61 protein-coding genes and 1 pseudogene (2 of these 62 running past the window's edge) are annotated in these 54,399 nt (G+C 64.0%); 53 read left to right on the plus strand and 9 right to left on the minus strand.

The genetic code is table 11. The annotated features are described in order from the left end of the window. Positions 1 to 472 carry the 5' end (the start) of a GGDEF domain-containing protein gene (locus H3H37_RS09550; RefSeq protein WP_182161809.1) on the minus strand. Its footprint begins 1,259 nt before the window's first position, so only the first 472 of its 1,731 coding nucleotides appear in the window; it begins with the start codon at positions 470 to 472; its stop codon lies off the left edge, out of view. A gap of 254 nt (positions 473 to 726) precedes the next feature. On the opposite strand from H3H37_RS09550, the gene panD reads away from it, so the two are divergent. Beyond that, positions 727 to 1,086 carry an aspartate 1-decarboxylase gene (panD, locus tag H3H37_RS09555; protein WP_182162134.1) on the plus strand — a complete coding sequence of 120 codons (360 nt, stop codon included), beginning with the start codon at positions 727 to 729 and terminating at the stop codon, positions 1,084 to 1,086. 53 nt (positions 1,087 to 1,139) lie between these two features. Here the strand turns inward: panD and H3H37_RS09560 are convergent, their stop codons facing one another. Next, positions 1,140 to 1,769, minus strand: a complete 630-nt coding sequence (locus tag H3H37_RS09560; protein WP_229218752.1) for a Crp/Fnr family transcriptional regulator — start codon at positions 1,767 to 1,769, stop codon at positions 1,140 to 1,142. Positions 1,770 to 2,186: 417 nt separating this feature from the next. Further along, on the minus strand, positions 2,187 to 2,873 hold the full coding sequence (aqpZ, locus tag H3H37_RS09565; protein WP_182161811.1) for an aquaporin Z: 687 nt from the start codon (positions 2,871 to 2,873) through the stop codon (positions 2,187 to 2,189). A 385-nt stretch (positions 2,874 to 3,258) separates the two neighbouring features. Between aqpZ and H3H37_RS09570 the strand changes: the two genes are divergently transcribed. The 12 genes and pseudogenes from H3H37_RS09570 to H3H37_RS26300 form a co-directional block, all read left to right on the plus strand. After that, on the plus strand, positions 3,259 to 4,389 hold the full coding sequence (locus H3H37_RS09570) for a methyl-accepting chemotaxis protein (RefSeq protein WP_229218753.1): 1,131 nt from the start codon (positions 3,259 to 3,261) through the stop codon (positions 4,387 to 4,389). Between the two features lie 9 nt (positions 4,390 to 4,398). After that, on the plus strand, positions 4,399 to 4,767 hold the full coding sequence (locus tag H3H37_RS09575) for a response regulator (RefSeq protein ID WP_182151401.1): 369 nt from the start codon (positions 4,399 to 4,401) through the stop codon (positions 4,765 to 4,767). A 128-nt stretch (positions 4,768 to 4,895) separates the two neighbouring features. Beyond that, positions 4,896 to 5,213, plus strand: coding sequence for an STAS domain-containing protein (locus tag H3H37_RS09580; RefSeq protein ID WP_182161815.1), 318 nt, complete (start codon positions 4,896 to 4,898; stop codon positions 5,211 to 5,213). Between the two features lie 42 nt (positions 5,214 to 5,255). Further along, complete coding sequence (locus H3H37_RS09585; RefSeq protein ID WP_182161817.1) at positions 5,256 to 7,424, plus strand: chemotaxis protein CheA; 2,169 nt, start codon at positions 5,256 to 5,258, stop codon at positions 7,422 to 7,424. A 39-nt stretch (positions 7,425 to 7,463) separates the two neighbouring features. After that, on the plus strand, positions 7,464 to 8,021 hold the full coding sequence (locus H3H37_RS09590; RefSeq protein ID WP_182161819.1) for a chemotaxis protein CheW: 558 nt from the start codon (positions 7,464 to 7,466) through the stop codon (positions 8,019 to 8,021). A gap of 22 nt (positions 8,022 to 8,043) precedes the next feature. After that, positions 8,044 to 8,850 (plus strand): CheR family methyltransferase, encoded by an 807-nt coding sequence (locus tag H3H37_RS09595; RefSeq protein WP_182161821.1) that lies wholly within the window; start codon positions 8,044 to 8,046, stop codon positions 8,848 to 8,850. Between the two features lie 2 nt (positions 8,851 to 8,852). After that, positions 8,853 to 9,368: a chemotaxis protein CheD gene (locus H3H37_RS09600; RefSeq protein ID WP_182161823.1), complete on the plus strand. Its 516-nt coding sequence runs from the start codon at positions 8,853 to 8,855 to the stop codon at positions 9,366 to 9,368. Next, the gene (locus H3H37_RS09605; RefSeq protein ID WP_182161825.1) at positions 9,365 to 10,453 is read left to right on the plus strand and encodes a protein-glutamate methylesterase/protein-glutamine glutaminase; all 1,089 of its coding nucleotides are present in this window, start codon (positions 9,365 to 9,367) and stop codon (positions 10,451 to 10,453) included. Before H3H37_RS09600 ends, H3H37_RS09605 begins: the two co-directional genes overlap by 4 nt. A gap of 13 nt (positions 10,454 to 10,466) precedes the next feature. Continuing rightward, positions 10,467 to 11,774, plus strand: coding sequence for an EAL domain-containing response regulator (locus H3H37_RS26100; protein WP_311197439.1), 1,308 nt, complete (start codon positions 10,467 to 10,469; stop codon positions 11,772 to 11,774). A 62-nt stretch (positions 11,775 to 11,836) separates the two neighbouring features. Then, the gene (locus tag H3H37_RS09615) at positions 11,837 to 13,519 is read left to right on the plus strand and encodes a HAMP domain-containing methyl-accepting chemotaxis protein (protein WP_182161832.1); all 1,683 of its coding nucleotides are present in this window, start codon (positions 11,837 to 11,839) and stop codon (positions 13,517 to 13,519) included. A 16-nt stretch (positions 13,520 to 13,535) separates the two neighbouring features. Next, positions 13,536 to 14,051, plus strand: a complete 516-nt coding sequence (locus tag H3H37_RS09620; protein ID WP_229218754.1) for a chemotaxis protein CheW — start codon at positions 13,536 to 13,538, stop codon at positions 14,049 to 14,051. Between the two features lie 892 nt (positions 14,052 to 14,943). Further along, a pseudogene (locus H3H37_RS26300) lies at positions 14,944 to 15,768 on the plus strand (methyl-accepting chemotaxis protein); the annotation flags it as partial. A gap of 165 nt (positions 15,769 to 15,933) precedes the next feature. On the opposite strand, the gene H3H37_RS09630 reads toward H3H37_RS26300, so the two are convergent. Next, complete coding sequence (locus tag H3H37_RS09630) at positions 15,934 to 16,614, minus strand: pyridoxamine 5'-phosphate oxidase family protein (protein ID WP_182161839.1); 681 nt, start codon at positions 16,612 to 16,614, stop codon at positions 15,934 to 15,936. 98 nt (positions 16,615 to 16,712) lie between these two features. Between H3H37_RS09630 and pdxR the strand changes: the two genes are divergently transcribed. Then, positions 16,713 to 18,218, plus strand: a complete 1,506-nt coding sequence (pdxR, locus tag H3H37_RS09635; RefSeq protein ID WP_182161841.1) for a MocR-like pyridoxine biosynthesis transcription factor PdxR — start codon at positions 16,713 to 16,715, stop codon at positions 18,216 to 18,218. Between the two features lie 372 nt (positions 18,219 to 18,590). Further along, positions 18,591 to 18,980, plus strand: a complete 390-nt coding sequence (locus tag H3H37_RS09640) for a hypothetical protein (RefSeq protein ID WP_182161843.1) — start codon at positions 18,591 to 18,593, stop codon at positions 18,978 to 18,980. A gap of 103 nt (positions 18,981 to 19,083) precedes the next feature. Here H3H37_RS09640 and H3H37_RS09645 read toward each other — a convergent pair whose 3' ends face one another. From H3H37_RS09645 to H3H37_RS09660, 4 genes are all read right to left on the minus strand, one after another. Further along, positions 19,084 to 21,546, minus strand: a complete 2,463-nt coding sequence (locus H3H37_RS09645) for a TonB-dependent receptor plug domain-containing protein (RefSeq protein ID WP_182161845.1) — start codon at positions 21,544 to 21,546, stop codon at positions 19,084 to 19,086. Positions 21,547 to 21,828: 282 nt separating this feature from the next. Continuing rightward, on the minus strand, positions 21,829 to 22,617 hold the full coding sequence (locus tag H3H37_RS09650) for a spermine/spermidine synthase domain-containing protein (RefSeq protein WP_182161847.1): 789 nt from the start codon (positions 22,615 to 22,617) through the stop codon (positions 21,829 to 21,831). 162 nt (positions 22,618 to 22,779) lie between these two features. Further along, positions 22,780 to 23,283: an FxDxF family PEP-CTERM protein gene (locus tag H3H37_RS09655; RefSeq protein ID WP_182161849.1), complete on the minus strand. Its 504-nt coding sequence runs from the start codon at positions 23,281 to 23,283 to the stop codon at positions 22,780 to 22,782. A 242-nt stretch (positions 23,284 to 23,525) separates the two neighbouring features. Beyond that, a complete protein-coding gene (locus H3H37_RS09660) occupies positions 23,526 to 25,451 on the minus strand; it encodes a phosphoethanolamine transferase (protein WP_182161851.1) in 1,926 nt (641 codons plus the stop codon). Positions 25,452 to 25,765: 314 nt separating this feature from the next. Here H3H37_RS09660 and rpsL point away from each other — a divergent pair, with 314 nt between their 5' ends. The 34 genes from rpsL to dsbD all read left to right on the plus strand — a co-directional run bounded on the left by rpsL (position 25,766) and on the right by dsbD (position 47,249). Next, positions 25,766 to 26,149, plus strand: coding sequence for a 30S ribosomal protein S12 (gene rpsL, locus H3H37_RS09665; RefSeq protein WP_182161853.1), 384 nt, complete (start codon positions 25,766 to 25,768; stop codon positions 26,147 to 26,149). A 145-nt stretch (positions 26,150 to 26,294) separates the two neighbouring features. Continuing rightward, complete coding sequence (rpsG, locus tag H3H37_RS09670; protein ID WP_008444271.1) at positions 26,295 to 26,765, plus strand: 30S ribosomal protein S7; 471 nt, start codon at positions 26,295 to 26,297, stop codon at positions 26,763 to 26,765. Positions 26,766 to 26,881: 116 nt separating this feature from the next. Further along, positions 26,882 to 28,987 carry an elongation factor G gene (gene fusA, locus H3H37_RS09675; protein WP_182161855.1) on the plus strand — a complete coding sequence of 702 codons (2,106 nt, stop codon included), beginning with the start codon at positions 26,882 to 26,884 and terminating at the stop codon, positions 28,985 to 28,987. Between the two features lie 67 nt (positions 28,988 to 29,054). Then, positions 29,055 to 30,245: an elongation factor Tu gene (gene tuf, locus H3H37_RS09680; RefSeq protein WP_182161783.1), complete on the plus strand. Its 1,191-nt coding sequence runs from the start codon at positions 29,055 to 29,057 to the stop codon at positions 30,243 to 30,245. A gap of 125 nt (positions 30,246 to 30,370) precedes the next feature. Beyond that, entirely contained in the window at positions 30,371 to 30,688 is a 318-nt protein-coding gene (gene rpsJ / locus H3H37_RS09685; protein ID WP_117014469.1) for a 30S ribosomal protein S10, read from the plus strand. Between the two features lie 255 nt (positions 30,689 to 30,943). After that, the gene (gene rplC / locus H3H37_RS09690; protein ID WP_182151378.1) at positions 30,944 to 31,600 is read left to right on the plus strand and encodes a 50S ribosomal protein L3; all 657 of its coding nucleotides are present in this window, start codon (positions 30,944 to 30,946) and stop codon (positions 31,598 to 31,600) included. A 3-nt stretch (positions 31,601 to 31,603) separates the two neighbouring features. Continuing rightward, complete coding sequence (rplD, locus tag H3H37_RS09695) at positions 31,604 to 32,224, plus strand: 50S ribosomal protein L4 (protein WP_182161857.1); 621 nt, start codon at positions 31,604 to 31,606, stop codon at positions 32,222 to 32,224. Beyond that, positions 32,221 to 32,535 carry a 50S ribosomal protein L23 gene (gene rplW / locus H3H37_RS09700; protein ID WP_182151376.1) on the plus strand — a complete coding sequence of 105 codons (315 nt, stop codon included), beginning with the start codon at positions 32,221 to 32,223 and terminating at the stop codon, positions 32,533 to 32,535. Before rplD ends, rplW begins: the two co-directional genes overlap by 4 nt. Further along, positions 32,535 to 33,362: a 50S ribosomal protein L2 gene (gene rplB / locus H3H37_RS09705; RefSeq protein ID WP_182161859.1), complete on the plus strand. Its 828-nt coding sequence runs from the start codon at positions 32,535 to 32,537 to the stop codon at positions 33,360 to 33,362. The genes rplW and rplB overlap by 1 nt, the downstream gene beginning before the upstream one ends. Positions 33,363 to 33,371: 9 nt before the next feature. Beyond that, positions 33,372 to 33,647, plus strand: a complete 276-nt coding sequence (gene rpsS / locus H3H37_RS09710) for a 30S ribosomal protein S19 (RefSeq protein WP_008444295.1) — start codon at positions 33,372 to 33,374, stop codon at positions 33,645 to 33,647. After that, a complete protein-coding gene (gene rplV / locus H3H37_RS09715) occupies positions 33,644 to 33,976 on the plus strand; it encodes a 50S ribosomal protein L22 (protein ID WP_182162140.1) in 333 nt (110 codons plus the stop codon). The genes rpsS and rplV overlap by 4 nt, the downstream gene beginning before the upstream one ends. A gap of 9 nt (positions 33,977 to 33,985) precedes the next feature. After that, positions 33,986 to 34,795: a 30S ribosomal protein S3 gene (rpsC, locus tag H3H37_RS09720; protein ID WP_182151374.1), complete on the plus strand. Its 810-nt coding sequence runs from the start codon at positions 33,986 to 33,988 to the stop codon at positions 34,793 to 34,795. A 2-nt stretch (positions 34,796 to 34,797) separates the two neighbouring features. Beyond that, positions 34,798 to 35,217: a 50S ribosomal protein L16 gene (rplP, locus tag H3H37_RS09725; protein ID WP_056404292.1), complete on the plus strand. Its 420-nt coding sequence runs from the start codon at positions 34,798 to 34,800 to the stop codon at positions 35,215 to 35,217. Between the two features lie 12 nt (positions 35,218 to 35,229). Continuing rightward, positions 35,230 to 35,421 carry a 50S ribosomal protein L29 gene (gene rpmC, locus H3H37_RS09730; RefSeq protein WP_182151373.1) on the plus strand — a complete coding sequence of 64 codons (192 nt, stop codon included), beginning with the start codon at positions 35,230 to 35,232 and terminating at the stop codon, positions 35,419 to 35,421. Next, complete coding sequence (gene rpsQ, locus H3H37_RS09735; protein WP_182151372.1) at positions 35,418 to 35,690, plus strand: 30S ribosomal protein S17; 273 nt, start codon at positions 35,418 to 35,420, stop codon at positions 35,688 to 35,690. Before rpmC ends, rpsQ begins: the two co-directional genes overlap by 4 nt. Before the next feature lie 264 nt (positions 35,691 to 35,954). After that, positions 35,955 to 36,323 carry a 50S ribosomal protein L14 gene (gene rplN / locus H3H37_RS09740; RefSeq protein WP_008444317.1) on the plus strand — a complete coding sequence of 123 codons (369 nt, stop codon included), beginning with the start codon at positions 35,955 to 35,957 and terminating at the stop codon, positions 36,321 to 36,323. 9 nt (positions 36,324 to 36,332) lie between these two features. Beyond that, the gene (rplX, locus tag H3H37_RS09745) at positions 36,333 to 36,647 is read left to right on the plus strand and encodes a 50S ribosomal protein L24 (protein WP_182161861.1); all 315 of its coding nucleotides are present in this window, start codon (positions 36,333 to 36,335) and stop codon (positions 36,645 to 36,647) included. 6 nt (positions 36,648 to 36,653) lie between these two features. Beyond that, positions 36,654 to 37,193: a 50S ribosomal protein L5 gene (gene rplE / locus H3H37_RS09750; RefSeq protein ID WP_182161863.1), complete on the plus strand. Its 540-nt coding sequence runs from the start codon at positions 36,654 to 36,656 to the stop codon at positions 37,191 to 37,193. Between the two features lie 7 nt (positions 37,194 to 37,200). Further along, positions 37,201 to 37,506 (plus strand): 30S ribosomal protein S14, encoded by a 306-nt coding sequence (rpsN, locus tag H3H37_RS09755; protein WP_182151370.1) that lies wholly within the window; start codon positions 37,201 to 37,203, stop codon positions 37,504 to 37,506. A gap of 14 nt (positions 37,507 to 37,520) precedes the next feature. Beyond that, a complete protein-coding gene (gene rpsH, locus H3H37_RS09760) occupies positions 37,521 to 37,916 on the plus strand; it encodes a 30S ribosomal protein S8 (RefSeq protein ID WP_093556907.1) in 396 nt (131 codons plus the stop codon). Between the two features lie 10 nt (positions 37,917 to 37,926). Continuing rightward, on the plus strand, positions 37,927 to 38,460 hold the full coding sequence (rplF, locus tag H3H37_RS09765; protein ID WP_182161865.1) for a 50S ribosomal protein L6: 534 nt from the start codon (positions 37,927 to 37,929) through the stop codon (positions 38,458 to 38,460). 13 nt (positions 38,461 to 38,473) lie between these two features. Next, positions 38,474 to 38,836, plus strand: coding sequence for a 50S ribosomal protein L18 (gene rplR, locus H3H37_RS09770; RefSeq protein ID WP_182151368.1), 363 nt, complete (start codon positions 38,474 to 38,476; stop codon positions 38,834 to 38,836). A 9-nt stretch (positions 38,837 to 38,845) separates the two neighbouring features. Next, positions 38,846 to 39,364 carry a 30S ribosomal protein S5 gene (rpsE, locus tag H3H37_RS09775; RefSeq protein ID WP_182161867.1) on the plus strand — a complete coding sequence of 173 codons (519 nt, stop codon included), beginning with the start codon at positions 38,846 to 38,848 and terminating at the stop codon, positions 39,362 to 39,364. A gap of 10 nt (positions 39,365 to 39,374) precedes the next feature. Beyond that, positions 39,375 to 39,554 (plus strand): 50S ribosomal protein L30, encoded by a 180-nt coding sequence (gene rpmD / locus H3H37_RS09780; protein WP_182151366.1) that lies wholly within the window; start codon positions 39,375 to 39,377, stop codon positions 39,552 to 39,554. A 27-nt stretch (positions 39,555 to 39,581) separates the two neighbouring features. After that, a complete protein-coding gene (rplO, locus tag H3H37_RS09785) occupies positions 39,582 to 40,013 on the plus strand; it encodes a 50S ribosomal protein L15 (RefSeq protein ID WP_182161869.1) in 432 nt (143 codons plus the stop codon). 32 nt (positions 40,014 to 40,045) lie between these two features. Beyond that, positions 40,046 to 41,380, plus strand: coding sequence for a preprotein translocase subunit SecY (gene secY / locus H3H37_RS09790; protein WP_182151364.1), 1,335 nt, complete (start codon positions 40,046 to 40,048; stop codon positions 41,378 to 41,380). 21 nt (positions 41,381 to 41,401) lie between these two features. Beyond that, positions 41,402 to 41,620, plus strand: a complete 219-nt coding sequence (infA, locus tag H3H37_RS09795; protein ID WP_005663428.1) for a translation initiation factor IF-1 — start codon at positions 41,402 to 41,404, stop codon at positions 41,618 to 41,620. Positions 41,621 to 41,652: 32 nt separating this feature from the next. Next, complete coding sequence (rpmJ, locus tag H3H37_RS09800; protein ID WP_005663407.1) at positions 41,653 to 41,766, plus strand: 50S ribosomal protein L36; 114 nt, start codon at positions 41,653 to 41,655, stop codon at positions 41,764 to 41,766. 27 nt (positions 41,767 to 41,793) lie between these two features. After that, positions 41,794 to 42,159 carry a 30S ribosomal protein S13 gene (rpsM, locus tag H3H37_RS09805; protein WP_008444337.1) on the plus strand — a complete coding sequence of 122 codons (366 nt, stop codon included), beginning with the start codon at positions 41,794 to 41,796 and terminating at the stop codon, positions 42,157 to 42,159. Between the two features lie 14 nt (positions 42,160 to 42,173). Continuing rightward, positions 42,174 to 42,578, plus strand: a complete 405-nt coding sequence (gene rpsK / locus H3H37_RS09810; RefSeq protein WP_008444339.1) for a 30S ribosomal protein S11 — start codon at positions 42,174 to 42,176, stop codon at positions 42,576 to 42,578. Between the two features lie 251 nt (positions 42,579 to 42,829). Further along, complete coding sequence (gene rpsD / locus H3H37_RS09815; RefSeq protein ID WP_161040888.1) at positions 42,830 to 43,453, plus strand: 30S ribosomal protein S4; 624 nt, start codon at positions 42,830 to 42,832, stop codon at positions 43,451 to 43,453. Between the two features lie 208 nt (positions 43,454 to 43,661). Further along, the gene (locus H3H37_RS09820; protein WP_072786829.1) at positions 43,662 to 44,639 is read left to right on the plus strand and encodes a DNA-directed RNA polymerase subunit alpha; all 978 of its coding nucleotides are present in this window, start codon (positions 43,662 to 43,664) and stop codon (positions 44,637 to 44,639) included. Between the two features lie 133 nt (positions 44,640 to 44,772). Further along, entirely contained in the window at positions 44,773 to 45,168 is a 396-nt protein-coding gene (gene rplQ / locus H3H37_RS09825) for a 50S ribosomal protein L17 (protein ID WP_182151361.1), read from the plus strand. Between the two features lie 146 nt (positions 45,169 to 45,314). Further along, a complete protein-coding gene (dsbD, locus tag H3H37_RS09830; RefSeq protein WP_182161871.1) occupies positions 45,315 to 47,249 on the plus strand; it encodes a protein-disulfide reductase DsbD in 1,935 nt (644 codons plus the stop codon). Positions 47,250 to 47,363: 114 nt separating this feature from the next. Here dsbD and H3H37_RS09835 read toward each other — a convergent pair whose 3' ends face one another. Continuing rightward, positions 47,364 to 47,840 (minus strand): Spy/CpxP family protein refolding chaperone, encoded by a 477-nt coding sequence (locus H3H37_RS09835; RefSeq protein ID WP_182161873.1) that lies wholly within the window; start codon positions 47,838 to 47,840, stop codon positions 47,364 to 47,366. Between the two features lie 197 nt (positions 47,841 to 48,037). On the opposite strand from H3H37_RS09835, the gene H3H37_RS09840 reads away from it, so the two are divergent. The 4 genes from H3H37_RS09840 to H3H37_RS09855 all read left to right on the plus strand — a co-directional run. After that, positions 48,038 to 48,766: a response regulator gene (locus H3H37_RS09840; RefSeq protein WP_182161875.1), complete on the plus strand. Its 729-nt coding sequence runs from the start codon at positions 48,038 to 48,040 to the stop codon at positions 48,764 to 48,766. Further along, a complete protein-coding gene (locus H3H37_RS09845) occupies positions 48,763 to 50,121 on the plus strand; it encodes an ATP-binding protein (RefSeq protein ID WP_182161877.1) in 1,359 nt (452 codons plus the stop codon). Before H3H37_RS09840 ends, H3H37_RS09845 begins: the two co-directional genes overlap by 4 nt. Positions 50,122 to 50,210: 89 nt before the next feature. Beyond that, positions 50,211 to 51,380: an efflux RND transporter periplasmic adaptor subunit gene (locus H3H37_RS09850; RefSeq protein ID WP_182161879.1), complete on the plus strand. Its 1,170-nt coding sequence runs from the start codon at positions 50,211 to 50,213 to the stop codon at positions 51,378 to 51,380. Then, positions 51,377 to 54,399 carry the 5' portion of an efflux RND transporter permease subunit gene (locus tag H3H37_RS09855; protein WP_182161881.1) on the plus strand. Its footprint extends 124 nt past the window's final position, so only the first 3,023 of its 3,147 coding nucleotides appear in the window; it begins with the start codon at positions 51,377 to 51,379; the stop codon falls past the right edge of the window. Before H3H37_RS09850 ends, H3H37_RS09855 begins: the two co-directional genes overlap by 4 nt.

The raw sequence follows: 54,399 nt of genomic DNA on the forward strand, positions 1-54,399 counted from the left end.
GCACCATGGGGATCAGCGCGAACATGCCTTCCACGGCCGCCGTCAGCCGCTGCGGCGTGCGCTGGCCGGGCGGCAGGTCGGCCACGGCGTCCACGGCGGCCCGCGCGGCCGCCAGCCGCGCCGCGATGGCCGTCACCGTGCGCGGGCGGCCATCCTCGTTGGTGCGCGGGTCCGCCAGCGCGGCGGCCAGCGCGGCCAGCGCCTGGTCGCTGGCGGCGCGCGCTGCGGCCAGCCGCGCCCGCTTGGTAGGATCGGCCGGCACAGCGTCGCCCATCACGGCGTTCACGGGGCCCCGTTCGAACGACAGTTTCTCGGCCGCTACCATGCCGCGCTGCACCAGCTGCAGCGCGTGCAGGCCGGCGCGCGCGGCCCGGTAGCTGTTCCATTCGCCCCACAATATCCGGCCCAGCATGGCGCCCACCAGCAGCGCCAGGATGGCCATGGACACGGCGAACATGCGGGTCAGTCTCATTTCTACAGCGCTCCTTGCGGCTGCCTGCCACACGGTACGCGGAGCAGCTATTTTCCAGCTTGAAATATGCCACAAGCGCCGGCCGCTGTCGCCCCCGGCGGGCCGGAAATGGGACGAGGCCGGCCAGTAGTGGTACGATTGCGACCGCGCATCAAGGCGGAACGGTCTTCAAGTCCGGCCGGCGGCCAACCGGCCTCCGGGATTGCTTTGAGGCAAGCCTTGAACCCCATTTAACGAAGGATGAAGTGATGTCTATGCAACGAGTAATGCTGCGTGCCAAGCTGCACCGGGTCACGGTCACGCAAGCGGACCTCCACTACGAAGGTTCCTGTGGTATCGACCAGGATCTGCTGGATGCGGCCGATATCCGGTCGAATGAAAAGATCGAGCTGTACAACGTGAACAATGGCGAACGCTTCGCCACCTACGCCATCGCCGGCGTGCGCGGCAGCGGCGAAATCTCGCTCAATGGCGCGGCTGCGCGCCGGGCCCAGCTGGGTGACCTGCTGATCATCTGCACTTACGCGCCGATGACGGAAGAACAGATCGCCACCTACGAGCCCAAGATCGTGTTCGTCGATGGCAACAACAAGATCACGGGCATGAAGAAATAAGGTCCCACGTAGTCAGGCTACAGAAAACGGCGCTCCGGTGGGCGCCGTTTTTTTTATGCCGCTTTTTGCAGTGCATCGTGCCGCAGCAACTGCGACATGTACTGCGGCGTGATGCCCAGGAACGAGGCGATCACCTTTTGCGACACGCGCGCCTCCAGCCCCGGATACTCGGTGCGGAACGCTTCCAGCCGGGCTTGGGCCGAGGTCGCGCTACTGTTGTAGATGCTGCGGCCCTGGCGCAGGATGCTGGCCTCGGACACCTTGACGTAGTATGCGCGCACCACTTCATGCAGCTCGAACATGCGGCCCACGTCGGCCCAGTCCATGCGGAAGCCGTGCAGCGCCGTCTCGGCCACCACGAACTGGCGTGCCGGCAAGCCATCTCGCGCGCGCAGCAAGTCTTCGTGGGAGGCCACCGTTTCGCCCTCGGTCCAGAAGTGCAGCGTCACCTCGGTGCCGCCTTCCGTGACGAAGCCGGCCCGCGCCACGCCGCTGTAGATCCAGTGCAGCGATTGCGCCACCTCGCCGCTGCGCTGCAGCACTTCGCCCTTGCGCGCGCTGATGGGCGTCACCAGCGGCGCCATCAGCCGGTTGATGCTGTCGTACATCTGTTCGGTGACGCCGTACTGGCGCATCACTTGCGCTTTGTATTTCTCTCGTTGTTCCAGGAATGCGTGTCTCATGTGTTCTTGCGTCGCCCGTTGTGTCAGTTGCTTTTTTATTACGTTCGGTAATAAGCTGATAAGCAATATAATTGAATAAATTCGCAAAAACAATTGCCTATTGTTGCCATGTGTTGCGAAATGGAACGGTTTTTGTAATTTTACTTCAAACTTAAAGTAAGTGAACCATGCTGGCGGCCAATAGTTCCTATACTGCTGCGTCATGGGTCGGAGCCTGCCCGGACCACGTCGCGACGATGGCGGACAAGGGGGGATTGGCCGTTGAGCGCTGCCGTGGACGGGCCGGCAAGGCGATGGCGGAGGCGGACGCGGGGATGGGGATGGGTGGGGGACGGCCATGTTGGCCGGAGCGGCGCGGCTGGCCGTGTAGCGTAACAACGCTGCGGGCGGCGCGCGGCGCCGCCCTGCGACGTCAGCTCAGTCCTTGCTGCCGATGGCGCGGTACACGGCCGCGCCCAGCAGCGCGCCGGCGATCGGCGCCACCCAGAACAGCCACAACTGGCTGGTGGCCCAGTCGCCCACGTACAGCGCCACGCCCGTGCTGCGGGCCGGATTGACGGAGGTGTTGGTGACCGGGATGCTGATCAGGTGGATCAGGGTCAGTCCCAGGCCGATCGGCAGCGGCGCGAAGCCGGCCGGCGCGCGCGCGTCGGTGGCGCCCAAGATAATCAGCAGGAACATCATCGTCATTACCACTTCCGTCACCAGCGCGGCCGTCAGCGAGTAGCCGCCCGGCGAATGGGCGCCATAGCCGTTCGAGGCGAAGCCGGCGGCCAGGTCGAAGCCGCTCTTGCCGCTGGCGATCAGGTACAGCACCCCACCGGCCGCGATCGCGCCCAGCACCTGGGCCACGATGTAGGGCAGCAGCTTGGACGCCGGGAAGCGGCCGCCCGCCCACAGGCCGATCGAGACGGCCGGATTGAGGTGGCAGCCGGAGATGTGGCCGATGGCGTAGGCCATGGTCAGCACCGTCAGGCCGAACGCCAGCGACACGCCCAGCAGGCCGATGCCCACGCCGGGGAAGGCCGCCGCCAGCACGGCGCTGCCGCAGCCGCCCAGCACCAGCCAGAAGGTTCCAAAGAATTCCGCGCCATATTGTTTCATGTGTTTCCTTTGCCGTGGGGCGGCCCGCAGGCCGCGATGAAGTTAGCGACTGAACAACGTTGGCAATTTACCGTGCGCAAACGGAAAAGTCCACCGTGGCGACCGCTTGCGCGAAGTTGCGGTTTAACAACATGCGGTGGCGGCAGACGATTTTCCCCGCGTTAAATAGTTTCGCGGATGAATCAATTTGAATGGCCGTGGCGGCGCGGCACACTAGAATGGTTTGTCGGCATCGCGGTGGCGGCGGTGATTATTTTATTTAAAACATGTGAGCAACGGACCTGCGTTTTGCGATACAGTTTGACGACGGCGCACCGCGTCGCGGCGGTGCCGACTGACCATTTTTCGGTGGGGTCCAATGAATAGATTGTCCGGCTTGAGTAGCATGACAGTTGTTCCGCTGGGGCTGGCTTGCGCCGGTGCGGCGGCCACCCTGATCGCCGGTGGCGCCGGCGCCTATGCCATCGCGTTCGCCGTGCTGTTGCTGGCGGCCGGCGCACTGGGCGCGCGCCACCTGGGCGCGGTCGAGGCGGCGCGCCAGCGCATGATAGACAGCTACCTCGATGGGCGCGAACAGTTCGGCGACGCCGTGCTGCCCATCTGGTGCCGCCACATCGAATCGTCGCGCAGCCAGATGGAAGAGGCCGTGGCCGACCTGGCAGGGCGCTTCTCCAACATCGTCGACAAGCTCGACAACGCATTGCATGTCTCCAGCCTGGACCAGCAGGGCGGCGGCGGCCCGGCCCTGATCGACGTGTTCGCCAGCAGCGCGAACCAGCTCGGTTCCGTGGTGGCCTCGATGAAGTCGGCCATGGCCTCCAAGCAGACCATGCTGGAGCAGATCCAGCAGCTGGAACGGTTCACGCGCGAACTGCGCGACATGGCCGAGGGCGTGGCCAGCATCGCGGCTCAGACCAATTTGCTGGCCCTGAACGCGGCCATCGAGGCGGCCCGCGCCGGCCCGGCCGGGCGCGGTTTCGCCGTGGTGGCGCAGGAAGTGCGCAACCTGTCGAACCGCTCGGCCGAGACCGGCCGCAACATCGCCGACCGCGTGGGCCAGATCAGCAGCGCCATCCTGTCGGCCAGCGCCGCGGCCGAACAGTCCAGCGCTGCCGAGGACGCCTCCATGCAGTCGGCCGAAGGCATGATCGAAGCCGTGCTGCGCGACTTCCGCCTGGTCACCGACGCGCTGGTGCAATCGTCCGAATTGCTCAAGCAGGAATCGATGGGCATCCAGAGCGAAGTGGGCGAGGCGCTGGTGCAACTGCAATTCCAGGACCGCGTCAGCCAGGTCATGACCCACGTGCGCGAGAACATGGAGCGGCTGCCGGCCATCCTGCGCGACAACCGCGCCCACTACGAACAGGAGCAGGCGCTGCAGCCGTTGCAGGCCGCGCCGCTGCTGGCCGAACTGCAAAAGACCTACGCCATGGCCGACGAGCACGCCGTGCATGGCGGGGCGCTGACCACCCGCCAGCAACAGCCGGCGGCGGCCGACGAAATCACGTTTTTCTGAGGAATCACTATGGCAAAGACCATCATGGTAGTGGACGACTCCGCTTCGCTGCGGCAAGTGGTCGGCATCGCCCTCAAGGGCGCCGGCTATGACGTCATCGAGGGACGCGATGGCGTGGACGCCTTGTCCAAGTGCACGGGCCAGAAGATCCACCTGGTCGTGTGCGACGTCAACATGCCCAATATGGACGGCATCACTTTCGTCAAGCAATTCAAGGCGCTGGCCAATTACCGTTTCACGCCCGTCATCATGCTGACCACCGAGTCGCAGGAAGAGAAGAAGCGCGAAGGCCAGGCGGCCGGCGCCAAGGCCTGGGTCACCAAGCCGTTCAAGCCGGAAGTGCTGCTGGGGGCCGTGGCCAAGTTGGTCCTGCCTTGATGGCCGGGCTGATGCTGGCCTGACGTTCGCCCGAAGTTTGTCCGGCATTTGCCCGACGATTACCCCATAGCACGCCGCCCCCGCCTCTGCCGGCGCGCTGACCTGACCACCACCCACCGGGAGCCACCATGTCCGCATCTTCCGCCACCGCTTTGCCCGTGCGCTTCGCCATCGAGGGCGAACTGACGATCTACCGCGCCGCCGACGTGAAAGTGCAACTGCTCGACGCGCTGCGCCAGGCGGCCCTGCTGGAAGTGGACCTGTCGGGCGTGACGGAGCTCGACACGGCCGGCCTGCAAGTGCTGATGCTGGCCAAGCAGGTGGCCGCCGCCGACGGCCGCCAGTTGCGGCTGGTGGGCCACAGCCCGGCCGTCGTGGATGTGTTCGAAATGCTGGACCTGGGCGGCTATTTCGGCGACGCCTTGCTGATCCATGCCGCCGCCTGACCGCCGCACCTGAACCCGCGACCTTAACCTGGGGAGGACGCCATGAACCTGGACCAAGCGCTGCAAACGTTTATCGCGGAAAGCCGCGAACTGCTGGAAGAGATGGAGAACGCGCTGCTCAACGTCGACCTGGCCGGTGACCAGGGCGAGGCCATCAACGCCATCTTCCGCGCCGCCCACACCATCAAGGGCTCGGCCGGCCTGTTCAGCCTGGACCACATCGTCGCCTTCACCCACGTGGTGGAAAGCCTGCTCGACGAAGTGCGCGACGGCAGCGTGGTGCTGACCGACGAGATGATCGTGCTGCTGCTGTCATGCTGCGACTTCCTGTCGGGCATGACGGAGGCGCTGGCGGCCGGCCAGCTGGAAGCGGACCCGGATACGGCGCCCGAGGGCGAGGCGCTGGTGGCCCAGCTCAAGCGCCACATGGACGGCGCCGCCCATGGCGACGGCGCGCCGCCATCCGAGGCGCCGTCGGCCCCGCTGGCGACCGTGGAGCCGGCCGTGGAGCGCATCGGGGCGGCCACGGACGCGCGCGACCACTGGCACATCTCGCTGCGCTTCGGGCGCGAGGTGCTGCGCAACGGCATGGACCCGATCGCCTTCCTGCGCTACCTGGCCAAGCTGGGCACCATCGTCGGCATCGCCACCGTGCCCGACGCGCTGCCGGCCAACCCGGACGAGATGGACGCAGAGCTGTGCTACCTGGGCTTCGAGATCGCGTTCGACACCACGGCCGACAAGGCCGCCATCGAGGGCGTGTTCGAGTTCGTGCAGGACGACTGCGAGATCCGCATCCTGCCGCCGCACAGCAAGGTGTCCGAGTACGTGGACCTGATCCGCGCGCTGCCCGAGCGCGACGCGCGCCTGGGCGAGATCCTGGTGCGCTGCGGCAGCGTGACGGCCCGCGAGCTCGACAGCGCGCTGAACCAGCAGGCCAGCAGCGAACCGCAGCAACTGGGCAGCATCCTGGTGGAAGGGGGCAACGTGCCGCCGGTGGTGGTGGAAGCCGCGCTGGCCAAGCAGAAGCAGGTGTCGGAGCAGAAGGCCCAGGAAAGCCGCTCGATCCGCATCGATTCGGACAAGCTGGACCGCCTGATCGACCTGGTGGGCGAACTGATCATCGCCGGCGCGCGCGCCAACATGATCGGCCAGAAGATCCACAACACGGAGCTGCTCGAATGCACGGGCGTGCTGTCGAACCTGGTGGAGGAAGTGCGCGACGCGGCGCTGGAGCTGCGCATGGTCAAGATCGGCGCCACCTTCAACCGCTTCCAGCGCGTGGTGCACGACGTGGCGCGCGAGCTGGGCAAGGACATCGGCCTGATCGTCGACGGCGAGGACGCGGAACTGGACAAGACCGTGGTCGAGAAGATCGGCGACCCGCTGATGCACCTGGTGCGCAACGCCATGGACCACGGCATCGAGCCGGCCGAGGTGCGGCTGGCGGCCGGCAAGCCGGCCAAGGGCATGATCAAGCTGAACGCCTTCCACGAGTCGGGCAACATCGTGATCGAAGTGAGCGACGACGGCGGCGGCCTGCGCAAGGAGAAGATCCTGGCCAAGGCCATCGAGCGCGGCTTGGTCGACCCCGAGCGCAAGCTCAGCGATTCGGAGATCTACAACCTGATCTTCGAGGCCGGTTTCTCCACGGCCGAGAAGATCACCAACCTGTCGGGCCGCGGGGTGGGCATGGACGTGGTCAAGCGCAACATCTCGGCCCTGCGCGGCAGCGTGGACGTGGGCAGCGTGGCCGGCCAGGGCACCACCGTCACCGTGCGCCTGCCGCTGACGCTGGCCATCATCGACGGCTTCCTGGTGCAGGTGGGCGGTTCGGTGTTCGTGATTCCGCTCGACATGATCGAGGAATGCATCGAATACGCGGCCGAGCCGGGCCAGGATTACTGCAACCTGCGGGGCCAGGTGCTGCCCTTCATCCGCCTGCGCGACCTGTTCCGGCTGCCCGGCGCGGCCACCCGGCGCGAAAGCATCGTCGTGCTCAAGTATGGCAACCAGCGCGCCGGCCTGGTGGTCGACACGCTGCTGGGCGAGTTCCAGACCGTGATCAAGCCGCTCAGCCCCATGTTCAGCGAAGTCAAGTGCATCAGCGGTTCCACCATCCTGGGCAGCGGCGATGTGGCCCTGATCCTGGACGTGGCCGCGCTGATGTCCACCGTCACCGGCAAGGGCCTGGCCCAGCTGGCCGCCTAGGGCGGACCGGCGCGCGCCACCGGCCACAGAGAGGAAACCATGAACCAAGTCGTCAATAGCGCCCCCGCCGCCGCCGGCCGCGCCGTGGTGGCGCTGCAGCAGGGGGCGGCCCCGCTGCCCAGCCAGTACCTGACCTTCATGCTGGGCGAGGAGCAGTTCGCCGTCGGCATCCTGGGTATCAAGGAGATCATCGAATACGGCAGCCTGGCCGGCGTGCCCATGATGCCCGACTGCGTGCGCGGCGTGATCAACCTGCGCGGCGCCGTGGTGCCCGTGATGGACCTGTCGGCCCGCTTCGGCCGCGCCGCCAGCCCGATCACCAAGCGCAGCTGCATCGTCATCGTCGAAGTGCAGGAGGCCGAGGGCGAGGGCCAGCAGGTGCTGGGGATGCTGGTGGACGCCGTCAACGCCGTGGTCGACATCGCGGCGGCCGACATCGAACCGGCGCCCGCCTTCGGCACCCGCATCCGGCCCGACTTCATCGCCGGCATCGGCAAGGTCAACGGCAAATTTGTCAGCCTGCTGGCCATCGAGCGCGTGCTGTCGAGCGGCGAGATCGTGGAACTGGCGCGCCAGAACCTGGCCGGCCGTAACTGAACGCCTGATCCGGGACCCGCCCATGTCGCTCATCACGATCACCGATCGCGAATTCAGCCAGTTCCAGCGCTTCATCTACGACGCGGCCGGCATCTTCATGGCCAACGGCAAGCAGGCCCTGGTCAGCGGCCGCTTGGCCAAGCGCCTCGCCCATTACCAGCTGGCCAGCTACAGCGACTACCTGCGCCTGCTCGAAAGCCGGGCCCAGCCTTCAGAGCTGCAGGTGGCCGTCGACCTGCTGACCACCAACGAGACCTATTTCTTCCGCGAGCCCAAGCACTTCAAGCTGCTGGCCGAGCTGGCGCAGGATGCGCGCGCCAAGGGCCGCGGCCTGCGCGTGTGGAGCGCGGCCTGCTCCAGCGGCGAGGAGCCGTACAGCATCGCCATGGTGCTGGCCGACGTGCTGGGCGACGGCGCGTGGGAAGTGCTGGGCACTGACATCAGCACCCGGGTGCTGGAACGGGCCCGTAGCGGCCACTATCCGATGGAGCGGGCCACCCAGCTGCCGCAAAGCTATCTCAAGCGCTTCTGCCTCAAGGGCCAGCAGCGCGAGGCGGGCACCATGCTGATCGAGCGGGCCTTGCGGGCCCGGGTCCAGTTCCAGCACCTGAACCTGAACGAGCCGTTGCCCAAGCTGGGCACGTTCGACGTGATCTTCCTGCGCAACGTGATGATCTATTTCAACCTGGAGACCAAGCGCCAGGTGGTGGCGCGCCTGCTCAGCCAGCTCAAGCCCGGAGGCCACCTGCTGATCGGCCATTCGGAAACCCTGAACGACATCTGCGACACGGTGCAGGCCGTGGCGCCGTCGATCTACCGCAAGGGCTGACCATGCCGGACCAGAAGTGCATCGACATCTTCCTCATGCCCGGCGACTGCTTCGTCGGCGATGAGCAATACCGGGTGCGCACGCTGGTCGGCTCCTGTGTTTCCGTCACGCTGTGGCATCCGCGGCTGCGGGTGGGCGCCATGTCGCACTTCCTGCTGCCGGGCACCAGCCGCAAGCGCGCCAAGCCCGGCGCCGGCGCCGGCACCTATGGGGTGGACGCGATGGATTACCTGCTGGCCGAGCTGGCCCGGCGCGGCGTGCCGCTGGCCCAGTGCGAGGGCAAGATCTTCGGCGGCGGCGCCATGTTCCCGCGCCACGCGCGGGTGCAGGACATCGGCATGCAGAACGGCGATTGCGCCCGCGCGCTGATGCACGAGCACGGCATCCGCATCGTCTCCGAGAGCTTGTTCGGTGTCGGCCACCGGCAATTGATATTCACCATCCGCACCGGCGAAGTGCTGAGCCGCCAGGTGCCGCCGGAGTTCGCCCTGAACCCGGGCAACAAGGAGCAGGCATGAAGGCCATCGAAGTGATGATCGTTGACGATTCGGCCGTGGTGCGCCAGGTGCTGAGCGCGCTGCTCAACGCCGCGCCCGGCATCACCGTCACCCATGCCGTGGCCAATCCCATCCTGGCCATGGAGCGCATGAAGTCCCAGTGGCCGGACGTGATCGTGCTGGACGTGGAGATGCCGCGCATGGACGGCATCACCTTCCTGCGCAAGATCATGGCCGAGCGCCCCACGCCCGTGGTGATCTGCTCCACGCTGACGGAGAAGGGGGCCCAGACCTCGGTCGAGGCGCTGGGCGCGGGCGCGGTGGCCATCATCACCAAGCCGCGCCTGGACCTCAAGCAATTCCTGCACGACAGCGCCGAGGAGCTGGTGTCGGCCGTGCGGGCCGCGGCCGGCGCCAACGTGCGCCGCCTGGCCGGGCGCGCGGCCGCGCCGGCCCAGCCCACCGTCAAGCACAACGCCGACGTGATCCTGCCACCGGTCGAGCACGCGCGCGCCATGGTGCAGACCACGGAGCGGGTGGTGGCCATCGGCACCTCCACCGGCGGCACCCAGGCGCTGGAGGAGGTGTTGACGGCCTTGCCGCGCGTGTGCCCGGGCATGGTGATCGTGCAGCACATGCCGGAGAAGTTCACGGCCGCCTTCGCCGCGCGGCTCGACAGCGTGTGCCAGATCCGCGTCAAGGAGGCCGCCAACAACGACCGCGTGCTGCAGGGCCAGGCCCTGATCGCGCCCGGCGGCAAGCACATGCTGCTGCGCCGCACGGGCGCCCAGTACTACGTGGAAGTGGTGGACGGCCCGTTGGTGAACCGGCACCGGCCGTCGGTCGATGTGCTGTTCCGCTCGGTGGCGCGCTGCGCCGGCGCCAACGCGCTGGGTGTGATCATGACGGGCATGGGCGATGACGGCGCGGCCGGCCTGCTGGAGATGCTCAAGGCCGGCGCCCGCACCGTGGCCCAGGACGAGGCCAGCTGCGTGGTGTATGGCATGCCCAAGGAAGCCGTGAAACGGGGCGGGGTGGAGAAATCCGTACCGCTGAACCAGATCTACCGCGACATCCTGGCCCAGCTGGCCGGGTTCGGCAACTGAGGCGGGCACCGTCATGAACGCCACCCCCACCACCACCAGCGCACCCGGCGTGCAGGCCGCCGCGCGCGCGGGCGCGCCCTGGCACGGCCAGCGCGTGATGGTGGTGGACGACAGTGCCGTGCAGCGCAGCTACCTGGTGGGCCTGCTGCGCGAACTGGGCTGCGGCGTCATCCTGGAGGCGGCCGACGGCAACGAAGCGCTGCGCCTGCTGGAGGCGGAACAGGGCGTGCCGCTGTTCCTGGTGCTGACCGACCTGGAGATGCCGGGCATGGACGGCATCGAACTGACCTGCCAGCTGCGCGAGCGGCGCCTGGCCCGGCACCTGATCGTGGTCAGCGCGCGCGACCCGCGGCTGCTGGAGATCATCGAGAACATGGGCTCCGAGGACGCCGCCATCGGCCTGCTGGGCACCTTGCTCAAGCCGGTGCAGCGCGACGCGCTGGAGGCGCTGTTGACGCGCGCCGGCAGCGCCGGCTCTGGCGATGCGGCCGGGGCGGCGCTGCCCGAGCACGCGCTGCCCGCCGCGGTCGAGCTGGAGCAGGCGTTGGCGGCCGGCCAGTTCCTGCTGCACTACCAGCCCAAGGTCACCATGCAGACCGGTCACCTGAAGGGGCTGGAGGCGCTGGCGCGCTGGCAGCACCCGGCGCGCGGCCTGCTGGCGCCGCAGCACTTCATCCCGGCGCTGGAGGGCACGCCGCTGATGGCCGGCTTCACGCTGGCGCTGGTGCGCCAGGTGCTGGCCCAGCTGACCGAGTGGCAGCGCGCCGGCCTGCCGCCGTTGACGGTGTCGGTCAACCTGTCGGCTGACAACCTGGCCGATCGCGCCTTCGTCGACCTGCTGGCGGCGGCCGTGCAGGCGTCGGGCGTGGCGCCGGCGTCGCTGGTGTGGGAGGTGACCGAGACCAGCGTCATGCGCCAGCTGTCGCAGGCGCTGACCAACCTGGGACGCTTGCGGCTGATGGGCTTCGGGCTGGCCATGGACGACTTCGGCATCGGCTATTCGTCGATGCAGCAGTTCGCCCGTTGTCCGTTCACGGAATTGAAGATAGACCGTGCCTTCGTCAATGGCGCGTCGCAGTGGCCGAACCGCCATATGGTGCTGAAAAGCGCGCTGGAACTGGGGCAGCGGCTGGGCGTGGCCACCGTGGCCGAGGGCGTGGAGACGGCGGCCGACTGGCAGTTGCTGCGCACGCTGGGGTGCGACCTGGCGCAAGGCTATCTGCTGGCCCGGCCCATGCCGGCCGGGGAGCTGGTGACATGGATGCGCAGTGAGCGGCGGCGCCTGCGGGCGCTGGCGGAAGGCCACGCGCCCCCCGACTGAGGGCAGCGCGGCAGTGAACCAATACGATAACAGGACAGACGTCCGGAACTGGGGAGAGCAACATGTTTGAAAAGATGACGGTGAAAACCAAGATCGGCGCCTTGCTGGCGGTGGCCGTGCTGGCGCTGGTGGCGGTGATGATGGTGGCCTTCATGGGCTTGCAGAAGCAGGGCGAGATGCTGGCCGAGGTGGGCCGCAACCGCATGCCGTCCGTGCAAGGCTTGCAGATGATCAACGAGGCGCAGACGGCCTTGCGTTCCTCCAGCCGGGGCATCGAGTCGCTGGCGCCTTATCCCGACCAGTGGCGCGAAGTGGCCGAGCTGCTGAAGCGCAAGCAAGCCATCTGGGCGCGCGTGGACAAGGGTTGGAAGATCTATGAGCCGCTGCCGCAGACGCAGGAGGAGGAGCGGGTGTGGAACCAGTTCGTCAAGGAATGGAACGACTGGAAGGAGGGCGACGCCCGGATCGACCAGATCGCCGGCCAGATCGGCGGCGCCGACGGCGTGGACAAGGGCAAGGCCTTGTTCGACGAGTTGCACCGCGCGCTGCAGGATAACAAGGCGCGCTTCTCGGCGGCCGAGGCCAGCCTGGGCAAGCTGGTGGAGATGAACGTGGGCTATGGCGACGCCGCCGTCAAGGACGCCGACACCGCCTCGGCCCGCGCCACCAGCCAGATGTACACGGCCTCGGCGATCGCGCTGGCGCTGCTGCTGGGCCTGGGCCTGTTCATCCTGCGCGGCATCCTGCGCCAGCTGGGCGGCGACCCCGGCTACGCGGCCGAGATCGTGCGGCGCGTGGCCGACGGCGACCTGACGGCCGAGGTGGAACTGAAGGCCGGCGACACCACCAGCCTGCTGGCGGCCATGAAGGGCATGATCGAGAAGCTGTCGCACGTGGTGCAGGAAGTGAACAACGGCGCCGAGGCGCTGGCCAGCGCGTCCGAGGAAGTGTCGGCCACGGCCCAGTCGCTGTCGCAGGCGGCCAGCGAGCAGGCCGCCGGCACCGAGCAGACCTCGGCCTCGGTGGAGGAAATGACGGCCTCGATTTCGCAGAACACGGAAAACGCCAAGGTCACCGACGGCATCGCCAGCAAGGCGGCCCAGGAGGCGGCCGAGGGTGGCGAGGCCGTCAAGTCCACGGTCACGGCCATGCAGCAGATCGCGCGCAAGATCAGCATCATCGACGACATCGCCTACCAGACCAACCTGCTGGCCCTGAACGCGGCCATCGAGGCGGCCCGCGCGGGCGAGCACGGCAAGGGCTTCGCGGTGGTGGCGGCCGAGGTGCGCAAGCTGGCCGAGCGCAGCCAGGTGGCGGCCCAGGAGATCGAGCAGGTGGCCAGCAGCAGCGTGGAGCTGGCCGAAAAGGCCGGCAAGCTGCTCGACGAGATGGTGCCCAATATCCGCCGCACCTCCAACCTGGTGCAGGAGATCACGGCGGCCTCGGAGGAGCAATCGTCGGGCGTAGGCCAGATCAACTCGGCCGTCACCCAGTTGTCGCAGACCACCCAACAGAACGCCTCCAGCTCCGAGGAACTGGCCGCCACGGCCGAGGAGATGAGTGGCCAGGCCGAGCAATTGCAGCAGACCATGTCGTTCTTCAAGCTCCAGGGCAGCAACCGCTACCAGCCGGGCGCCGCGCGCAAGACGGGCAAGGCGTCCATCAAGCTGGCGCGCGGCTTCGGTGGCGCGCGCCAGATGAGCGAGATGGGCGATCCCGATGAATCGCACTTCGTCAAATTCTGAACCAGGAGAGCTTGCCATGAGCGCACTGTCCGTCACCTCCGCCGCGCCTGCCGACGCCGGCCCGGCCCAGTTTCTCACCTTCATGCTCGGCAGCGACATGTTCGCCATCGGCATCCTGGCGATCAAGGAAATCATCGAGTACGAGGGCGTGACGAGCGTGCCGCAGATGCCGGCCTGCATCAGCGGCGTGATCAACCTGCGCGGCACGGCCGTGCCGGTGATGGACCTGGCGCGCCGGCTGGAACGGACCCCGTCGCCGGTGGGCAAGCGCACCTGCATCATCGTGGTGGAAGTGGAATCCGGCGACGGGCCGTTCGTGATCGGCATCCTGGTCGACGCCGTCAATGCCGTGCTCGACATCGCGGCCGCCGACATCGAGCCGGCGCCCGCTTTCGGCGCCCAGGTGCGGGCCGACCTGTTGCAGGGCATCGGCAAGGTGCAGGGGCGCTTCGTGCTGCTGCTGAACGTGCAGCACGTGGTGTCGGCCAGCGATATCGGCGCCATGGCCGCGCTGGCGCCGGCGCTGGCCTGACGCTGTCCCGGACAGCGCGGCCTTGCAATTGTCTTGCGATTTGCAAGGCAAGAATCTGTGAGTATTGGCGCCATTTAATCGGTCACAATAGGCCGCAAGCCCCTGTGCCGCGGACCATCGCGCGCCGTCATGGGCCTCGCCCATCAGCCCCGCGGCGACGCCGCCGGGCCGGCCCCACTAACTTTACTGCGCCGCGTGCTGGCCGCCCGGCGTGCAGGAGTAAAGCATGCTCAAGAACATGAAAATGGAAACCCGGCTGCATTTCGGCATGGGCGCGATCGTGGTGCTGGTGATCGCGCTGGGCCTGGTCGCCTTCGCCAACCTGTCCGCCCTGCAAAGCACGTGGGGCAATGTTGAAACCGTCACGCTGGTGCGCAAGGACGCGGTGCTGGGCATCACCAAATGGAATGGCGACGCGATGCAGGACTTCAAGAATTACATCCTGCGCGGCGGTAACGCCGCGGCCGAATTCCGCACCGACCTGGCCGCCATCGACAAGCATGTGGCGGCCTACCGCGCGGCCGGCGAGCCGAGCCGCGATGAGCTGCTGCAGCTCGACGCGCTGGCGGCCGCCACCCGCGCCTACAACGATGCCATGACCCAGCTCGAAGCCATGCGCGAGAAGGGCGCCAGCGTCGCCGAGCTGGACAAGGCGGTCAAGGGCACCGCCACCGCCATCTCCACGGCCGCCGAGAAACTGGCGCAGCTGAACGAGGCCGACACCAAGGCCGCCTCGGCCCACATGAGTTCGGTGGCCAACCAGGCCAAGATGTGGATCATGTCGTTCGACGTCGTCATCGCCGTGCTCGGCTGTACGCTGGCCGTGTGGATCTCGCGCAGCCTGTCGGCCATCGTGCGCGACGTGCAGGGCGTGGTGGGCACGCTGGGCGCGGCCGCGCAGGAAGTGAACGCGACGGCCCAGTCGCTGTCGCAGGCGGCCAGCGAGCAGGCCGCCGGGGTGGAGGAAACCAGCGCCTCGATCGAGCAGATGACGGCCTCGATCGCGCAGAACGCCGAGAACGCCAAGGTCACGGACGGCATGGCGACCCAGGCCGCGCACGACGTCACGCGCGGCGGCGACGCCGTCAAGGCCACGGCCACAGCCATGAAGCAGATCGCGGACAAGATCGGCATCATCGACGACATCGCCTACCAGACCAATCTGCTGGCGCTGAACGCGGCCATCGAGGCGGCCCGCGCGCACGAGCACGGCAAGGGCTTCGCGGTGGTGGCGGCCGAAGTGCGCAAGCTGGCCGAGCGCAGCCAGGTGGCGGCCCAGGAGATCAGCAAGGTGGCGTCGGACAGCGTGGAACTGGCCGAGCAGGCCGGCCACATGTTCGACCAGATGGTGCCCAACATCCGCAAGACATCCGACCTGGTGCAGGAGATCGCGGCCGCGTCGGAGGAGCAATCGTCGGGCGTGCGCCAGATCAACAGTGCCGTCGGCCAGCTGAGCCAGACCACCCAGGTCAACGCGGCCAGCTCCGAGGAACTGGCCGCCACGGCCGAGGAAATGAGCGCCCAGGCCGAGCAGCTTGACCAGTTGATGGCCGTGTTCAAACAGTACGCGGCGGCCGATCCCATGCGCCGTGGCGCGCCGCGCCGGCCCGTGACACTCAAGCCGGGCACCGCGCGCCGTCCCGCGACCGGCGCCAAGCCGGGCGCCGCGCTGGCCGTGGCGAGCGGCCCGGACGAGGCGCACTTCACGCACTTTTAGTGACCGCGCCGGCTAATGGTTGGCGGCCCGGACGAGGCGTACCTCATGCACTTCTAGTCACCGCGCTGGCCGTGGCGCGCGGCTCGGACGAGGCCTACCTCATGCACGACCAGGCATCGCGCCAGCCGTGGCGAGCGGTCCGGACCTGGCGCGCTGCATGCACGGCTAGTAGATCGGCGCCAGCGCCGCGTCCGGCGTCTGCCAGTCGCGCACATAGGCCGGGGCCGCCACCGTGCAAGCGGGATCGGCCACCGGCGTCGTGCGCGCGCGCGCGAACGGCAGCACGCCGGCCCAGGCCGGCCAGCCGAGGTCTTCCTCGTCATCGTTGGGGCCGCCCGCGCGCACCTTGCAGGCCGCTTCGGCCAGGCTGATGCGCAGCACCGTGGTGGCCGCGTATTCCTTGTCGTTGCCGGGGCGGATCTCGGCCTGGCGGCCCGGCGCCAGCTTGTCCATCAACGCCTCCAGCGCGGCATGCTTGCCGGCGTCGTCCTCCACCGCCTCGAAGCGGCCGTACACCATGGCCGAGCGGTAGTTCATCGTATGGCTGAAGGCCGAACGGGCCAGCACCAGGCCGTCGAGGTGGCTGATGGTCACGCAGCAGGTCTGGCGCACCAGCTGCTTGAGCAGGCGGCTGCCGTTCGAGCCGTGGATGTACAGATGGCCGCCGCTGCGCCAGCTGGCTGTGGGGATGCAGTGGGCGCCGTGCTCGTCGCTGAAGGCGATATGGCACAGGTAGGCGTCGTCGACGATCGCATGCAGGGTGGCTTCATCGTAATGGGCTTTTTCAGCGCCACGGCGCACGCGGGTGCGGTCGCTGGGCGGGACGGGGGCGGCGGTGTCTTTCATCGGTGTGTGTGGCTCCGGAAAAATTGTTGAGTACTCAATATAATGGCGTGCTGGCCCTGAGGACAGGTCCAGCGCCACGCAATTTCATGGAGCCACGAATGGACTACGCCCGCCTCATCGCCCGTTACACGGAGCGGCACCGCCAGCATGGCTGGCCGCGCCAGCGCCTGCTGCACGAATGCCTGCGGGCCGCCATCCGCGACGGCACGCTGGCCGCCGGCACCCGGCTGGTGGCCACGCGCGCGCTGGCCGAGGAACTGGGCGTGGCCCGCAACACCGTGCTGTACGCGTATGAACAACTGGCCAGCGAAGGCTATCTGCGCACGGACCGGCGCGGCACGGTGGTGGCCGCCGTGGCGCCCGAGCGCCCGCCCGTGGTTGCCGCGCCGGCCGCGCGCGCGGGCCTCGCGCGCCGCATGCGCCAGTTGCCGGTGGCGCCGGCCAGCGCCGAATCTGGCGCCTTCGTGCCCGGCGTGCCGGCGCTGGACCAGTTCCCGCTCTCCTTGTGGCGCCGCATGCTGGAACGCGCCTGGCGCGGCCTGACGGTGGCGCAGCTCAACTATGCCGACCCGGCCGGCGAACCGGCCTTGCGGGCCGCCATCGCCGACCACTTGCGGGCCGCGCGCGGCGTCGTGTGCGAGGCCGGCCAAGTGTTCATCACGGACGGCACCCAGAGCAGCCTGGACCTGTGCGCGCGCGCCTTCGCCGACGAGGGGGATACCGTGTGGCACGAGCATCCCGGCTACGCGGGCGCGCTGGCCGCGTTCCGCGCGGCCGGGCTCGACGTGCAGGGCATCCCGGTGGACGAGGAGGGCATGGCGCCGCAGGCGGCCGACTGGCGCGAGCGGCCGCCGCGCCTCGTGTACACCACGCCGTCGCACCAGTACCCGATCGGCTCCGTGCTGAGCCTGCGCCGGCGGCTGGCCCTGCTGGCGGCGGCCCGCGCGGCCGGCGCCCTCATCATCGAGGACGACTACGACAGCGAGTTCCGCCACGACGGCGCGCCGCTGTCGGCCATGCAGGGCCTGGAGCCGGACGCGCCCGTGCTCTACCTGGGCACATTCAGCAAGACCATGTTCCCGTCGTTGCGGATCGGCTTCGTGGTGGTGCCGCCGGCGCTGGCCGCCGCGCTGGCCAGCGTGCGGGGGCAGGCCAGCGCGCGCGGGCGCGTGGCCGACCAGCTGGCGCTGGCCGAATTCCTGCGCAGCGGCCAGTTCTCGCTGCACCTGCGCCGCATGCGGCGCCTGTACCGCCAGCGGCGCGACGCGCTGGTGGCGGCGCTGGAAACGCACATGGGCAAGGTGGCGACTGTGCACGGCGGTTCAGCCGGCATGCACCTCGCGCTGCGCTTCATGGACCCGGCGCTGTCGGACACGGCCATCAGCGCCCAGGCCCGCGCGCACGGCATCGTCGCGCGCCCGCTGAGCGAGCACGCGGTGCAGGGGGCGACGGGCTGGCACGGCTTGATGCTCGGCTACGCGCAAGTGCCGGCCGAGCGGATGGATGCACTGGTCCGGCAGCTGGCGGCGCTGGTGCATCTGGCGGCGTATGCGAAACGTGAACACGACATGAACCACGAAGCGACGTCCAAGGCCGCCCCTTGATACCGTCGCATGTTCCGAACTTGCCTCCGGCGCCCAAGCCTTGACGAACGCCAATCCTTATTGCGAGATTTGACTGTACGGTTGGCGTTGCCGACACCATTTGCGAATACTGGGAGCTGACATGAAGCGGATACTGGTTTTAATAACCTCGGTTTTGCTTGTTTTTACGTGGTTGCTCGCTATTTCTCGGCTGGCGCCAGTTGCGACTTCCGTCCTCGCCTTGGCGTCCTCTTACCCGAAATCATTTAGTGGCACCGTTCTGCTGATGCTGCTGATGCTGATCTTTCTGTGTTTCAGACATAAATCGAAGAACGATTAGATGTTGAGCCATGAGGTGCCGAGTCGTCCCTATATTCCTGGATGGAGTGAAATATGCGGATACGAAAATTAGTTCAGTCGTTGTTATTGCTGAACCTGACGTGCTTTTTCGTGGGCCTGTACGCCTATTTTGTCGCGTTCAGTAGGGCGGAAACCGTTGATCTGATCATGTGGAGCGTGTTTGCGTGCGCGGGCTCCTTTGCCGGCGCGGTATGGGTTACCCGGCAACATGGCGGCGTCGTACCGGCCAATTCGGATGGCGAAGAGATCGACCAGAATTCGGTTGGCGTGAACGCATTGTTGTTTATGCCGCTGGCACTGCTCTGTTTTGAAGTCTTCGCCCTATTCCAGCTTAACGCGGCGCAAAATCAGGTCAGCTGGATCAACATCGCCTTTGCCTGTCATCTGGGTCAAAATCTTGAAGCGTTGTCCCGGCGCGGTTAGCCGGCTGCTGGACGCCGCCCCATGAAAAAAGGGTCAGACCCGAAAGTCTGACCCCTTTGCTTGCATCACGCCGCCAGGCTTGCTGGCGGCTGTGCGGCGACGCTTAGAACGCCGAATCGACGCGCACGTACATCGAGCGGCCGTTCACGCCGATCGGGCAGGTTTCCCAGCAACGGGTGAAGCCCAGTTTCGGGAACACGCCGCCGTTGGTCCACTCGTCCGGCAGGGTGTTGAACAGGTTGTTCACGCCCACGCTCAGGAACGTGCGCTGGCTGAATGCGTAGCGCACCGAGGTGTCGACCAGCCACTTGGCGCCCCACGTTTGCAGCGGGCTGAAGTTCTCGGCCTTCACTTCGCCGAAGTAGTTGGCGCGCACGTTCACGTCCCATGGGCCGGTGGTCACGTCGGCACCGATCACGTGGTGCTGGCGTGGCTGGCCATGTTCGAGCAGCGTCACTTGCGACTGGTCAAACAGCTGTTCACCGGTCAGCACGGCCGACGAGGAATGGCGGCCCGTCACTTCCGTCTTGTTGAAGCCCAACTGGCCCGACAGCACCAGCTTGGCGTTCGAGAAGTGCGTCGTGTGGTCGGCCACGATGTCCAGGCCGCGGGTGCGGGTGTCGACGGCGTTGGTGAAGAACTGGGCCTGGCCCACGCCCAGCGGCTTGAGGATGTTGGCGATCGGGCCGCCGTTGGCCTCAGGCCCGATCTCGCTCGAGAACACGATGCGGTCCTTGATCTTGATCTGGTAGGCGTCCACCGTCAGCGACATGTTCTTGGCCGGGCGCAGCACCATGCCGACGCTGCCGCTGGTCGAGGTTTCCTCTTTCAGCGGGGCGATGCCGAAGGCCTGGGTCACCGGGCTGCCCTGGCGGGCCGTCAGGGTTTCGGTCAGCACGCCGTTGTTCAGGTTGGTCGACACGGAGCTGTAGAACTCTTGCTGCACGCTGGGTGCGCGGAAGCCGGTCGAGACGCTGCCGCGGAAGCCCACTTGCTTGCTCGGATCCCAGCGCGCGCTCAGCTTGCCGGTGGTGGTGCTGCCGAAGTCCGAGTATTTTTCCCAGCGCACGGCGCCAGCCAGCGTCAGGTTGTCGACCGGCTTGTGCTCGGCGTCGATGTACAGGGCGATGTTGTGACGGCCCGAGTCCACTGCCGTGCCTGGCGTGTAGCCGGGGAAGCCCTGGATGCCGGCCGCGGCCGTGCCGCCGTTCTGGTTGATGATGGCGATGGCCGGGTTGTTGGTGCGGCCGTACTGGTAGGACACGGGGTCGCCCGCTTCGATCTGGTAGTTGTCGGCGCGGTATTCGAAGCCGGTGGCCAGGAACACGCTGCCGGCGCCCACGGCCAGCGGGCCCTTGAGGTCGGCGTTGATGGTGGTCTGGGTGAACTTCAGGTTGCCCGTGTTGGCTTCGCGTGGCGATTCGGCGTAGATGCCGCCGCCCGGTTTCGGCTCATACCAGTAGCTGGTGTTGATGGAGTTGGCTTCGTGGAAGTCCAGCTCGCTCTCGCCGTGGTTGATCGACAGGTCGGCCTTCCAGTCGTTGGCCAGGTCGCGGCGGTAGCCGAAGGCGAACGAATTGTCCTTGATGGTGGTCTGGATGTTGGGCAGGAAGCCGTTCGGGTACACGTCCGGCACGGTGCGGTCGTCGCCGGCCGAGCGGAAGAAGCCGTAGGAGTTACCCTTGCGCTTGGACAAGCCGCCGAACGCATAGAATTCGCCGTTCTTGTCCACCGGCAGGGCCGCGTTCCACCACAGGTAGCCATCCTTGGCCTCGCCGTCGCCGATGTGCTGGGTCACGCGCGGCGGGTTCACGCGCAGCGTGTCCGGGCCGGCGCGGTTGGTTTCGCCGCGCTTGCGTGCTTCGGCCGTCAGGTTGATGAAGCCGCCGTCCTGGCCCAGCGCGAAGCCGGTGTTGGCGCTGCCCGAGTACAGGTCGCCGTCGCCTTCCGAGGTGGTGCCCACGGTGCCGCTGACCGTGGTTTCCTTGACCTGGCTCTTGAGCACGATGTTGATCACGCCGGCGATGGCGTCCGAACCGTACTGGGCGGCGGCGCCGTCGCGCAGCACTTCGATGTGGTGGATGGCGGCCAGCGGAATGGCGTTGATGTCGGTACCGGCAGAGCCGCGGCCCACGGTCTGCTGCACGTTCACCAGCGCCTGCTGGTGGCGACGCTTGCCGTTCACGAGCACCAGCACCTGGTCAGGGCCGAGCGAACGCAGCGTGGCTGGACGGATGCTGTCGGTGCCGTCGCTGACGAAGGTGGTGGAGAAGTTGAACGAAGGGTCCAGCGTCTGCAGCAGCTTGCCCAGCTCCAGCGGGCCGGCCGTCTGCATGTCCTTCAGGCTGATCAGGCCGACCGGGGCCGAGGTGTCGAGCGCCGTCTTGGCGGCGGAACGGGAACCGAGCACCACCACCGTTTGCTCGGCGGGCGCGTCCGGTGCGGCGGCCGTCTGGCCATAGCTGGCGCCGGCGGCCAGCAGCAGGGCGCTGGCGAGCAGGGTGCGTTGGAAATGGGGGGCTTGGGTGGAACGGGCGGGGCGGGTGCTGCGGAGGGCTCTCTTCATAGGTCATTCTCTCGTGTGGTTTTTATCTGAACAAACAGCCGAGGGGTGACGGCTTTCCTGCGTGCTGGCGAAGGGTATTCACCACCGAGAAAATACTACAGTGCACAATTGGTCTAGACAAACTTGCATGCACCAATATGTTGCATAATGAGCAGGCCATGCAATAGTGCGTGCTTTATAAGGGAATTTCGCGTACGCTTGTCGATCGGCAACGCCTTTTCAGTTTCGGCGCGGCAAGTTTATGTGGTTTTTCGCCCATCCGGCCGCGCGCGCCGGTCGCCGCTACTGGTGGTCGCGCATCCACGCCTTGAGGCCGTTGACCCATGACTTGGCCGGCAGGTTCAATTCCTTCTTGATGGCGCCGGCGCGCTCGTACAGCACGCTGAAGTCGAGCACGGGCGCGTGCTTGAACGCGATCACGACGATGTTGGCGTCGTGCACCTCGGGCAGCCACACCACGGCGTCGAACACCTGTTCCATGGCCAGCAGATTCTTGTCATAGTTGCTGAACTCGCCGAACACATTGGTCGTCATCACGCCGTCCTCGCTCAGACAGTCGTAGCAGCCCTGGTAGAACTCGGGGGTGTCGAGCACGGGGCCGCGCGCTTCCTCGTCGTACAGGTCGACCTGCAGCGCGTCCACGGTGCCGTGGTTGGCCGGATCGAGCACGAAGTCGAGCGCGTTCATTTCGCGCACCTGCAGGCGGTCGTCGTTGTCGGGCAGGCCGAACAGCGAGCGGCAGATGGCGATCACGTTCGGGTTCAGTTCGATGGCCGTCACGCGCGTGCCGGGCAGGCGGCGGTAGCAGAACTTGGTCAGCGCGGCGCTGCCCAGTCCCAGTTGCACCACGTGGCGCGGGCGCTGCACGAACAGCAGCCACATCATCATCATCTGCACGTATTCGAGCTCGATCGCGTCCGGGCGCGACAGGCGCATGGCGCCCTGCACCCAGGAGGTGCCCAGGTGCAGGCTGCGCACGCCCTGGAACTCGGTGATGGTGGCGGGAGGGTGGCCGGGCTGGTCGAAGCGCAGGCCGGTACTGGCGGTGGTGGGGGAGACGGCAGGTTTCATGGCGCCAGTTTACCAGCCGGGACGGCCGGGGCCCAACAAACGGGCCGGGCAAAAAAAGAGACGCCGCTGCGTCTCCTGTGCCCCGGTGCGCGCTCGCAGCCGGGGCGGGCCGATCTGGTCGGCAAGGTGGTGGGCTCCCGTGAGGCGGGGCCAGGCCCGGGCTCAACCGGCTTTGCGGCGACGGGCCAGCCAGCCGACCACACCGAGGCCGGCCAACAGCATGCCATAGGTTTCCGGTTCCGGCACGGCGGCCACGTTGATGTCGCCCGAATAGCTGGCCGATGGCGTGATGACATTGCCCATCACGGTCAGCACCAGCGTGCCCGACACATTGACCGGCGGGTTGAGCATGCCCCACTCATAGGCGCCCGTGGGCGACAGCGTCAGCGCGTTGCCGTTTAGCGAGGCGCCTGTGAAGTTGAGGTTGTTATTGCCCAACAACGACAAGGTCTGGATGACGGCGTTGGCCAGGCTGGGCCCGACGGCCGGGTTGAAGGTGAAGGTGTCGGTGAACGCGCCAGCATAGTTGTGGTCGGACCCGAAATGGGCCGTGTAGCTGCCCGCCGAGACGGTGGACATCGACACGTTCTGGTTCAGGTTTTCCGCGAGCGCGGTGCCGGTTGAAGCGGCCAGCATGGCCGCCAGCAGTAGTGATCTTAGTTTCATGTTGATCCCCTATGGCAAAAAAAGCACCCGGCAATCCGAGTGCTGGGAACCAACTTACAAGCGTCCAAAAAAGTTGTCAATTAACTATTTTGAATCGGAAGTGCTCAGCCATAGCGTATAGCTAACTGCGGGGCGAGGCAGTGCCGGAACGGCAGCCATGCAGGCAGTGCACGCTGGCCGGACGGTGTAAAAAACAACACTTTGCCGTTTTTCCATCGTCCCGCCGGCCTCGCGTGGCGCCGTCACTTCTCCTGCTTGAGCGGCTTGTCCTTGTCGATCACTTCGCGGCAATCGCCCTTGATGATGGCGTTGTCGTAATTGGTCCAGCCATAGCTGTCCACGTAGCGCTTGTGCTGCTTGAAGCGGGCGTTGACGAAGCTCCAGTCGAGCCGCTCGCCCGGGTAGTCGATGTCGCCCAGGTCCAGCAGCGTGTGGAACATGTTTTCCGTGGCCAGCCTGGCCTTGCGGTGGCGCAGCAGCTGGTGCACCTTTTCCGGGTAGCGGTCGCGGTACTGGTCGGAATACCAGACGAAGGCCGGGATGTGGAATTCAAACTGCGTGTTGTGGCCATGGAAGGCCAGGTTGCAGCTGCCGTCGTACAGGGTCTGGCCGTGGTCGGCCACGTACACCAGCGTGCTCAGTTGCCGCGTTTGCTTGAGGCTGGCGATGGCCTGCGACAGGAACCAGTCCGTGTAAAGTATCGAATTGTCGTAGCTGTTGTTGAGCTGCGGCTTGATCTTGGTGTCCGTGTAGACGGGTTTGTCGACTCCGAACAGCGACGGCTGCCATTTGTCGAACGTTTTCGGGTAGCGCTGGCTGTAGTTCCAGTGGTTGCCCAGCGAGTGCAGCACGATCAGCTTTTTCGGCGCCGGGTCGGCGATGGCGCGCGCCAGCGGTTCCAGCAGCACGGCGTCGAAATTGGAGCGGTTGGTGAAGCCGCCCAGGTTGAGGAACTGGATCACGTCCGCCTCCTTGGCGAACACGGACACGGGCGTGTCGAACTGGCCGAACGACACCTGGTTCGACAGCCACCAGGTCTTGAAGCCGGCCTCCTTGTAGGCCGTCAGGAACGATTTTTCCGAGAAGCCATCCTTGAGGCTTTGCATCGACGGCTTGCGCGAGATGATCACCGGCACCGACAGCCGCGTGGCCGAGACGGCCGTGATCACGTCCGGCAGCGACACCAGGTTGGTTTCGCGCTTGAGCAGCGGGTTGGTGTCGCGCGGATAGCCGTTCAGGCTCCAGCGGTCGTAGCGCGACGATTCGCCGATCACCAGCACCACGATCTCCGGTTCCTGGCCCGGCGTGGCCTGGTGCGCCTGGAAGCGGAAGCTGCGGCTGCGCTCACCGAGCTCGGCCAGGTAGCGGCGCTCTTTCCAGAAGTCGGCGAAGCGCGCGGCCAGGCCGAACGGCCAGCTGGCCGTGAACGCGTCGCCATCCACCGGCGAGCGGGCCCAGTAGGGCAGGGCGGCCAGCTTCCAGCCCAGGTGGCCGGCCGCCGGCACGGCCGGCAGCGAGGGGCTGCTATCCTCGTCCGCATCCTCCTCCTCGTCGTCGCTGGCGCCGTCGCCAAAGCCGGACGCGGCCACGCTGCCCGAAGCGGCATGGGCGGCCGATGCGGCGGCGGACGGGGCCGGCCGGGCGGCCTTGGCGGACGCCGACGGCTTGGCCTGGATGCCGAATTCATAACCCCAGCCACCCACGCCGCCCAGCACCAGCAGGGCCGCCAGCGCTCCCTGGCGGCCGCGGCCGGTGAATTCCAGCGCCCGGTAGCGCACGGCCACCACCTGGGCCAGCAGCCACCAGGCCAGCACGGCGGCCATGGCGCCGCCCAGCAGCCATACCTTCTGGCCCAGGAATTCCATCGCCTCGCGCGGGCTGGTTTCGGCGATGATGCCCAGGTGGTGGGTGGAAATGCCCTGGCCGTAGAACACGAACAGGTAGATCTCGGCCGGCAGCGCGACGAAGGCGGGCAGCAGCAGCCAGTGGAACCAGGCCGGGCGCTTGAACACGGCCCAGGCCGCGAGCCAGCCCAGCGCCTCGACGGCCGCGATCTGCCAGGCTTGCTCCACCGGTTTGCCCAGCAGCCACGGCACATAGGGCACGGCCGACAGCAGCAGGTAGGTGGCGAGCAGGAACAGGTTGGCGGGGCGCAACAGGGCTGACATAAAGGCGGGGGCGGAAAAAAATGTCTGCTATTATCAAGTGTTTCCCGATCATACAGCTAGTTTTTACTGGCCCGGCGCGCGCAGAGCGCGTGGCGCGCACACGCCGCCCTTGCCGCGAAATAGATTGACTGGCCCCAAGACCACGTCTATACTCGCGAGTTCTCAATTTATTCTGCACATCGTATACGCTTTTGTAGCCGCTCCCGCGCGAGTGGCTTTTCGCGCCTCCGCTGTCGGTGTAGAAAGGGACTCAGTTTTCGCCCCCGGGCAACTGCCCGGGTTATCAACGTTGTAACTTTGTTGGATTTAGAACGATGCCAACCATCAATCAACTGATTCGCAACCCACGCGTCGCTTCGACCGTGAAGAGCAAGTCGCCGGCGCTGGAAAACAGCCCGCAAAAACGTGGCGTTTGCACCCGTGTGTACACCACCACTCCTAAGAAGCCTAACTCGGCTTTGCGTAAGGTCGCCAAAGTGCGTCTGACCAACGGTTTCGAAGTCATTTCGTACATCGGCGGTGAAGGCCACAACCTGCAAGAGCACAGCGTTGTGCTGCTGCGCGGCGGTCGTGTCAAAGACTTGCCAGGTGTGCGTTACCACATGGTCCGCGGCGCGTTGGATACCCAAGGCGTGAAAGACCGTAAACAAGCCCGCTCGAAGTACGGTACCAAGCGTGCCAAGGCCGGTAAGAAGTAATACCCCAAGTTTCGCTCAGTGGCAGTAAGAGCTAAGTGAATGTAATCGACCGCAACGGGTCGAGTAAGTGGATGGCTATGATGGCCTTCCGTGAGAGTGCGAACCCATATCTGCGCACCTCAACTGAAGATTGAAAGGAATTGATATGCCACGTCGTCGTGAAGTACCCAAGCGCGAAATCTTGCCAGATCCTAAATTCGGCAACACGGATGTCGCCAAGTTCGTTAACGTGCTGATGCTGTCCGGTAAAAAATCGGTCGCTGAAAACATCATCTACGGTGCCTTCGAGCACATCGCCGCCAAGTCGGGCAAAGACCCGCTGGAAGTGTTCGCCACCGCCATCAACAACGCCAAGCCGCTGGTTGAGGTGAAATCCCGCCGCGTCGGCGGCGCCAACTACCAGGTGCCAGTCGAAGTGCGTCCAGTGCGCCGTATGGCCCTGTCGATGCGCTGGCTGCGTGAAGCTGCCAACAAGCGCAGCGAGAAGTCCATGCCACAGCGCCTGGGCGGCGAGCTGATGGAAGCGGCTGAAGGCCGCGGCGGTGCGATGAAGAAGCGCGATGAAGTGCACCGCATGGCAGAAGCGAACAAGGCGTTCTCGCACTTCCGCTTCTAATAAAACCGGCCGGACCCTGTGCGGTCCGGCTGTTATCTGTTGTTCGAGGCCGGGCTCATTTTTTTTAGCTAAAAAATGGTGCTCGGTTTTGTCCATTCAAAGATTTAGGATTAATTATGGCCCGCAAGACCCCCATTGAGCGCTACCGCAACATCGGTATTTCCGCTCACATCGACGCAGGTAAGACCACCACCACCGAGCGCGTGCTGTTCTACACCGGCGTGAACCACAAGATTGGCGAAGTGCACGACGGCGCCGCCACCATGGACTGGATGGAGCAGGAACAAGAGCGCGGTATCACCATTACCTCCGCGGCGACCACCTGCTTCTGGAAAGGCATGGCCAACAACTTCCCAGAACACCACATCAACATCATCGACACCCCGGGCCACGTCGACTTCACCATCGAGGTGGAGCGTTCGATGCGCGTGCTGGACGGCGCTTGCATGGTTTACTGCGCCGTGGGCGGCGTGCAGCCACAGTCGGAAACCGTGTGGCGTCAGGCTAACAAGTACAAAGTGCCACGTCTGGCCTTCGTCAACAAGATGGACCGTACCGGCGCCAACTTCTTCAAGGTCTACGACCAGATGCGCGCGCGCCTGAAGGCCAACCCTGTCCTGATCCAGATCCCGATCGGCGCCGAAGAAAACTTCAAGGGCGTGATCGACCTGGTCAAGATGAAGGCCATCATCTGGGACGACGCTTCCCAGGGCATGAAGTTCGACTACGTGGACATCCCTGCCGAGCTGGCCGATTCGGCCGCCGAATGGCGCGAGAAGATGGTCGAAGCCGCCGCTGAAGCCAGCGAAGAGCTGATGAACAAGTACCTGGAAGAGGGCGACCTGTCCGAAGCCGACATCAAGAAAGCACTGCGCGAGCGTACCATCGCTTCCGAGATCGTGCCGATGATGTGCGGTACCGCGTTCAAGAACAAGGGCGTGCAAGCCATGCTGGACGCCGTGATCGAGTTCCTGCCATCGCCAGTGGACATCGCCGCTGTGTCGGGCACCGACGAGCACGAAGAGCCAGCCACCCGTAAAGCGGCTGACGACGAGAAGTTCTCGGCTCTGGCCTTCAAGATCATGACCGACCCGTTCGTCGGCCAGCTGGCCTTCTTCCGCGTGTACTCGGGCGTGATCAACGCCGGCGACACCGTCTACAACTCGGTCAAGGGCCGCAAGGAACGCCTGGGCCGTATTCTGCAGATGCATGCTAACCAGCGCGAAGAGATCAAAGAAGTGCGCGCCGGCGACATCGCCGCTGCCGTGGGCCTGAAGGACGTGACCACCGGTGAAACCCTGTGCGATCCAGCCTCCATCATCACGCTGGAAAAGATGGTGTTCCCTGAGCCTGTGATTCAGCAGGCCGTCGAGCCTAAGACCAAGGCTGACCAGGAAAAGATGGGCCTGGCCCTGAACCGCCTGGCACAGGAAGATCCTTCGTTCCGCGTGAAGACCGATGAAGAATCGGGCCAGACCATCATCGGTGGTATGGGCGAGCTGCACCTGGAAATTATCGTCGACCGTATGAAGCGCGAATTCGGCGTGGAAGCGACCGTCGGCAAGCCACAAGTGGCGTACCGCGAAACGATCCGCAAGTCGGTGTCGGACGTGGAAGGCAAGTTCGTCAAGCAGTCCGGTGGTCGCGGCCAGTACGGCCACGCCGTGCTGACGGTCGAACCGCAGGAACAAGGCAAGGGCTTCGAGTTCGTCGACGCCATCAAGGGCGGTGTGGTTCCTCGCGAATACATCCCTGCGGTGGAAAAAGGCGTGCGCGAAACGCTGCAGAACGGTGTTCTGGCCGGCTACCCAGTGGTTGACGTGAAAGTCACGCTGACCTTCGGTTCGTACCACGATGTGGACTCGAACGAAAACGCGTTCCGCATGGCCGGTTCGATGGCGTTCAAGGAAGGCTGCAAGCGCGCCAACCCCGTCATCCTGGAGCCAATGATGGCCGTGGAAGTGGAAACGCCGGAAGACTACGCCGGTACCGTGATGGGCGACCTGTCGTCCCGCCGCGGTATGGTGCAGGGCATGGACGAAATCCCAGGCGGCGGCGGCAAGATCATCAAAGCCGAAGTGCCGCTGTCGGAAATGTTTGGTTACTCGACCACCCTGCGTTCCGCAACGCAAGGCCGTGCGACCTACACGATGGAATTCAAGCACTACTCCGAAGCGCCTAAGCATGTGATCGACGCGATCGTCACCGCGAAAGCCAAGTAATTTTAAAAATTGGGCGGCCGGGGAGATCCTCCGGCCCCTTTAACACATTGTTTTAAGGAAGAATAAAATGGCAAAAGAGAAATTCGAACGGACCAAGCCGCACGTCAACGTCGGCACCATTGGTCACGTTGACCACGGCAAGACCACCCTGACCGCTGCGATCGCAACCGTGCTGTCGAAGAAATTCGGCGGCGAAGCGAAAGCCTACGACCAGATCGACGCTGCGCCTGAAGAAAAAGCACGCGGCATCACCATCAACACCGCGCACGTCGAGTACGAAACCGCTACCCGTCACTACGCTCACGTTGACTGCCCAGGCCACGCCGACTACATCAAGAACATGATCACCGGTGCTGCCCAGATGGACGGCGCGATCCTGGTGTGCTCGGCCGCTGACGGCCCAATGCCACAGACCCGCGAGCACATCCTGCTGGCCCGTCAGGTTGGCGTTCCATACATCATCGTGTTCCTGAACAAGTGCGACCTGGTCGACGACGCAGAACTGCTGGAACTGGTCGAAATGGAAGTGCGCGAGCTGCTGTCGAAGTACGAGTTCCCAGGCGACGACCTGCCTATCGTCAAAGGTTCGGCCCGTATGGCGCTGGACGGCGACACCGGCCCACTGGGCGAACAGGCCATCATGCAACTGGCTGAAGCCCTGGATTCCTACATCCCAACGCCAGAGCGCGCTGTGGATGGCGCCTTCCTGATGCCTGTGGAAGACGTGTTCTCGATCTCGGGTCGCGGCACCGTGGTGACCGGCCGTGTTGAGCGTGGCGTGATCAAGGTCGGCGAAGAGATCGAAATCGTCGGTATCAAAGACACCGTCAAGACCACCTGCACCGGCGTGGAAATGTTCCGCAAGCTGCTGGACCAGGGTCAAGCCGGCGACAACGTTGGTCTGCTGCTGCGCGGCACCAAGCGTGAAGACGTGGAGCGTGGCCAGGTTCTGGCCAAGCCAGGTTCGATCAAGCCGCACAACCACTTCACCGGCGAGATCTATGTGCTGTCGAAAGACGAAGGTGGCCGTCACACCCCGTTCTTCAACAACTACCGTCCTCAGTTCTACTTCCGTACCACGGACGTGACCGGTTCGATCGAGCTGCCAGCCGATAAAGAAATGGTTATGCCAGGCGACAACGTGTCGATCACCGTCAAGCTGATCAACCCGATCGCAATGGAAGAAGGTCTGCGCTTCGCAATCCGCGAAGGTGGCCGTACCGTCGGCGCCGGCGTGGTTGCCAAGATCATCGCCTAATTTTTAAGCGTTGACGTCTAGGGGCCGACAAGGTGTGTTACCATGTCGGCCCTTGCAGTACCCACCGTTCTTTTTAAAATTGCTGGCGCTACAAAGTTGCCAGTTCGCTCTTTGAAGGAATTACCATGTCCGTTACCAATCAAAAGATCCGTATCCGCCTGAAGGCCTTCGACTACAAGTTGATCGACCAGTCCGCCCTGGAAATCGTGGACACCGCCAAGCGCACCGGCGCCGTGGTCAAGGGCCCAGTCCCTCTGCCTACCCGCATCCAGCGTTTCGACGTGCTGCGTTCGCCACACGTGAACAAGACCTCGCGCGACCAGTTCGAAATCCGCACCCACCAGCGCCTGATGGACATCGTCGATCCTACCGACAAGACCGTTGACGCCCTGATGAAGCTGGACCTGCCAGCTGGCGTGGACGTCGAAATCAAACTGCAGTAATCGCTGCCAGGCCGGCGGGGTGTCCCGCCAGCCGCTCCGGGCCGGCCTCTCCGCATTGCGGACAGGCCGGCCTTGTTCATGGCGGGCCGGCCGGCGCCGTGCCGGAAAGCTGACATACCCCGTATTTAGTTGTTGCGTCAAGACCCAAATGACGCTACACTAGCCGGCTTCGGTATGGATTCGCCTTTTTCTGGTCCGTACTAATTTTGTAGTTCAACAAAGCCCCGCCCAATCGTAGGTGGGAATGGAGAAAAAATGAGCCTTGGCCTCCTCGGTCGCAAGGTTGGTATGATGCGTATCTTCACCGATGACGGGGATTCGATCCCAGTCACCGTGTTGGACGTTTCGAACAACCGTGTTGCGCAAATCAAAACGCCTGAAACGGATGGTTATTCCGCAGTTCAGGTTGCATTCGGTCAACGTCGCGCTTCCCGCGTGACCAAAGCCGTCGCTGGTCACCACGCTAAAGCAGGTGTTGAAGCCGGTACTCTGTTGAAAGAGTTCCGCGTGGACGCCGCTAAAGCTGCCGAACTGAAAGCTGGCGACGTCGTTGCCGCTTCCCTGTTCGAAGTCGGTCAGAAGATCGACGTGCAGGGCGTGACGATCGGTAAAGGTTACGCCGGTACCATCAAGCGTCACCACTTCGCCTCGGGCCGTCAGACCCACGGTAACTCCCGTTCGCACAATGTTCCAGGTTCCATCGGTATGGCGCAGGATCCAGGCCGCGTGTTCCCAGGTAAGCGCATGACCGGTCACCTCGGTGACGTCAACCGCACCATCCAGAACCTCGAAATCGCCCGTATCGACGCCGACCGCCAGCTGCTGCTGGTCAAGGGTGCCGTACCTGGCGCGAAAAATGGCCAGGTTGTCGTGTCGCCTGCCGTTAAAGTTAAAGCAAAGAAGGGAGCTTAATCGATGGAACTCAAGCTCTTGAACGCGCAAGGTCAAGCCGCCTCGAACGTAGCTGCCGCCGACACCGTCTTCGGCCGTGACTACAACGAAGCGCTGATCCACCAAGTGGTTGTGGCCTACCAGGCCAACGCTCGCAGCGGTAACCGCAAGCAGAAAGACCGTGAAGAAGTTCACCACACGACCAAGAAGCCATGGCGCCAAAAAGGTACCGGCCGCGCTCGTGCTGGTATGTCGTCGTCGCCACTGTGGCGCGGCGGTGGTCGCATCTTCCCGAACTCGCCTGACGAGAACTTCACCCATAAAGTGAACAAGAAGATGTACCGCGCCGGTATCTGCTCGATCCTGTCGCAACTGGCCCGCGAAGACCGTCTGTCGGTCATCGAAGACCTGACGATCGAAGCACCGAAGACCAAGCTGCTGTCGCAAAAGCTGACCGGCATGGGTCTGGACTCCGTGCTGATCATCACCGACGCCGCCAACGAAAACCTGGAACTGGCTTCGCGCAACCTGCCGAACGTGCTGGTTGTGGAACCACGTCACGCAGACCCGATGTCCCTGGTGTTCTACAAGAAGATCCTGGTCACCAAAGCTGCACTGGCTAAGATTGAGGAGATGCTGGCATGAGCGCAGTGAAATTTAGCGAAGAGCGCCTGATGAAGGTACTCGTGGCGCCCGTCATTTCCGAAAAAGCCACCATGGTGGCGGAGAAGAACGAACAGATCGTGTTCCGTGTCTCCCCGGATGCGACCAAGCCAGAAATCAAGGCCGCCGTTGAACTGCTGTTCAAGGTGGAAGTGGAATCGGTGCAGACCGTCAACCGCGAAGGTAAGCAGAAGCGCACCGGTGCCCGCATCGGCCGTCGCAACCATACCAAGCGCGCTTTCGTGTGCCTGAAGCCCGGCCAGGAAATCAATTTCTCCGAGGAGGCTAAATAATGGCACTCGTTAAGATGAAGCCAACCTCGCCAGGCCGTCGCGGCATGGTGAAGGTGGTCAACGCCGACCTGTACAAGGGTCGTCCGTTCGCCGCCCTGGTTGAGAAAAAATCCAAGACCGCCGGCCGTAACAACAACGGCCACATCACCACCCGCCACATTGGCGGTGGTCACAAGCAGCACTACCGTCTGGTCGACTTCAAGCGCCAGAAGGATGGCATTCCTGCGAAAGTGGAACGGATCGAATACGATCCTAACCGCACCGCGCACATTGCCCTGCTGTGCTACGCCGACGGCGAGCGCCAGTACATCATCGCCACCAAAGGCATGAGCGTCGGCGACACCGTGATGAACGGCGCGGAAGCCCCGATCAAGGCCGGTAACTGCCTGCCGATCCGCAACATCCCGGTCGGTACCATCATGAACTGCGTCGAAATGCTGCCAGGTAAGGGTGCCCAGATGGCCCGTACCGCCGGCGCCGGCGTCGTGCTGATGGCCCGCGAAGGCACCTACGCTCAAGTGCGTCTGCGCTCGGGTGAAGTGCGCCGCGTGCACATCGAGTGCCGTGCCACCGTGGGTGAAGTCGGCAACGCCGAACACAGCCTGCGCAAGATCGGTAAAGCCGGTGCCATGCGTTGGCGCGGTGTTCGTCCTACCGTCCGCGGTGTGGTCATGAACCCGATCGACCACCCGCACGGTGGTGGTGAAGGCCGCACTGCAGCGGGCCGTCACCCAGTGTCGCCATGGGGCCAGCAGACCAAGGGCAAGAAGACGCGCAGCAACAAGCGCACTTCGTCGATGATCGTCTCGCGCCGCGGCAAGAAATAAGGATAAATCATGACTCGTTCATTGAAAAAAGGGCCGTTCTGTGACGCCCACCTGGTGAAGAAGGTCGAAGCCGCGCAAGCTGCCAAGGACAAGAAGCCAATCAAAACCTGGTCCCGTCGTTCGACCATCATGCCTGACTTCATCGGCCTGACGATCGCTGTGCACAACGGCAAGCTGCACGTGCCCGTGTATGTCTCCGAGAACATGGTTGGTCACAAGCTTGGCGAATTCGCGCTGACCCGCACGTTCAAGGGCCATGCCGCTGACAAGAAGGCGAAGAAATAATGGAAACTAAAGCTATCCTCAAGGGTGTGCGCTTGTCGGATCAGAAAGGCCGCCTGGTGGCGGACATGATCCGCGGCAAGAAGGTTGACGCTGCGCTCAACATTCTGCAATTCAGCCCGAAAAAAGGCGCGACCATCATCAAGAAAGTGCTGGAGTCCGCGATCGCGAACGCCGAGCACAACGATGGTGCCGACATCGACGAACTGTTCGTGAAAACGATCTACGTCGAAAAGGGCCCGATCCTGAAGCGCTTCACCGCGCGTGCAAAAGGTCGTGGCGATCGTATCTCGAAACAATCGTGTCACGTGTACGTGACCGTCGGTAACTAAGGAGCCACGATGGGTCAGAAAATTCATCCAACTGGTTTCCGCCTGGCGGTTACCCGTAACTGGGCCTCGCGTTGGTACGCAGGCAACGGCAACTTCGCTTCGATGCTGAACGAAGACCTGAAGGCACGCGCCTACCTGAAGACCAAGCTGAAGAACGCTTCCGTCGGCCGCATCGTGATCGAGCGTCCTGCCAAGAACGCGCGCTTCACCATCTACAGCTCGCGTCCAGGCGTCGTGATCGGCAAGAAGGGCGAAGATATCGAAGTGCTGAAGTCGGCACTGACCAAGATCATGGGCGTGCCAGTGCACGTCAATATCGAGGAAATCCGCAAGCCGGAAATCGATTCGCAACTGATCGCCGATTCCATCGCCCAGCAGCTGGAAAAGCGCATCATGTTCCGCCGCGCCATGAAGCGTGCGATGCAAAACGCCATGCGTCTGGGTGCCCTGGGCATCAAGATCATGTCGTCGGGCCGTCTGAACGGCATCGAGATCGCCCGCAAAGAGTGGTACCGCGAAGGCCGCGTGCCTCTGCATACCCTGCGCGCTGACATCGACTACGGCACCAGCGAAGCATCGACCACCTACGGCATCATCGGCGTCAAGGTGTGGGTTTACAAGGGTGACCGCAACGCCGCCGGCGAAGCGCCAGTCATCGAGACCCCAGCTGACGAGAAGAAGAGCCGCGGTCCACGTCGTGACGACGGCAAACCAGCCGGCCGCCCACGTCCAGCCGGTGCGAAACCATCCACAGCGCCAGGTGCGCGTGTGCGTGCCGCCAAGCCGGCCGCTGCGCCAGCTGAGAAAGCAGGAGAATAACCATGCTGCAACCAGCACGCAGAAAGTATCGTAAAGAGCAGAAGGGCCGTAACACCGGTATCTCGCACAGCCGCGGCACCGCCGTGTCGTTCGGCGAGTTCGGTCTGAAAGCCGTTGCCCGCGGCCGTATCACGGCCCGTCAAATCGAGGCAGCACGTCGCGCCATGACCCGTCACATCAAGCGTGGTGGCCGGATCTGGATCCGCGTGTTCCCGGACAAGCCAATCTCGAACAAGCCTGCCGAAGTCCGTATGGGTAACGGTAAGGGTAACCCCGAGTACTACGTCGCTGAAATCCAGCCAGGCAAAGTCCTGTACGAGATGGATGGCGTCGCAGAAGAGCTGGCGCGTGAAGCGTTCCGTCTGGCCGCTGCCAAACTGCCGCTGGCAACCACCTTCGTGGTGCGCCAGGTTGGCCAATAAGAGGAGTGAAATATGAAAGCATCTGAACTCCGCGGCAAAGACCAGGCAGCTCTGCAACAAGAGCTGAACGATCTGCTGAAGGCCCAGTTTGGTCTGCGTATGCAAGTGGCAACGCAACAGCTGAGCAACACTTCGCAGCTCAAGAAGGTACGCCGCGACATCGCGCGTGTAAAAACGGTAATGAACACCAAGGAAGCCAAATGACCGAACCAGTGAAAAAGCCGCTCAAGCGCACGCTGATCGGTAAAGTGGTGTCCGACAAAATGGACAAGACCGTAACCGTTCTGATCGAACGTCACGTCAAACATCCTTTGTACGGCAAGATCATCGTGCGCTCCAACAAGTACCATGCGCACGACGAGACCAACCAGGTGAAAGCCGGTGACACGGTGGAAATCGTGGAAGGTCGCCCGATCTCGAAGACCAAGGCATGGACCGTGACCCGTGTGGTGCAAGCCGCACAAATCGTTTAATTAGAAAAACCTCCCGCCCGGCAACGGTCGGGGGGTGTTTTTAATTAGTTCTTGCAAGCCCGCAAATTGTATGTAATACTTGCGGGCTTCGTTCATGTAACGCCGCAAAGTGTCTGGCCACAGACGCTGAACCGTGCGGTCAGTGCAGTACGAAGGTCAAGCACCCAAACATCGGGGCCTGCATGGGCGCCGCTGGCGGGACCAAGACTGACCGCAGGTCCGCATTGTGTGGATTCTTCGGCTTAAGTTGGGAAAGAGAATACTATGATTCAAACTGAAAGCCGGCTCGAAGTGGCCGACAACACCGGTGCCAAGGAAGTCATGTGCATCAAGGTGTTGGGCGGCTCCAAGCGCCGTTATGCTGGCATCGGCGACGTGATCAAGGTGACCGTGAAGGTTGCTGCGCCACGCGGCCGTGTCAAAAAAGGTGAAATTTATAACGCCGTGGTTGTGCGCACCGCCAAAGGTGTGCGTCGCCAAGACGGTTCCCTGGTCAAGTTCGACGGCAATGCCGCCGTGCTGCTGAACGCCAAGCTGGAACCGATCGGTACCCGTATTTTTGGACCAGTGACGCGCGAGCTGCGCACTGAAAAGTTCATGAAGATCGTGTCCCTGGCACCGGAAGTCCTGTAAGGAGTCGTAATGGATAAGATTCGTAAAAACGACGAAGTCATCGTGCTGACCGGGAAAGACAAGGGCAAGCGCGGCGTCGTTTCGCGTCGCGTCGACGCTGAGCACGTCGTGGTTGAAGGCATCAACGTCGCCAAGAAAGCGACCAAGCCTAACCCTATGACTGGCGTACAAGGTGGTATCGTCGATAAGACTATGCCGATTCACGTGTCCAACGTGGCATTGTTCAATGCTGCGACTGGCAAGGCAGACCGCGTGGGCTTCAAGGAAGTGGACGGCAAGAAAGTCCGCGTCTACAAGTCCTCCGGCGAAGTAGTGAAGGCTTAAGAAATCATGGCACGTCTCCAAGAATTCTATAAAGAAAAGGTCATCGCCGACCTGACCGCGAAATTCGGTTACAAAACGGTGATGGAAGTTCCACGTCTGACCAAGATCACCCTGAACATGGGTCTGTCGGAAGCGGTCGCGGACAAGAAGATCATTGAGCACGCAGTAGGCGACCTGACCAAGATCGCCGGCCAGAAGCCGGTCGTCACCAAGGCCCGTAAAGCTATTGCAGGCTTCAAGATCCGTGAAGGCTACCCGATCGGTACCATGGTCACCCTGCGCGGCGCTCGCATGTACGAGTTCCTGGATCGCTTCATCACCGTGGCCCTGCCACGCGTGCGCGACTTCCGCGGTGTGTCCGGCCGTTCCTTCGATGGTCGTGGTAACTACAACATCGGCGTGAAAGAGCAGATCATCTTCCCGGAAATCGAGTACGACAAGATCGATGCGCTGCGTGGTATGAACATCTCCATCACCACCACCGCCAAGACCGACGACGAAGCGAAAGCGCTCCTCGCCGCCTTTAAATTCCCGTTCAGGAACTAAGTAGATCATGGCAAAACTCGCACTGATTAACCGTGAGCAGAAACGTGTCGACCTGGCGAACAAGTTCGCCGCCAAGCGCGCTTCGCTGAAGGCCATCATCGATGACCAGTCGAAATCGGAAGAAGAGCGTTACGAAGCGCGCCTGAAACTGCAGGCCCTGCCACGTAACTCGAACCCGACTCGCCAGCGCAACCGTTGCGCCGTCACCGGTCGTCCACGCGGCACCTTCCGTAAATTCGGTCTGGGCCGTATCAAGCTCCGTGAATTCGCCATGCGTGGTGAGATCCCGGGTATGACTAAAGCAAGCTGGTAATAGGAGAATAAGCAATGAGTATGAGCGATCCTATCGCCGATATGCTGACCCGCATTCGCAACGCCCAGGGCGTTCAAAAAACGACCGTGGCCATGCCATCGTCGAAAGTCAAAGTAGCGATTGCCAACGTCCTCAAGGACGAGGGTTACATTGAAGATTTCGCCGTCGCCGAAGCTGGTGGCAAGGCGGAACTGAAAATCGGTTTGAAGTATTATGTTGGCCGTCCCGTCATCGAGCGCCTCGAGCGCGTGTCCCGTCCAGGCCTGCGCGTCTACAAGGGCAAGGACGAGATCCCAACCGTGATGAACGGCCTGGGTGTGGCGATCGTGTCGACCCCGCAAGGCGTCATGACTGACCGCAAAGCCCGCGCCACCGGCGTCGGCGGCGAAGTCATCTGCTACGTCGCATAAGGAGTTACACATGTCTCGAGTAGCTAAAATGCCAATCGCTGTGCCAGCTGGCGCTGATGTCGCCATCTCCGCACAAGCGATCACCGTCAAGGGCCCGCTGGGCGTCCTGACCCAGGGCCTGAACGGCCTGGTCAAGGTGGAAAACAACGCCGGTACCCTGAATTTCGAACCGGTCAACGACAGCCGCGAAGCCAACGCCATGTCCGGCACGCTGCGCGCCCTGGTCAACAACATGGTCACCGGCGTCACCAAGGGCTTCGAGAAGAAGCTGAACCTGGTCGGCGTGGGTTACAAGGCGCAAGCGCAAGGCGACAAGCTGAACCTGTCGCTGGGCTTCTCGCACCCTGTCGTGCACACCATGCCAGCGGGCGTCACCTGCGCCACCGCTACGCCAACGGAGATCGTCATCAAAGGCATCGACCGTCAGCAAGTGGGCCAAGTGGCCGCTGAAGTTCGCGCTTACCGCGCCCCTGAGCCTTACAAGGGCAAGGGCGTCCGTTATTCGGACGAAGTGGTGAAGATCAAAGAAACCAAGAAGAAGTAACTAGGGGCTGACGATGGACAAGAAAGAATCACGTCTGCGCCGCGGACGCCAAACCCGGATCAAGATCGCGCAATTGAAAGTGAACCGCCTGTCGGTCCACCGCACCAACCTGCACATCTACGCGAACCTGATCTCGCCGGACGCCAAAGTACTGGTGTCGGCCTCCACGGCCGAAGTCGAAGTGCGCAACGAACTGGCTGGCAAGTCGGGCAAGGGTGGCAACGCCGCCGCTGCCGCACTGGTCGGCAAGCGCGTCGCAGAGAAAGCACTGAAAGCAGGAATCACCGAAGTCGCGTTCGACCGCTCCGGTTTCCGTTACCACGGCCGTGTGAAGGCGCTGGCAGAAGCCGCGCGCGAAGCCGGTCTGAAGTTCTAAGGAACGATCATGGCAAAAATGCAAGCAAAAATGCAGGGCGATAAGCCTGATGATGGCATGCGCGAAAAAATGATCGCGATCAACCGCGTGACCAAAGTGGTCAAGGGTGGTCGCATCATGGGTTTCGCCGCGCTGACCGTGGTCGGTGACGGCGATGGCCGCATCGGCATGGGCAAGGGCAAGTCGAAGGAAGTACCAGTCGGTGTGCAGAAGGCAATGGAAGAAGCCCGTCGCAACCTGATCAAGGTGCCTCTGAAGAACGGTACCCTGCAACATACGGTAGAGGGCCGTCACGGCGCCTCGAAAGTGATGATGAGCCCAGCCAAGCCTGGTACGGGCGTCATCGCCGGCGGCGCTATGCGCGCAATCTTCGAAGTAATGGGCGTGACGGACGTGGTGGCCAAATCCACCGGCTCGTCGAACCCTTACAACCTGGTTCGCGCCACGCTGGACGGTCTGGCAAAAATGAGTACTCCTGCTGACATCGCCGCCAAGCGCGGTAAGTCGGTGGAAGAGATCCTGGGCTAAGGTGGACATCATGACGAAAACTGTCAAAGTACAATTGGTCAAGGGCTTGATCGGCACGCGTGAAGACCACCGTGCCACCGTACGCGGCCTGGGCCTGCGTCGTGTCAACTCGGTACGCGAGTTGCAGGACACCCCATCCGTGCGCGGCATGATCAACAAAGTCTCGTACCTCGTTAAAGTTGTTGCGTAAGCCTGCGGGCTTACGTACGGAGAAAACATGGAACTGAATACCATACAACCAGCCGAAGGCGCCAAGCACGCTAAGCGTCGCGTCGGCCGCGGTATCGGCTCCGGTCTGGGTAAAACCTCGGGCCGTGGTCACAAAGGTCAAAAATCGCGTTCGGGCGGCTTCCACAAAGTCGGTTTCGAAGGCGGTCAGATGCCGCTGCAACGCCGTCTGCCTAAGCGCGGTTTCAAGTCGCTCAACGCCACCTTCAAAGCTGAAGTGCGTCTGTCCGACCTGAACAACCTGGCCGTGGGCGATGTCGACATCCTGGTGCTCAAGCAAGCTGGCGTGCTGAACGTGCTGGCCCGCGACGTGCGCGTCATTCTGTCCGGCGAGATCACCAAAGCGGTGAACCTCAAGGGCCTGAAAGTGACCGCTGGCGCCAAGGCAGCCATCGAAGCAGCCGGCGGCTCGGTAGCCTGAGTTGTCCGCTAACAGCTTGATCGGAGCGAAAATTGGCGACTAATCCACAACTTGCTAAGAGTGCTGCAGCCGGATTCCCCTGGGGCCGGCTCTGGTTCCTGCTTGGCGCATTGGTGGTTTATCGTATCGGCGCTCACGTCCCGGTACCCGGGATCGATCCGGTACAATTAGCCGCGCTGTTCAAGTCGCAAGAGGGTGGCATCCTGGGCATGTTCAACATGTTCAGCGGTGGCGCGCTCTCGCGCTTCACGGTGTTTGCGCTGGGTATCATGCCTTACATCTCGGCCTCGATCATCATGCAATTGCTGTCGATCGTGTCGCCGCAGATGGAAGCGCTCAAAAAAGAAGGCGAAGCAGGCCGACGCAAGATCACCCAGTACACCCGGTATTTCACGGTGGCGCTGGCGATGTTCCAGGCGTTCGGTATCGCAGTCGCCCTGGAATCCCAAGCCGGCCTGGTGCTGGATCCAGGCCTGGGGTTCCGCTTCGTGACGGTCGTGACGCTGTTGACTGGCACCATGTTCCTGATGTGGCTGGGGGAGCAGATTACCGAGCGTGGCTTGGGTAATGGCATCTCCATCATCATTTTCGCCGGTATCGCCGCCGGTCTGCCGAACGCACTGGGGGGCTTGTTCTCCCAGGTCGCCAACGGTTCGATCGGCAGCTTCTCGGCGATCATCATCGTGGCCCTGGTGGCGGCGGTAACGTTCTTCGTGGTGTTTGTGGAACGTGGCCAGCGCAAGATTCTGGTGAATTATGCTAAGCGCCAGGTCGGTAACAAGATTTACGGTGGACAAACGTCGCACCTGCCATTGAAGTTGAACATGGCTGGCGTGATCCCACCGATCTTCGCATCGTCGATCATCTTGTTCCCGGCCACGATCCTGGACTGGTTCGCCAAGGGCGCCAATCCGGCCAACCCGGTGATCCGCTTCCTCAAGGATGTGGCAGCATCGATGGGTCCAGGCGAGCCTATGCACGCCCTGCTGTACGCCATTGCAATCGTGTTTTTCTGCTTCTTCTACACCGCTTTGGTGTTCAACAGCAAAGAAACCGCGGATAACTTGAAGAAGAGCGGGGCCTTCGTGCCAGGGATTCGTCCCGGTGAGCAGACAGCCCGTTACATCGACAAGATCCTGACCCGATTGACTCTGGCAGGCGCAATCTACATCACCCTGGTGTGTTTGTTGCCGGAATTCATGCAAGCCGAGTGGAAAGTACCGTTCTATTTTGGTGGTACTTCTCTGTTGATTATTGTGGTTGTGACCATGGACTTCATGGCGCAAGTGCAAAACTACGTGATGTCGCAGCAATATGAATCGCTGCTGCGCAAAGCAAACTTCAAAGGCGGAATTCCGACGCGATAAGCGCGGTTTCAAACATACCGAATGGCAAAAGACGACGTCATACAGATGCAGGGCGAGATTCTCGAGAATCTGCCGAATGCAACATTTCGAGTGAAGCTGGAAAACGGACACGTGGTGCTCGGTCATATTTCGGGTAAAATGCGGATGAACTATATCCGCATTCTTCCTGGCGACAAGGTGACGGTAGAACTGACACCCTATGATTTGAGCCGGGCCCGCATCGTGTTCCGGACCAAGTAACCAACAATATTGAACCAAGAAGAGAGTGCAAAATGAAAGTTAACGCCTCAGTCAAGCGGATCTGCCGCAACTGCAAGATCATCAAGCGCAAGGGTGTTGTTCGCGTCATCTGCGTCGAACCACGCCACAAGCAGCGTCAAGGTTAATAACCGTTATTTATCGAGGAATAACGAATGGCACGTATTGCAGGGGTTAATATCCCCAATCATCAGCACACCGTTATCGGCCTGACGGCCATCTACGGTGTTGGCCGCCCACGCGCGAAGTTCATCTGCGCCGCAACGGGCATCGCGACCAACAAGAAGGTCAAGGACCTGGACGACAGCGAACTGGAAAAGCTGCGCGATGAAGTAGCGAAATTCATCGTCGAAGGCGATCTGCGCCGCGAACTGTCCATGAACATCAAGCGTTTGATGGACCTGGGTTGCTACCGTGGTATGCGTCACCGTAAGGGCCTGCCGGTCCGCGGCCAGCGTACTCGCACCAATGCACGTACCCGCAAGGGCCCGCGCAAAGCCGCACAATCGCTCAAGAAATAATCTAGGGAAATCACATGGCTAAGCAACAAAGCAGCGCAGCAGCAGCTCGCGTTCGTAAGAAGGTCAAGAAGAACGTTGCCGAAGGTATCGCGCACGTGCACGCTTCCTTCAACAACACCATCATCACCATCACCGATCGCCAGGGCAACGCTCTGTCGTGGGCTACCTCCGGTGGTGCTGGCTTCAAGGGTTCGCGTAAATCGACCCCGTTCGCAGCGCAGGTTGCGGCTGAAGCAGCTGGTAAAGTCGCCGTGGAATGCGGCGTGAAGAACCTGGAAGTGCGCATCAAGGGCCCTGGTCCTGGTCGCGAATCCGCAGTGCGCGCACTGAACAACCTGGGCATCAAGATCACCGAGATCCAGGACGTGACCCCAGTGCCACACAACGGCTGCCGTCCTCCGAAGCGTCGTCGTATCTAAAGCACAGTCGGCGGCGGCGGGTTCGCCCGCCCGCCAGCCTTCTGTACCGCAGTACCCCGTTTCAAAGCAGCACCAAAAATCGCTGGAGCAGGGAGCCGGAAACGGTTATACTGCCCGGCTGTTGTCGCCTGTCGAACCTGTTCGGCGGGTTTTTCGTTTTCAGCCACGTCTGGCCAAACGCGGATCAGACTAGCGCCTAACTGCATGCAAGCATGTAGCTGGGGCGTTATTATTTATAAAAAGGAAGCATCGTGGCACGTTATATCGGACCAAAAGCAAAACTGTCCCGCCGTGAAGGTACGGACCTGTTCCTCAAGAGCGCACGCCGCTCGCTCGACAGCAAGTGCAAACTGGACGTCAAGCCAGGCCAGCACGGCGTCAAATCGGGTGCCCGCACCTCGGACTACGGCAACCAGCTGCGCGAAAAGCAGAAGGTCAAGCGCATGTACGGCGTCCTCGAGCGTCAGTTCCGCCGCTACTTCGCTGAAGCCGACCGCCGCAAGGGCAACACCGGCGAAACCCTGCTGAAGCTGCTGGAAACCCGTCTGGACAACGTCGCTTACCGCATGGGCTTCGGCTCGACCCGCGCTGAAGCGCGCCAGCTGGTATCGCACAAAGCCTTCACCGTGAACGGCCAAGTGGTCAACATCGCTTCGTACTCCGTGAAAGTGGGCGACGTGATCGCCGTGCGCGAAAAGTCGAAGAAGCAGACCCGTATCATCGAAGCGCTGTCGCTGGCTGAACAAGTCGGTATGCCAAGCTGGGTGTCGGTTGACGCCAAGAAAATGGAAGGCACCTTCAAGTCCCTGCCAGAGCGTAACGAAATCGCCAACGACGTCAACGAATCGCTGATCGTCGAACTGTACTCGCGTTAATCGTAGTCGGTTGTAATTCCCGCCCACTCTTCGGAGTGGGCGTTTTCACTAAGAAGCCGTTTCAAAATGACCGTGGCGAGGCGTGGCGCCGAAGACAGTGCGCCTGCACGGCAAGGCGCCACAACGACGCCATGGGCTTTTTGAAGCGGCTTTTAATGCCATCAGCCTTATCGGCGTAACGTGCCGAGGGTATTGAAAAGGACATTTCATGCAAAACAGTTTGTTGAAACCACGTATTATCGATGTCGAGGCGCTGGGCGCCGGCCACGCGAAAGTCGTGATGGAGCCGTTCGAACGCGGCTACGGCCACACCCTGGGTAACGCGCTGCGCCGCGTGCTGCTGTCGTCGATGATCGGCTACGCACCCACCGAGGTGACGATCGCCGGCGTCGTGCACGAATACTCGTCGCTCGACGGCGTGCAGGAAGACGTGGTCGACCTGCTGCTGAACCTGAAGGGCGTGGTCTTCAAAGTCCACAACCGTGATTCCGTCACCCTGACCCTGAAGAAGGAAGGCGAAGGCGCCGTGCTGGCTTCGGACATCGATCTGCCCCACGACGTGGAACTGATCAACCCGGACCACGTGATCGCCCACCTGACGGCCGGCGGCAAACTGGACATGCAGATCAAGGTCGAAAAAGGCCGCGGCTATGTGCCCGGTAACGTGCGCCGCCTGTCGGAAGACACCAACAAGACCATCGGCCGCATCATCCTGGACGCTTCGTTCTCGCCAGTGCGCCGCGTGTCGTACTTCGTGGAATCGGCCCGTGTGGAACAGCGTACCGACCTGGACAAGCTGATCATCAACATCGAGACCAACGGCGTGATCTCGCCGGAAGAAGCGATCCGCCAGTCGGCCCGCGTGCTGGTCGACCAGTTGAACGTGTTCGCTGCCCTGGAAGGCACGGAAGCGGCCGCCGAAGCGCCATCGCGCGCTCCGCTGGTCGATCCTATCCTGCTGCGTCCGGTGGACGACCTGGAGCTGACCGTCCGTTCGGCCAACTGCCTGAAAGCGGAAAACATCTACTACATCGGCGACCTGATCCAGCGTTCGGAAAACGAACTGCTGAAGACGCCGAACCTGGGCCGCAAGTCCCTGAACGAAATCAAGGAAGTGCTGGCTTCGCGCGGCCTGACCTTGGGCATGAAACTGGAAAACTGGCCGCCTGCCGGCCTGGAAAAGTAATTGCCACAGCAGTAATGCAGTACCGCCCGGCGCATGTTGCGCCGGGCGTTTATCCCCTAGAACCGGTCCGCGCTCCCGCCCTGGCGGCAGCGATCGAAGAACTCGGATTTAAACATCATCGAAAGGAAGTACCATGCGTCACCGTCACGGCCTCCGTAAGCTGAACCGTACCTCGTCCCACCGTCTGGCTATGCTGCGCAACATGACCGTTTCCCTGCTGCGTCATGAAGCCATCAAGACCACCCTGCCAAAAGCCAAGGAACTGCGCCGCGTTGTCGAGCCTATCCTGACCCTGGGCAAGACCGACACCCTGGCCAACAAGCGTCTGGCTTTCTCCCGCCTGCGCGACCGCGAAATGGTTGTCAAGCTGTTCGCCGAACTGGGCCCACGCTACGCTGCCCGTAACGGCGGCTACCTGCGTATCCTGAAAATGGGCTTCCGCGTTGGCGACAACGCTCCAATGGCTTACGTCGAGCTGCTGGACCGTCCAGAAGTCACCGCTGTGGAAGACGCGCCAACCGCCGAGTAATTTCGGTTGTTGTCATGTCAGAAAAGCCAGGCTCTGCCTGGCTTTTTTGCTTTTCGGCCATTCATCTTAAGGCCGTGCTCAGACGGGGGAGGGCGGGCCGGTGTACTATTGCCCGTTGAGCCCAATCCGTCGTTACCGATTACGTTATGCCACGACTCGCCCTGACTTTTGCCCGCCCCCGCACCCTGCCTGCCCTGGGCCGTGCGCTGCTGTCCTCGTTGCTGCTGCTGGCAGTGCTGCTGGCCCTGGCCGCCGGCCGCCCGGCCCGCGCCGACGAGGATTACCTGGAGCCCGACGCCGCCTTCCGCTTCTCGGCCCGCATGGCCGATCCGCACACGGTGGCCGTCACCTACCAGATCGCGGACGGCTACTACATGTACCGCGAACGCTTCAAGTTCGCGGCCCAGGGCGCCACGCTGGGCGCACCGGCCATCCCGCCCGGCAAGATCCACTTCGATGAAACGTTCCAGAAGAACGTGGAAACCTATCGCGGCAGCGTGACCATCACCATCCCGGTCGACGCCAGCGGCAGCTTCACGCTGGTCTCGACCGGCCAGGGTTGCTCGGACAAGGGCTTGTGCTACGCACCGCAGGAGGCCAAGGCCACGCTGACGGCCAGCGGCAAGCCCGGCCTGGCCGCGCTGGCGCTGGGCCAGGGCACGCCGCCGGGCGGCGCCAGCCAGTCGGCCCCGGCCACCCAGTCTGCCGTCCCATCCGCGCCGGTCTCGCCCGGTGTCACGGTCAACGCCGTCCCCACGCCGGAAACGACGGTGGTGGCGCCGGCAGCCAGCGCGCCCGTCCCGGCCGCCGCGCCAGCCCAGCCGGGCAATGTGGAAGCGGCGCTCAAGGGCGGCAAGCTGCTCGTCATCGTGCCGCTGTTCATGCTGCTGGGCCTGGGGCTGGCATTCACGCCATGCGTGTTGCCCATGGTGCCCATCCTGTCGTTCATCATCGTGGGTGAGGGCGCCAAGGCCAGCCGCGCGCGCGGGCTGCTGCTGTCGGCCATGTATTCGCTGGGCATGGCCATCGTCTACACGGCGCTGGGCGTGGCCGCCGGCCTGATCGGTGAAGGGCTGGCCGCCACCTTGCAGAACCCGTGGGTGCTGGGCGCGTTCGCCTTGCTGATGGCCGCCATGTCGCTGTCCATGTTCGGCTACTACAACCTGCAGGTGCCCGCCGCGCTGCAAACCCGGCTCAGCGCCATGTCGCACCGCCAGGCGGCCGGCAAGCTGGCTGGCGTGTTCGTGATGGGCGCCATCTCGGCCCTGATCGTCGGCCCCTGCGTGGCCGCGCCGCTGGCTGGTGCGCTGGTCTACATCAGCCAGACACGCGACGTTGTCATCGGCGGTAGTGCCCTGTTCGCGATGGCCGTGGGCATGAGCGTGCCGCTGCTGCTGGTGGGCGTGTCGGCCGGTACGCTGCTGCCCAAGGCGGGGTTGTGGATGGATGACGTCAAGCGCTTCTTCGGCGTGCTGCTGCTGGCCATGGCATGGTGGCTGGTGTCGCCCGTGCTGCCGGCGGCGGTGCAGATGCTGGGCTGGACCGCGTTGCTGGTCGGCTACGGCGTCTACCTGCTGCGCAACAAGACCGGGCACTGGGCATCCAAGAGCGCCGGTGTGGTGTTCGCCGCGCTGGGCCTGGTGCAACTGGTGGGCGTGAGCACGGGCGGCCGCGACGTGCTGGCGCCGCTGGCGCATTTGCAGGCGCAAGGCGCGGTGCAGCCGCTGCCGTTCAAACGCGTGAAGACGGTGGAAGAACTCGATGCCGTGCTGGCCCAGACGGGCGGAAAGAGCGCCATGCTGGACTTCTACGCCGACTGGTGCGTGTCCTGCAAGGAAATGGAAAAGCTGACCTTCGTGGCCCCGGCCGTGCGTGCGCGGCTGGCCAACACGGTGCTGCTGCAAGTGGACGTGACGGCCAACGATGAAGCCGACAAGGCCATGCTCAAGCGTTTCCACCTGTTCGGCCCGCCGGGCATCATCCTGTTCGACGGCAAGGGCCAGGAGCTGGCCGATGCGCGGGTGATCGGCTTCCAGGACGCCGACAAGTTCCTGCAGTCGCTGTCGCGGCTGCCGCAATAAAAAGGCGGCGCCCGGCCATGCCGGGTGCCGCACGTGTTCATGGCCTGCTTATCGCAGGCTCAATGCCGGCGCATTGCCTGCTTACGACCGGCCCACTGCGGGCGTATCGCTGCCTCACTGGCGGTGGTGGCGGCCCATCATCGCATGCGGGCCGTGGGCGCCGCCCATCACGTGGTCATCGAAAATGGCCTTCTGTTCCGTCGTCAGCTGCCCGTAGAAGGTGTTCAGCGCACCCAGGTGGCCTTCCATGGTCAGCGTGCGCTGCTTGCTCAGGTCAATCATCTTGGCCAAACGGTCCGGGGCCGGCATCTTGGCAATGGCCGCGCGGTCGAAGTGCTCGGCGGGCGCGGCCGGTTTGATGGCATTCTGGTAAGCCGTCCAGGCCGGTTCCTGGGCCGCCGTCAGCTTGAGCAGGTCGTGCAGCTTGGCCTGGTGCTTGGCGAACATGTCGGCCATGCGGGCCTGGCGCTGTTCGCTGTTGGCCTGCCAGTCGTGGCGGCCGGCCGTGTCGTCGGCCAGGGCGGCGGCGCTGGCGCCTGCCAGGCCCAGCACGGTCATGCCGATCAGGATGCTTTTGCGTACGGTGTTCATGGTGCTTCCTTTATCTAAGTCGTGGGGAGACGCAGCGCTCTCGCTCGTCTCATGGAACATATGGTGGCAGGCCCGTGTTTCGACCAAGTGTCTCCATTGCCGGTTTTTGTATCAAACTGTTTCCCTGGCAAGGGCCCACTACAAGCCGATACAAATGGCCCTTGGTCAGGCGCGGCCAAACTGGCGATAATGGACACATGGAATCCATCTCGACAATTCTGATCGTTGACGACGATCGCGACATCCGCACCCTGCTGGCCGATTACCTGGAAACCAACGGTTACCGCACGCTGGGTGCGGCCGACGGCACGGCCATGTGGAAGCTGCTGGACGAATCGCGGCCCGACCTGGTGGTGCTGGACCTGAACCTGCCCGGCGACGACGGCCTCACGCTGTGCCGCAAGCTGCGCGCCCATTCAACCCTGCCGGTCATCATGCTGACGGCCCGCAACGAGCCGCTGGACCGCATCCTGGGCCTGGAAATGGGCGCCGACGATTACCTGCCCAAGCCGTTCGAGCCGCGCGAGCTGCTGGCGCGCATCCGCAGCGTGCTGCGCCGCAGTAACGCCATGCCGGCCAGCCACGGCGGCGACAAGGCCGAGCGCATCCGCTTCTCCGGCTGGACACTGGACTTGACGGCGCGCCACCTGCTCAATCCGGACGGCCTGGTGATCATGCTGTCGGGCGCCGAATACCGCCTGCTCAAGGTGTTCCTCGAACACCCGAACCGCGTGCTCAACCGCGACCAGCTGCTGAACCTCACGCAAGGCCGCGACGCCGACCCGTTCGACCGCTCGATCGACATCCAGATCAGTCGCCTGCGCCAGAAGCTGGGCGAGGATGCGCGGCTGCCGCAAATCATCAAGACCGTGCGCAACGGCGGCTACGTGCTGGCCGGCCAGGTCGCCGTGGAGCCGCAGGCGTGAAAGCCTTCATCGGGTCGATGACCGGGCGTGTGTTCCTGGTCCTGCTGCTGGGCATCATCGCCTCGGCCGCGCTGACCCAGTGGCTGGCCGTGAGCGAACGCACGCGCACGCTGGAACGCTACCGCGACTTCCACGCCGTTGAGCGGGCCGAGCAGTTGATCACGACGGCCGACGTGGTGCCCGAGGCATCGCGCGCGACCTATCTGCGCGTGGCTAGCCGGGGCAGCGTGCGGCTGGAGCCGGCAGGCCCGGCCGCCGTCGCGCGCGCCTTGCCGGCCACGGAATTCACGCAAGCCTTGCAGGACCGGCTGGGCACCGGCTTCACGCTCCACCCGCTGGCCGAGCGGCCGGCCGAATGCGATCAGCCGCGCAAGCCCATTACCCTGTTCGGCCCCAGGCAGTGGCACGGCGCCTGCGAAACCATGCTGGTGCGCATGCACGATGGCGCCATGATGAAGCTGTCCGTGCTGCCGCCGCGTCCGCCACCGGGCGGGGGGCGCAACGAGCCGCTGACCTTGCTGCCTTTCCTGCTCAGCATCGCCGTGCTCGCGTATTTCGTGGCGCGCATGGCCATGCGTCCGCTCAAGCAACTGGCGCAGGCGGCCAAGGACCTGGGCAACGACATCAACCGCCCGCCGCTGGCCATCAGCGGCGCGTCCGAAATCCGCCAGGCGGCCGGCGCGTTCAACGCCATGCAGGCCCGCATCCGCCAGCACATTTCCCAGCGCACGGAAATGCTGGCCGCCATCACCCACGATTTGCAGACACCGCTCACGCGCCTGCGCCTGCGGCTGGAAAAAGTGCGCGACGAAGAATTGCAGCAGCGCCTGGTGGACGACCTGTCGGCCATGCAGCAAATGGTCAAGGAAGGGCTGGACCTGGCGCGCAGCATGGACACCACGGAAACCATGCAGGCGCTGGACCTCGATTCGCTGCTCGACAGCGTCTGCTCGGACGCGGCCGACAGCGGCCAGCAGGTGGACCTCAAGGGCCAGGCCGCCATGGCGCTGATGGGCCGGCCGCTGGCGATCCGGCGCTGCCTGGTCAACCTGCTCGACAACGCCGTCAAATACGGCCAGTACGCGCACGTGACGGTGGAACGCATGGTGGGCGCGTCCCGCATCCGCATCCGCGACGGCGGCCCCGGCATCGCGCCGGAACAGATGGCGCGCGTGTTCGAACCGTTCTACCGCATCGAATCGTCGCGCTCGCGCGCCTCCGGCGGCACCGGCCTGGGCCTGACCATCGCCCGCAACATCGCCGAGCAGCACGGCGCCAGCCTGATGCTGGCCAACCATGCGCAAGGCGGCCTGGAAGTGACGCTGATCGTGCCCGAATACTACGCCGGCCGCTGAGCTGTCCAGCTTGACGGGGGGCGCTCCGGCGCCCCCGCGAATATGCGACAATGCTTCGCTTATGCCCGGCGGCAATACTTTCTACCAACATGAAAAAATCCTCCCTCGCATTCCTGGCTGGCGCGGTCATCGTGGCCGGCTATGGCGTCTGGCATGTCACCCGGCAGGCCGGCGCCCCGGCGGCCGCCAAGTCCGGCGCCCAAGGCCCGACCACGGTCAGCGTGATCACCCCGCGGCGCCAGGACGTGCCCGTGATCTACCAGGCCAACGGCACCGTCACCCCGATCAGCACGGTGGACCTGCATCCGCAAACCACCAGCACCATCGCCAAGGTCCACATCAAGGAAGGCCAGTTCGTGCGCGCGGGCGAGCTGATGTTCACGCTCGACGACCGCAGCGCGCGCGCCAACGTGGACAAGGCCCAGGCCCAGGTGGCGCGCGACCAGGCCGCGTTGGCCGACCTGCAGCGCCAGTACCAGCGCAGCCAGGAACTGTTGAGCAAGAACTTCATCGCCCAGGGCGCCGTGGACACGCTCAAGAGCCAGGTGGACTCGGCCCGCGCGTTGATGCAGGCCGACACGGCCGCCGCCCGTTCGGCCGGCGTGGACGCCAGCTACACGGCCATCCGCGCGCCGATGGCGGGCCGGGTCGGCGCCATCAACGTCTACCCGGGCAGCCTGGTGCAGTTGAGCACCTCGCTGACCACCATCACCCAGCTCGACCCCATCACGGTCGCCTTCACCCTGCCCGAGAGCGCGCTGGCCGACGTGCTGGCGGCCCAGCGCGCCGGCAGCGTGCCGGTGCAGGTGGCGGCCGGCGCCGATGGTCCGGCGCTGGCCGGTGTGCTCAGCTTTGTCGACAACACGGTCGATCCTGTGGCCGGCGTGATCCGCGTGAAGGCCCAGTTCGCCAACGCGGACACCCGGCTGTGGCCGGGCCAGTACGTCAATGCCCGCCTCACCGTGCGCACGCTCAAGGACGCGCTGGTGGTGCCGCAAAACGCTATCATCAGCAACACGCGCGGCACCTTCGTCTACACGGTGGCGCCGGACCAGACGGCCAGCACCAACCCGGTCCAGCGCCTGTACGCGTTCGGCACCGACGCGGCTGTCTCCGGCCTGACGGGCGAGGCGCAAGTGATCGTCGAAGGCAAGCAGAACCTGCGGCCCGGCGGCAAGGTCAAGCCGGTGGCCTCGGGCGGGCGCGACAGCGCCTCGGCCCAGGCCGCGCCGGTGGCGGAAAAAGGTAAAGCGGAATGAACCTGTCCGAACTGTGCATACGGCGCCCCGTGATGGTGGTGCTGCTGTCGCTGTCGCTGATCCTGGCCGGCGTGCTGGCCTACACCAGCATCCCGGTGGCGGCGCTGCCCAGCTTCAACACGCCCGTCATCAACGTCAACGCCGACCTGCCCGGCGCCAGCCCGGACACGATGGCCTCGTCCGTCGCGCTGCCGCTGGAAAAGCAGTTCTCCACCATCGCCGGCCTGAACCTGATCACCTCCACCAGCACGCTGGGCACCACCTCGCTCACGCTGGAGTTCGACCCGTCGATCGACGTCAACGCGGCGGCCGTGGACGTGCAGGCGGCCCTGTTGCGGGCCCAGCGCTCGCTGCCGCAGGAGATGACGGAACTGCCATCCTACCGCAAGGTCAACCCGGCCGATGCGCCGGTGCTGTTCATGACCATGACCTCGCCGTCGCTGAGCCTGTCCGAGCTGAACGATTACGCGGAAAACCTGATCGCGCCCAGCCTGTCCACCTTGCCCGGCGTGGCCCAGGTGGGCGTGAACGGCCAGAAGCGTTTCGCCGTGCGCATCCGCGCCCGCACCGACCAGCTCAACGCCCGCAACCTCACGCTCGATGAACTGGCCAGCGCCGTCAAGGCCGCCAACGCCAACAGCCCGCTGGGCATCCTGGACGGCCCCAGCCAGACCCTCACCATCCAGGGCAATGCCCAGCTGATGAAGGCGTCCGAATTCGCCGAGCTGATCGTGGCTACCCGCAACGGCCAGCCGGTGCGCCTGAAGGAAGTGGCCACGGTCGAGGACAGCTACCAGTCCGTCAAGACGGCCGGCAGCTACAACGGCGAACGCTCGATCGTGCTGCTGGTGCAGCGCCAGCCCAACGCCAACACGGTGCAGGTGGTGGACGGCGTGCGCCAGTTGCTGCCGCGCTTCCTGGCCCAGTTGCCTAGCTCGATCAAGATCAACCTCGTCAACGACCGTTCCGTCTCGATCCGCGACGCCATCCACGACGTCAACATCACGCTGGCGCTGACGGTGGGCCTGGTGGTGCTGGTGATCTTCCTGTTCCTGCGCCGCGCGGCCGCCACCTTCATTCCCGGCATCACCATGCCGATTTCGCTGCTCGGCGCGCTGGCCTTGCTGTATGCGTTCGGCTACAGCCTGGACAACGTGTCGCTGCTCGGCATCACGCTGGCCGTGGGCCTGGTGGTGGACGACGCCATCGTGGTGCTGGAGAACATCGTGCGCCACATCGAACTGGGCAAGAAGCCCTTGCAGGCCTCGCTGGTGGGCGCGCGCGAGATGGGCTTCACCATCGTCTCGATTTCCATTTCGCTGGTGGCCGTGTTCATCCCCATCTTCTTCATGCCGGGCACCATAGGCTTGCTGTTCCATGAATTCGCCGTGGTCGTCTCGCTGTCCATCCTGGTGTCGGCCATCGTCTCGCTGACGCTGGTGCCGATGCTGGCCAGCCGTTTGCTGCCGGCCGATTCGCACGACGCCGAGGGCGATGATACCTTCATCGGCCGCTGGTTCGAAGCCGGCTTCTCGCGCCTGCGCCACGCTTACGCGGCCACGCTGGACGTGGCGCTGGCGCACCGCTACGTGGTGCTGCTGATCGCGCTGGGCACGTTCGCGCTCACGGTGCTGCTGTACGTAACCATCCCCAAGGGCTTCTTCCCCGAGGAGGACCTGGGCCAGATCCGCGTGACGACCGAGGCGGCCGAGGACATCTCGTCGTCGGCCCTGATGGCCTTGCAGGAAAAGGTGGCCAACGTCATCAAGGCCGACCCCAACGTGCAGGACGTGACCTCGTTCGTGAGCGGCGGCAACAGCGGCCGCATGTTCCTCGTGCTCAAGCCGCGCGACCAGCGCGCCAAAATGCCGCAAGTGCTGGACAGCCTGCGCAAGGCCACGCGCGCCATCCCCGGCGTGTCGGTCTACCTGAGCCCGATCCAGAACCTGCAGCTCGGTGGCCGGCCCAGCAAGAGCCGCTACCAGTACACGCTGCAATCGGTCAGTCCCGACGCGCTCGGCGACTGGGCCGCCAAGTTCCTCGACCGCATGCGCGCCGACAACGACTTCCGCGACGTCACCAGCGACGCCCAGAACCGCGGCCTGCAAGCCGCGCTCAAGATCGACCGCGACAAGGCCAACAACCTGGGCGTGCAGATCGCCGACGTGCGCACCGCGCTCTACCTGGCCTTCGGCGAGCGCCAGGTGTCGACCATTTATTCGTCGGCCGCCAGCTACTTCGTGATCCTGGAAGCGGCCACCGAGGACCGCCAGTTCGACGACGCGCTGACCCGCATCTCGGTGCGCAACAAGGCCGGCCAGCTGGTGCAGCTGTCGAGCTTCGCCACAGTCGAGCGCACGGTGGGGCCGACGGCCGTCAACCACCAGGGCCAGTTGCAGGCGATCACGCTGTCGTTCAACCTGGCGCCCAACGTGCCGCTGGGCGTGGCCACGGCCAAGATCGACAAGATGGGCGCGGCCATGAACTTGCCGGCCTCCATCATCACCAGCTACGGCGGCGACGCGGCCGTGTTCCAGAGCTCGCAAGGCAGCCAGGTGATCCTGATCGTGGCCGCGCTCGGTGTGATCTACGTGTTGCTCGGCGTGCTATACGAAAGCTTCATCCACCCGCTCACCATCCTGGCCGGCCTGCCGTCGGCCGCCGTGGGCGCGTTGCTGACCTTGCGCATGTTCAACCTGGACCTGACCATGATCGCCATCATCGGCATCCTGATGTTGATCGGCATCGTCAAGAAGAACGCCATCATGATGATCGACTTCGCCCTGCACGCGCAGCGCAATGAAGGCATGACGCCGGCTGCAGCCATCCGCGAAGCGTGTATCCTGCGCTTCCGTCCCATCATGATGACCACCATGGCGGCCCTGATGGGCGCCTTGCCGATCGCGCTGGGCCTGGGCGCGGGCGCCGAGCTGCGCCAGCCGCTGGGCCTGGCCGTGGTCGGCGGCCTGGTGTTCTCGCAAGTGATCACGCTCTACATCACCCCCGTGATCTACCTGTT

It is taken from the genome of Rugamonas brunnea (assembly GCF_014042345.1).
GTDB classification, from domain to species: domain Bacteria; phylum Pseudomonadota; class Gammaproteobacteria; order Burkholderiales; family Burkholderiaceae_D; genus Rugamonas; species Rugamonas brunnea.

What these genes read in the sequence shown, in the direction of transcription:
- H3H37_RS09820 (WP_072786829.1), top strand. Translation starts at nt 43,662, where the DNA reads ATGCAAAACAGTTTGTTGAAACCACGTATTATCGATGTCGAGGCGCTG.
- H3H37_RS09840 (WP_182161875.1), top strand. Translation starts at nt 48,038, where the DNA reads ATGGAATCCATCTCGACAATTCTGATCGTTGACGACGATCGCGACATC.
- H3H37_RS09660 (WP_182161851.1), bottom strand. Translation starts at nt 25,451, where the DNA reads ATGTCAGCCCTGTTGCGCCCCGCCAACCTGTTCCTGCTCGCCACCTAC.
- rplW (WP_182151376.1), top strand. Translation starts at nt 32,221, where the DNA reads ATGAGCGCAGTGAAATTTAGCGAAGAGCGCCTGATGAAGGTACTCGTG.
- H3H37_RS09590 (WP_182161819.1), top strand. Translation starts at nt 7,464, where the DNA reads ATGAACCAAGTCGTCAATAGCGCCCCCGCCGCCGCCGGCCGCGCCGTG.
- rpsC (WP_182151374.1), top strand. Translation starts at nt 33,986, where the DNA reads ATGGGTCAGAAAATTCATCCAACTGGTTTCCGCCTGGCGGTTACCCGT.
- H3H37_RS09585 (WP_182161817.1), top strand. Translation starts at nt 5,256, where the DNA reads ATGAACCTGGACCAAGCGCTGCAAACGTTTATCGCGGAAAGCCGCGAA.
- rplE (WP_182161863.1), top strand. Translation starts at nt 36,654, where the DNA reads ATGGCACGTCTCCAAGAATTCTATAAAGAAAAGGTCATCGCCGACCTG.
- rplF (WP_182161865.1), top strand. Translation starts at nt 37,927, where the DNA reads ATGTCTCGAGTAGCTAAAATGCCAATCGCTGTGCCAGCTGGCGCTGAT.
- rpmJ (WP_005663407.1), top strand. Translation starts at nt 41,653, where the DNA reads ATGAAAGTTAACGCCTCAGTCAAGCGGATCTGCCGCAACTGCAAGATC.
- H3H37_RS09850 (WP_182161879.1), top strand. Translation starts at nt 50,211, where the DNA reads ATGAAAAAATCCTCCCTCGCATTCCTGGCTGGCGCGGTCATCGTGGCC.
- H3H37_RS26100 (WP_311197439.1), top strand. Translation starts at nt 10,467, where the DNA reads ATGAACGCCACCCCCACCACCACCAGCGCACCCGGCGTGCAGGCCGCC.
- infA (WP_005663428.1), top strand. Translation starts at nt 41,402, where the DNA reads ATGGCAAAAGACGACGTCATACAGATGCAGGGCGAGATTCTCGAGAAT.
- H3H37_RS09640 (WP_182161843.1), top strand. Translation starts at nt 18,591, where the DNA reads ATGCGGATACGAAAATTAGTTCAGTCGTTGTTATTGCTGAACCTGACG.
- H3H37_RS09615 (WP_182161832.1), top strand. Translation starts at nt 11,837, where the DNA reads ATGTTTGAAAAGATGACGGTGAAAACCAAGATCGGCGCCTTGCTGGCG.
- rpmC (WP_182151373.1), top strand. Translation starts at nt 35,230, where the DNA reads ATGAAAGCATCTGAACTCCGCGGCAAAGACCAGGCAGCTCTGCAACAA.
- H3H37_RS09630 (WP_182161839.1), bottom strand. Translation starts at nt 16,614, where the DNA reads ATGAAAGACACCGCCGCCCCCGTCCCGCCCAGCGACCGCACCCGCGTG.
- H3H37_RS09560 (WP_229218752.1), bottom strand. Translation starts at nt 1,769, where the DNA reads ATGAGACACGCATTCCTGGAACAACGAGAGAAATACAAAGCGCAAGTG.
- rpsN (WP_182151370.1), top strand. Translation starts at nt 37,201, where the DNA reads ATGGCAAAACTCGCACTGATTAACCGTGAGCAGAAACGTGTCGACCTG.
- H3H37_RS09650 (WP_182161847.1), bottom strand. Translation starts at nt 22,617, where the DNA reads ATGAAACCTGCCGTCTCCCCCACCACCGCCAGTACCGGCCTGCGCTTC.
- H3H37_RS09835 (WP_182161873.1), bottom strand. Translation starts at nt 47,840, where the DNA reads ATGAACACCGTACGCAAAAGCATCCTGATCGGCATGACCGTGCTGGGC.
- rpsE (WP_182161867.1), top strand. Translation starts at nt 38,846, where the DNA reads ATGGCAAAAATGCAAGCAAAAATGCAGGGCGATAAGCCTGATGATGGC.
- H3H37_RS09580 (WP_182161815.1), top strand. Translation starts at nt 4,896, where the DNA reads ATGTCCGCATCTTCCGCCACCGCTTTGCCCGTGCGCTTCGCCATCGAG.
- H3H37_RS09620 (WP_229218754.1), top strand. Translation starts at nt 13,536, where the DNA reads ATGAGCGCACTGTCCGTCACCTCCGCCGCGCCTGCCGACGCCGGCCCG.
- rplN (WP_008444317.1), top strand. Translation starts at nt 35,955, where the DNA reads ATGATTCAAACTGAAAGCCGGCTCGAAGTGGCCGACAACACCGGTGCC.
- rpsG (WP_008444271.1), top strand. Translation starts at nt 26,295, where the DNA reads ATGCCACGTCGTCGTGAAGTACCCAAGCGCGAAATCTTGCCAGATCCT.
- rplQ (WP_182151361.1), top strand. Translation starts at nt 44,773, where the DNA reads ATGCGTCACCGTCACGGCCTCCGTAAGCTGAACCGTACCTCGTCCCAC.
- H3H37_RS09655 (WP_182161849.1), bottom strand. Translation starts at nt 23,283, where the DNA reads ATGAAACTAAGATCACTACTGCTGGCGGCCATGCTGGCCGCTTCAACC.
- dsbD (WP_182161871.1), top strand. Translation starts at nt 45,315, where the DNA reads ATGCCACGACTCGCCCTGACTTTTGCCCGCCCCCGCACCCTGCCTGCC.
- fusA (WP_182161855.1), top strand. Translation starts at nt 26,882, where the DNA reads ATGGCCCGCAAGACCCCCATTGAGCGCTACCGCAACATCGGTATTTCC.
- aqpZ (WP_182161811.1), bottom strand. Translation starts at nt 2,873, where the DNA reads ATGAAACAATATGGCGCGGAATTCTTTGGAACCTTCTGGCTGGTGCTG.
- panD (WP_182162134.1), top strand. Translation starts at nt 727, where the DNA reads ATGCAACGAGTAATGCTGCGTGCCAAGCTGCACCGGGTCACGGTCACG.
- rplO (WP_182161869.1), top strand. Translation starts at nt 39,582, where the DNA reads ATGGAACTGAATACCATACAACCAGCCGAAGGCGCCAAGCACGCTAAG.
- tuf (WP_182161783.1), top strand. Translation starts at nt 29,055, where the DNA reads ATGGCAAAAGAGAAATTCGAACGGACCAAGCCGCACGTCAACGTCGGC.
- rpsK (WP_008444339.1), top strand. Translation starts at nt 42,174, where the DNA reads ATGGCTAAGCAACAAAGCAGCGCAGCAGCAGCTCGCGTTCGTAAGAAG.
- H3H37_RS09595 (WP_182161821.1), top strand. Translation starts at nt 8,044, where the DNA reads ATGTCGCTCATCACGATCACCGATCGCGAATTCAGCCAGTTCCAGCGC.
- rpsL (WP_182161853.1), top strand. Translation starts at nt 25,766, where the DNA reads ATGCCAACCATCAATCAACTGATTCGCAACCCACGCGTCGCTTCGACC.
- H3H37_RS09575 (WP_182151401.1), top strand. Translation starts at nt 4,399, where the DNA reads ATGGCAAAGACCATCATGGTAGTGGACGACTCCGCTTCGCTGCGGCAA.
- H3H37_RS09645 (WP_182161845.1), bottom strand. Translation starts at nt 21,546, where the DNA reads ATGAAGAGAGCCCTCCGCAGCACCCGCCCCGCCCGTTCCACCCAAGCC.
- rpsH (WP_093556907.1), top strand. Translation starts at nt 37,521, where the DNA reads ATGAGTATGAGCGATCCTATCGCCGATATGCTGACCCGCATTCGCAAC.
- pdxR (WP_182161841.1), top strand. Translation starts at nt 16,713, where the DNA reads ATGGACTACGCCCGCCTCATCGCCCGTTACACGGAGCGGCACCGCCAG.
- rpsS (WP_008444295.1), top strand. Translation starts at nt 33,372, where the DNA reads ATGACTCGTTCATTGAAAAAAGGGCCGTTCTGTGACGCCCACCTGGTG.
- rplR (WP_182151368.1), top strand. Translation starts at nt 38,474, where the DNA reads ATGGACAAGAAAGAATCACGTCTGCGCCGCGGACGCCAAACCCGGATC.
- rpsQ (WP_182151372.1), top strand. Translation starts at nt 35,418, where the DNA reads ATGACCGAACCAGTGAAAAAGCCGCTCAAGCGCACGCTGATCGGTAAA.
- H3H37_RS09570 (WP_229218753.1), top strand. Translation starts at nt 3,259, where the DNA reads ATGACAGTTGTTCCGCTGGGGCTGGCTTGCGCCGGTGCGGCGGCCACC.
- rplB (WP_182161859.1), top strand. Translation starts at nt 32,535, where the DNA reads ATGGCACTCGTTAAGATGAAGCCAACCTCGCCAGGCCGTCGCGGCATG.
- rplD (WP_182161857.1), top strand. Translation starts at nt 31,604, where the DNA reads ATGGAACTCAAGCTCTTGAACGCGCAAGGTCAAGCCGCCTCGAACGTA.
- rpsJ (WP_117014469.1), top strand. Translation starts at nt 30,371, where the DNA reads ATGTCCGTTACCAATCAAAAGATCCGTATCCGCCTGAAGGCCTTCGAC.
- rpsM (WP_008444337.1), top strand. Translation starts at nt 41,794, where the DNA reads ATGGCACGTATTGCAGGGGTTAATATCCCCAATCATCAGCACACCGTT.
- H3H37_RS09600 (WP_182161823.1), top strand. Translation starts at nt 8,853, where the DNA reads ATGCCGGACCAGAAGTGCATCGACATCTTCCTCATGCCCGGCGACTGC.
- rplP (WP_056404292.1), top strand. Translation starts at nt 34,798, where the DNA reads ATGCTGCAACCAGCACGCAGAAAGTATCGTAAAGAGCAGAAGGGCCGT.
- rplX (WP_182161861.1), top strand. Translation starts at nt 36,333, where the DNA reads ATGGATAAGATTCGTAAAAACGACGAAGTCATCGTGCTGACCGGGAAA.
- rplC (WP_182151378.1), top strand. Translation starts at nt 30,944, where the DNA reads ATGAGCCTTGGCCTCCTCGGTCGCAAGGTTGGTATGATGCGTATCTTC.
- H3H37_RS09605 (WP_182161825.1), top strand. Translation starts at nt 9,365, where the DNA reads ATGAAGGCCATCGAAGTGATGATCGTTGACGATTCGGCCGTGGTGCGC.
- rpmD (WP_182151366.1), top strand. Translation starts at nt 39,375, where the DNA reads ATGACGAAAACTGTCAAAGTACAATTGGTCAAGGGCTTGATCGGCACG.